The organism is Caballeronia glebae (assembly GCF_001545035.1).
Classification (GTDB): Bacteria; Pseudomonadota; Gammaproteobacteria; order Burkholderiales; family Burkholderiaceae; genus Caballeronia; species Caballeronia glebae.
The window spans coordinates 1-56,249 of record NZ_FCOJ02000016.1 but is presented as its reverse complement, the minus strand read 5'-3'; the positions used below and the strand labels follow the sequence as shown (position 1 = coordinate 56,249).

Sequence of the window (56,249 nt, the reverse complement as noted above, 5' to 3'; positions counted from 1 at the left end):
GAAGCGAGCCGGTCGCTGCTCGCCGCGAAAAGCATGGCCGATATCGTCGACTGGTCGGACGGGTTGTACGAACCGCCCGCACGCTTTCGGAGCTGGTAATGCGCGAGAACCTCGCTATGAATACGGCGCGGCCGTTGCGCCACGCGCCGGATCTGGTCGAGCGTTTCGGCGCGCTCGTGGTGGAAGCGCTGATCGACGAAGTGACGCTCGCGCCGAAGCCCGGCCTCGTCGATATCCGCAGCCGCGGCGCGCATCACGATCTCGACTGGAAGCTGATGTGCGTATCGGCGCTCGCGTTGCAGCCGACCTTCATCGAGATGGCGCGTGCTGGCGTCGAAGCGGAACCGATGCTCGCGCTGCGTGAACGTATCGGCGCAATCGGGCGCGACGGCGAAGCGCGCATGCTCGATGCGACCGGCGGCGTGAATACGCATCGCGGTGCGATCTGGGCGCTCGGTTTGCTCGTGACCGCCGCTGCACGCGAACCGTTGGATCTCGCGCCGCAAGCGGTCGCCGCGCGCGCCGGATCGATTGCACGCGTGCAAGATCGCCACGCCCCGGCGATCACCGGCAACAAGGGCGAGCAGGCGTGCCTCGACTACAACGTCGGCGGCGCGCGCGGACAGGCGCAGGCCGGTTTTCCGCATGTCGTGGATGTCGCGCTGCCGGAACTCGTGCGTTCGCGCTCGCGTGGCGACAGCGAAACGGCTGCGCGCCTGAACGCACTGCTCGCCGTGATCGCAACACTCGACGACACCTGCGTGCTCGCGCGCGGCGGACCGAAAGCGCTCGCCGAAATGCAGCGCGGCGCACGGCGCGTATTGGAACTAGGCGGCGCGGCGGCGCTCGCGGGGCGCCGCGAACTGAAAGCTCTGGACCGGCGTCTCGTCGAACTGCACGTATCGCCCGGTGGCGCCGCCGACCTGCTCGCCGCAGCCCTCTTTCTCGACCGGCTTCGAGGCGAAGCCAATCATCCGTCGAACGCATAGGAAACACTCATGGAAACCATCGTCCTCGAATTCCCGGCAGGGCAGCCCGCGCAAGGTCGCGCGCTCGTTGGTGTCGTCGCCTCGGGAGACCTCGAAGTGCTGCTCGAAGCAAACTCGGCGAATCGCACGGTCGTGAACATCACCACTTCCGTCGACGGCAAAGGTCGCCTCTGGCACGCCGTGCTCGAACGCATTTTCGGCGACGGATCGCTGCCCGCCGCGAAGCTCGAAATCAACGATTCGGGCGCGACGCCCGGCGTCGTGCAGATGCGCATCGGGCAGGTCTTCGAACAACTGAACTCAACCGGCGGAGCGTGAAGATCATGGATACACAGCAACTGCTCGAACGCCAGAGCTTCATCGAGCTCGATGCGCGCAGCCGCGCGAAAAAGCTCCTCGACCAAGGCACGTTCAGCGAACTGCTCGACCCGTTCCAGCGCATCACGTCGCCGTGGCTCATGCGCCAGGGCATCGTCACGCAAGCCGACGACGGCATGGTGGTCGCGAAAGGCACCATCGACGGGCAGCCCGCAGTCGTGCTCGGCATCGACGGTGGATTCCAGGGCGGCAGCATGGGCGAGGTGTCGGCGGCGAAGATCGCGGGCAGCCTCGAACTCGCCGCCGAGGACAACCGCAACGGCATCCCGACGCGCGCCGTCATCCTCTTCGAAACGGGCGGCGTGCGCTTGCAGGAAGCCAATCTCGGGCTCGCGGCGATCGCGGAGATTCACGCGGGCATCGTCGACTTGCGGCGCTACCAGCCGGTGATCGGCATCACGGCCGGTCCGATCGGCTGCTATGGCGGCATGTCAATCGCAGCGGGCCTGTGCAGCTACCTGATCGGCACCCGCGAAGCGCGCCTCGGACTCAACGGCCCGGCGGTCATCGAACAGGAAGCGGGCATCGCGGAATTCGATTCGCGCGACCGTCCGATGATCTGGAGCTTCACCGGTTGCGAGCAACGGCATCGCACGGGACTGGTCGATGACTACGTGGCCGACGACGCCGATGCGATTCGCGCGGCCGTCATCGACCTGTTTCGCGCGGGGCGGCCGAAGGCATGCCGCAGCGAACGCGTCGCGGGCTTCCTGACGCGGCTTTCCGAGGTCGATCCGGGCGTGCAGGCCACGCCGGATCAGGCAGCCGCCATCTACGGCAAGGGGTTTCAGTCATGAGCACACAAGAGCTTTCGAAGCGCGGCGCGGTATGGCTCGACGCGCTCACGTACAGCGCGCCGTTGCAGCCCGGCTATCCGCCGTCCGTGCGTGTCGCCGATGCGCAACTGGGCGATCATCGCGCGCGTTTTATCGCCGTGGTGCCCGATCCGGATAACCCGTTCCCGCGCGCACGCAGCGGCGAGGTCGGGCTTGTCGAGGCGTGGGAACTTGCGCGGGCGGTGCGCGATGTCATCGAGGCCGACAAGGAGCACGACGAGAAGCGCGCAATCGTAGCGGTCATCGATGTCGCGAGTCAGGCGTATGGACGGCGCGAGGAAGCGTATGGCATTCATCAGGCGCTCGCCGGCGCCGCCGATGCTTACGCGAGCGCACGGCTCGCGGGTCATCCGGTGATCGGACTGATCGTCGGGCGCGCGATGTCGGGGGCGTTTCTCGCGCATGGCTATCAGGCCAACCGGCTGATCGCGCTCGCCGATTCGCAGGTCATGGTTCATGCGATGGGCAAGGAATCGGCCGCGCGGGTCACGCTGCGCTCGGTCGCCGATCTCGAAGCGTTCACGGCGCGCGTACCGCCGATGGCCTACGACATCGACAACTATGCGTCCCTCGGCCTGCTGTGGAAGCTCCTGAGCGTGAGCGATGCCGATGCGCCCACCCGCGCCGATCAGACGGCCGTCGAGCAGTCCCTGCAAGCCGCCTTCGACGACATCCGCCGCGACCCGTCGCGCGGGCTGGAAAGCCGGCTCGGCAGCGAGCATCGCGCGGCCTCCGCGACGGTGCGGCGCAAGTTGCGGGAGCAGTGGCGCTAGAACTCGCCTTGGACAGCGGCTCGCTAGAAGCCAAATAAATTCATTAATGGAGACACGAAATGATCATCTACGGAACCGCCCTTCTGGCGTTCTGCCACCTGGCAGGACTATTTCTCGGCGATTTGCTCGGCGTTGCCATCGGCGTGAAGACGAACGTCGGCGGCGTCGGCATCGCCATGTTGCTGCTGATTTTCCTGCGCCTCTATCTGCACAAGAAGGGCTGGCTGCCGAAGGAGACCGAAGCGGGCGTGGGCTTCTGGGGCGCGATGTACATCCCCGTCGTCGTCGCGATGGCCGCGAACCAGAACGTCGTCGCCGCGCTCAAGGGCGGTCCCGTCGCGCTGCTGTCGGCGCTGGGGGCTGCGGCTGTCTGCGCGGGCTGCATCGCCGTCCTTTCCCGCACCGGTCACGACAGCACGTCGTTCGTGAACGCCCCGCACCTCGAAGAAATCTGAAGCAGGAGACCGTCATGCTGCATATGCTCGACAAGATTTTGATCCAGAACGGCCTCGTCACCGCGTTCTTCCTCGTGGGCCTCATCATGTGGGTGTCGTCGCTGATTTCGCGCAAGCTGACGTTCGGACGCGTGCATGGATCGGCGATCGCGATCGTGATCGGCCTCGTGCTCGCTTACTTCGGCGGCGCGTTCACCGGCGGACAAAAGGGTCTCGCGGACCTGCCGCTTTTTACCGGCATCGGCCTGATGGGCGGTGCGATGCTGCGCGATTTCGCCATCGTCGCGACCGCGTTCGAAGTGCAGGCGACCGAAGCGCGCAAGGCGGGGCTCATCGGCGTGGTATCGCTGCTGCTCGGGACGGTGCTGCCGTTCATCGTCGGCGCGAGCATCGCGCATGCGTTCGGCTACACGGATGCGGTCAGCATGACGACCATCGGTGCGGGCGCGGTCACGTATATCGTGGGTCCCGTGACGGGCGCGGCGATCGGCGCGAGCTCGGATGTGATCGCGCTCAGCATCGCGACGGGCCTCATCAAGGCGATCATCGTGATGATCGGCACGCCGATCGCGGCGGGCTTCATGGGGCTCAAGACGCCGCGTTCCGCGATGATCTTCGGCGGCCTGGCCGGGACGGTGAGCGGCGTCAGCGCGGGGCTGGCCGCAACCGATCGGCGGCTCGTTCCCTACGGCGCGCTGATCGCGACCTTCCATACGGGCGTCGGCTGCCTGCTCGGGCCCTCGCTGCTGTTCTTCGCGACCAAGGCGCTGATGGGCGCGTGATGCGTCCGAGAGACATATCGTGTCCACCACCGAAGAAGTCATCCGCCCGCACGACCTGCTGTGGATCGGAACGCCGCAAGACATCCGCTCGATATCGGACGTGCCCGCATGGGCGTCGCCCGAGTGGCTGTCGATCGCGCCGCTCGTCGTGCGGCGCGAGACGGTTGCCGAACATGGCCTCGTGCCGGTCGGGATTCGAGGGCGCACACGCGGCGAGCGCTTCGCGGCCTTCGTGGCCCGCGAGCGCATCGTGCGGCGCGTGACACCCGAGGCGCTCGCGCGGGCGCGCGGCTGGCGAACACACGTCGCGCTCGCGGATCTTCCCTGCATGCGCGCGCTTGATCGCATCGCGCCCGAACTCGACCGGCTCCGGTTGACCTGGGGCATTACCGGCAGCGTCGGCTTTGCGCTGGCAAGCGGCGTGAGCACGCTGCGACAGGACAGCGACCTCGACCTCCTGTTGCGTGCCGAACGGCCGTTGCCGCGAGAGGAAGCGCAGGCGCTGCTGTCACTGCTGCAAGCCGGGCCCGCGCGCATCGACATGCAGGTGGACAACGGCCACGGCGGCTTCGCTCTGGCGGAGTGGGCCGGCAAGACGAACCGCGTTCTGTTGAAGACGGGAAGCGGTCCCGTGCTCGTCGCCGATCCTTGGGCGCCTGACGCATCATGAGCGTGCTATTCACGTTTCCGGGCCAGGGCTCGCAGCGCGCCGGCATGCTGCATGCGCTGCCCTCTCACGCGGAAGTCGCCCGCACACTCGACGAAGCCAGCGACGTGCTCGGCTACGACGTGAAGTCCATCGACGACGCGTCAACGCTCCGCTCCACCGTCGCCGTGCAACTTTGTCTGTTGATCGCGGGCGTCGCTCAGGCGCGCGTCATTCAGGCCCACGGATACGAGCCCGACATGGTGTCGGGACTTTCGATCGGCGCGTATCCCGCCGCCGTGATCGCCGGCGCCCTCGCCTACTCCGACGCCGTCAGACTCGTCGCCTTGCGCGGCCAGTTGATGGAGCGCGCCTATCCGGGCGGCTACGGCATGACTGCGATCGTCGGCATGACGCAACGAGCGCTCGAACGGCTGATCGCGCAAGTGAGTAGCGGCGCCGAACCCGTCTTCCTTGCAAACATCAACACGGAAACGCAGATGGTCGTCGCAGGCAGCGATGCCGCGATGCAGCGTCTGTCCACGCTTGCAATCGAGCAAGGCGCGCAACGCTGCGAGCGTCTCGATGTCGCGGTGCCGTCGCATTGCGCCCTGCTCGACGCGCCCGCGGCGTCCCTCGCCGATGCGTTCTCACAGGTCGACGTCCGTGCGCCGGGCGTCGTCTATCTGAGCAGCAGTGCGGCGCGGCCGCTGTTCGACGGCGCGCGCATCGCCGCCGATCTTGCCGGCAATATGGCGCGGCAGGTGCGCTGGCACGACACGATGAGACTCGCGTGGGAGCGTGGCGCGCGCCTCGCGATCGAGATGCCCCCGGCAAATGTCCTGACGCGAATGGCCAGCACGATTTTCACCGAAGGCGTCGCGGTGAGTTGCAGCGATACTTCGCTGCCGGACCTCGGCGCGCTCGTCGACCGCGAACGGGCACGCGACGAACGGTGAAGCGTCAGTCGGCGCTTCTCGTGCGCAGCCGGCAGACGGCCATCAGCGCGAGCAGATTCGGGTCGCGCTCACGCGCGCGCAGGAAGCTGACGCCGATCGTCTGGCGCATCAGGTATTGCGGCTTGAGCGGAATGAATTGCACCTTGTCGCCGAAGACGCCGCGCACGCGCCCGGGCAGGAGCGTGTAGCCGACCCCACCGCTCACCAGGTTCATCAGCGAGAAGATATCGCCGGTTCGCATTGTCACGTTGGGCGTAAAGTCCGCGACGCGAAATGCCTCCACGAAGCCGTGATAGGTCGCAAAGCCCTCGCCGAGCGAAACGAACGTCTCGTCGCGGCAGTCGCGCAGGTCAACGGCCTCCTGATTCGCGTAGGCGGACCCAGCCGGAGCGGCGAAAAAAATGTCGTCCTCGAAAAGGGGGATGGATTCGACCTCGGGTTCGGCATCCGGCACCGCCATCAGCGCCGCATCGATTTCGCCGCGCTTCAGTTTGTCGAGCAGCTCGACATTCGGACCGAGCACCAGTTCGACGTGAAGTGTCGGCCTGCGCACCTTGATATCGACGACGATGCCCGGTACGGTTTTTATGGTCAGCGAGTACAGCGAGCCGATCTTGAGCCGGTCTGACGAATAACCCGCGGCCTCGCGTGTCGCACGAATGCCGTCGGACATCAGCGTCATCACCTCTTGCGCGACATCGGCGAGCATCTGCGCCGCTTCGGTCGACTTGAGATTGCGGCCCTCATGGCGGAACAGCGCGCATCGCACGCCTTGCTCAAGCGAGTGCAGCGCGCGGTGCACGCTGACCGTGCTCACGTTCAGCGCCTCGGCCGCCTTCGCCAGATTGCCGGTCTCCATGAATGCGAGCAGGACTTCGAGCTTGCGGAAGGTGATCTCATCGTCGATTCGGTCACGCATCTTGGGTCATCGAGTAGTCGAAATGCTCGATTATCGCCTCGTGAGCGTGCCGGACGAATAGCGTTTATCCCTCGACGCTCTGTTGTCATGGCGTGCTCGAAAGCGCGCGTGCCACTAAAAAACAGGGACGGTTCGCGGCGTGCAGAGTCTTTGAGAACCGCGCGATCGGTCGCTTTCACCCGTCAGCGATAACCCGCCCGAACGCCTCCTTCACCTCCGCGCAAAACGCATGGGCCACGACCGGCATTGGCAGCGAAGCATTCGTCACGATATAAAAATGATCCGGCACGGCGGGCTCGAACGGCTTTACCGCCACACGTTGCCGTGCGTAGGCCGCAGTTACAGGGTCGATCAGCGCGACGCCCGCGCGGTTCGCGACCAGCGCCACGATCGCCTGCGATAGCTGCGCCTCGATCACGAGATCGCGGGTCACGCCCGCTTCCACGAAGACCCGGTCGATGGCGCTGCGGGCATCGAAGCTCTGCGGGAACGAGATGAAGCGCTCGCCGCTCAAATCGCCCGGAGCCAATATCGCGCGCCGTGCCAACCGATGCCCGCGCGGCACGATGCATCGCATGACGGCGTTCGCGAGACGCTCGCTCTTTACCGCGGGATGCGGAATCGGCTCGGCGATCAGGCCGACGTCGCACTGGCCCGACGCGACTTTCTCCACCACCGTGGTCGCGCTATGCGCGAGCAGATTCACATCGATACCCGCATGCCGCTCGACGAAACGCGCGATCACCGCCGGCAGCAGATCGAGAGCCACGGCGGGCGATCCCGCCACGCGCAGCGAACCGCGCCGCATCGCACGAATCTGCTGCGCCGCCTGCGTGATCCGATCCATTCCGACGAACGCGCGCTCCACTTCCTCGAATAGAACGCGCGCTTCGGCGGTCGGTGCGAGCCGTCCCTGCTGCCGCTCGAACAGCGCAAAGCCAACACGACTTTCGAGATCGGCGATAAGCCGGCTCACGGCAGGCTGCGATATGTGCAACGACGCAGCGGCGCGCGTTACGGTATGTCGAAGCATAACGGCGCGAAAGGCTTCGATCTGGCGGATTTTTAGTTCGGATGGGTCCATAACATTGGATTATAGGCGACCGAAAACTCGGTATTTGACGGCGATTTTTGCACCGTCCACAGTCGGTCCTCAAACCGCAAAAACAGGCAGGAAACGCATTCGATGCAGTACAAGCAAGCCTATAACACAGCACGCAGCTTCGATATCGTGGTGGCGGGCGGCGGGCTCGTCGGGATGGCCATCGCCTATGGGCTCGCGCGCGCGGGCAAGCGCGTGGCCGTATGCGATGGCGCGGACTCGGCGCATCGCGCCGCACGTGGCAATTTCGGGTTGGTATGGGTCCAGGGCAAGGGCGGCCGATGCCTGCCGTACGCGCAGTGGTCGCGCGAATCGTCGGAGCGCTGGGGCGCCTTCGCCGCGCAGTTGCAGCGCGAAACGGGCGTCGATGCGGGCTTCGAACGGCCCGGCGGCATCGAATTGTGTGAAACCGCCGAACAGCTCGAAGCCGGCAGGCAATTGCTCGAATCGATCCGCGCGCAGGACGCGTCGCTGACCTACGAGGTGCTCGATATCGACGCGCTCAAGGCGCGAGTGCCCTCGGCATCGAACGGATTGGCGGGCGCGCTCTATTCGCCGCACGACGGCCACGCGAGTCCGCTCTACACGCTGCGCGCCATGCAGCAAGCCTTCGCGCTGCACGGCGGCACGTATCTGCCGCACACCGAAGTGCGCGAGATCCGCCCTCACGCGGGCGGCTTCGACATCGATACTTCGAACGGCACGCTGCAAGCCGGGCGCGTCGTGCTCGCCGCCGGCCTCGACAATAAGCGCCTCGCACCGATGGTTGGCATGCACGCGCCTATCACGCCCTTGCGCGGCCAGATCATGGTGACTGAGCGGCTCGCGCCGTTTCTCGACTATCCGACGCTGGTCGTGCGGCAGACGCGCGAAGGCTCGGTCCTGCTCGGCGATTCCGCCGAACACGTCGGCTTCGACGACGGCCAGACGCGCGCCGTCATGGCCGATATCGCGCGGCGCGCACGCACGGCGTTTCCGGTGCTGGCGCACGCGCGCATCGTGCGGGCATGGGGCGCGCTGCGCATCATGACGCCGGACGGCTTGCCGGTTTATGAGGAATCGGCCGCCTGTCCGGGCGCGTTCCTCGCCATCTGTCATAGCGGCGTGACGCTCGCCGCCGCGCATGCGGACGTTATCGCGCCGTGGATCGCGGGCGGCTCGCGGCCCGCGATTCTCGATCCCTTCGTCGCCACCCGTTTCTCGAATTCGACCGATGCTCACGCACTTTGAACCGCTCGCTACCACGTCGACGCCGACGGTGCGCATCGACATCGACGGCACGCCACGGCGTGTGCCGCGGCACTACACGGTTGCGGCGGCGCTGCTCGAAAGCGGCGCGCTCGCCTGCCGGACCACGCCCGTGAGCGGCACGCCGCGCGGACCGTTCTGCATGATGGGCGTGTGCTTCGACTGTCTCGTCGAAGTCGATGGCATACCGAACGTGCAGGCGTGCATGACGCGCGTGAGCGAAGGCATGCGCGTGCGCCCGATGGCGGGCAAGGCGAGGCTCGCATGATGCAGTCTCCGACGAAAACAAAATGCGATTTGCTGATAGTCGGCGCGGGACCGGCGGGCATGTCGGCGGCGATCGAAGCGCGCCGCGCGGGTCTCGATGTCATCGTCGCGGATGAAGGCGAAGCGCCTGGCGGACAGATCTATCGCCATGCCGCGCAGTCTCCGCTCGCCGATGCCCACGTGCTCGGCGAGGACTATCTTGCAGGACGCACGCTGATCGAGCGCTTCGAAGCCAGCAATGCGAAATCTCTTTCGCGCAGCGTCGTGTGGCAGGTCGCGTTCGAAAACCGCCACGCCGTCGCGATGCTCACGCGCCGCGCGCAAGGCGCGGAACGAGGCGGCACGCTCGACGTCTCCGCGCGTGCAGTGCTGGTCGCGACCGGCGCGCAGGAGCGTCCGTGGCCCGTGCGCGGCTGGACCTTGCCGGGCGTGATGGGCATCGGTGCAGCGCAGACGCTGCTCAAATCGTCGGGGCTCGCGCCGTCACAGGATGCCGTGCTCGCGGGAAGCGGGCCGCTGTTGTGGCTGTTCGCATCGCAGTTGCTGAATGCGGGGCGGCGTGTTCGCGCCATCGTCGACACGACGCCGCGCGATGCCTGGCGCGCCGCGCTGCCGCATGCATTGCCCGCGCTCGCCGGCGCCGATTATCTTCTCAAGGGCCTGCGCATGATGCACGCGGTGAAGCGCGCGGGCGTCCCGATCCATCGCGCGGCGAGCGCGTTTTCGATCGAAGGCCAAGACCGCGCCGAACGCGTGCATTTCGTCGATGAACACGGTACGCCTCGATCGATCGACACCCCGCTCGTGCTGATTCATCAAGGCGTGATTCCGTCGACGCAACTGCCCCGCTCGCTCGGCTGCGAACATGAATGGGACGCTGCGTCCGCATGCTGGCGTCCTCGAACCGACACGCGCGGACGCAGCAGCGTCGCGCAAGTGTGGATCGCGGGCGATGGCGCGGGCATCGGCGGCGCGAAAGCCGCTGCGCACGCGGGCACGATCGCGGCGCTCGATATCGCACGCGAACTCGGCGCGCTCGATGCGCCATCGCGCGATACACGCAGCCGCGCCGCGCTGCGTGCGATGAAGCGGCATCTCGCCGTGCGCCCGTTGCTCGATGCGCTCTACACGCCGCCCGCCGCGCTGCGCCGTCCCGCCGACGACGTGACCGTGTGCCGGTGCGAAGAAGTGACGGCAGGCGAGATTCGCGCGATCGCGGCGCTCGGCTGTCAAGGGCCGAACCAGATGAAGGCGTTTTCACGTTGCGGAATGGGCCCGTGTCAGGGCCGATGGTGCGGCGCGACCGTCGGCGAACTCATCGCGCAAGTGCAGAAACGCGCGGTCGGCGATGTCGGTTACTACCGCATCCGTGCGCCGATCAAGCCGGTCACGGTCGATGAAATCGCCGACTCCATCGCACTCGATGACGACTTCACGCGCGGCGAATTTCCCAGCTGATTGCATCCATCAAAGACGAAACGAAACCTCACCACACACGGAGCCCTTATGAAGACCTCACGCGCAAAGACGATGCTCACCGCCGCCGCGCTCGCCCTGATGGCCGCGAGCACGATGGCATCGGCCAAGGAATGGAGCACGATTCGCGTCGGCGTGGACCCGACTTATCCGCCGTTCGAATCGGTCGCGAAGGACGGCCAGGTGCAAGGCTTCGACATCGATCTCGGCAACGCACTGTGCGCGAAGCTCAAGGCGAAGTGCGTGTGGGTGCAAAGCAGCTTCGACGGCCTGATTCCCGGTCTGCAGGCGCGCAAGTTCGACGTGATCCTGTCGTCGATGGCGGCAAATGCGAAGCGTCGCGAGCAGATCGATTTCACTGAGCGGCTGTATCGCAACCAGACGCGTCTGATCGCGAAGGACAGCGCGCATCTGCTGCCCGACGCATCGAAGCTCGCGGGTAAGCGCGTGGCGGTCGAGCAAGGGACGGTGCAGGAAACGTATGCACGCGAGAAGTGGGCGTCGTCGGGTGTGGACGTGGTCGCGTATCCGAGCTACGACCAGGCATATGCCGATCTGAGTGCGGGCCGCGTCGATGCCGTGTTGATGGATGCCATTCAGGGCAAGCTCGGCTTCCTCGCGACGCCTGCCGGCAAGGGGTTCGCATTCGCGGGCGATGTGGTGTACGACGCGAAGATCATGGGCGATGGCGACGCCGCTGGTGTGCGCAAGTCCGACCCCGAACTGCGTGATGCGCTCAACGGCGCGATTGCGGCGATCCTGCACGACGGCACGTATCGCAGGATCGAGGCGAAGTACTTCGATTTCGACATGTACGGGAAGTAACACGCGCTACTGCCGCCTTCATGTCGTCGCGCAACTTCTCTCGGCACAGCAGCTATACAACGGCGGAGAGCGGCTTTTCAAACCGCTCTCCGCCCGCACTGCAACCCACCAATAGTCGCGCTTTTTACTTCTGAACGACGACAGCCTTATTGAACGAACCGCCTTGGGTGATCGCAGCCGCATTGCCGATACCGCTCTGAGTCACCGAGCCGTAGTTGGCGTTGCCGACCTGGATAATCGAGGCCGTGTTATACGCACCGGCTTGCGAAGCGTCCGCCGAGTTCAGGTAGCCCACTTGCGCGAGCGCCATCTCTTCATACGAGCCCGACTGCTTGCCCTTCGCAGTGTTGAAGCCGCCGCCCTGACCGGCCAGCAGCGTCGATTCGAACGCGCCCTGTTGCGTCAGATCCATGTTGTTGCCCGAACCAACCTGAACCGCGACTGCCAGGTTGTTGCCACCGTCCGTCTGATGAACGGCCGCCGTATTGCGATCACCCGCCTGAACCACGTACGTGTGGTCGTTGGCTTCGCGATACTGATCGACGTATGCCGTGTTGTAGGCCGAGCCGGTTTGCAGGATCGTCGTCGTTTCGTTGGTCGCGTTGCCCTGCGTCACCTGGGCGTAGTGCGGAGCGCCCGCGCCGCTCTGGTCGATCTTAGTCGTGTTGCCGCCGCCGTTTTCCGAATGGACTTGCGCGCGTGCGAAGTCGGCCTGCTTGATCGACACGTTGTCGCCGATTTCCGAAATCTGCTCGATCTTGCCGTCGTTATGATCGCCGCGCTGGTCGATGCGCGCCGCGTTGTAGCCGCCGTTCGTCTGCGTCACCGTCGCGATACCGTTCTTGTTGCCTTGCATGATGTCGACGCGGTTGCCGATGGTGGTCGTCTGCGTGACGGTCGCCGTTGCGCCGTCGCTCACGCCTGCGGTCTTGCTCGTGCCCTGGTCGATGTTGACCGTGTTCCAGCTGGAGCCGGTGCGATTGATCGTTGCGGAGTCGTTCTTGCCGAACTGGGTGACGGTGTCCTTGTCGTAGGACGAAGCCGTTTGCGTCACGTTTGCCGAGCTGTTGCTGCCCGTTTGCTTGATGGTGGTCGATTCACCGATCGCCTGCTGTTGCGTGAGGGTCGCGCTCAGCTTCGATGCGCCCGACACGCCAGCCGCGTTTTGCTGGATGTCGGTCACGTTGCCGCCGCCGTTGCTCGACGTGACAGTCGCGCTCGACCCGTCGCCGTTTTGCTGGACTTTTACGCGGTCATAGCTGGATGAAGTCTGCGTCACGCCGGCGGTATTGCCGTTGCCATACTGCTCGACGATCGCGCCTTCGCCGACCGATGCGGCAAAAGCCGACGTCGAAGCCAATGCTGCCAGACCCATAGCGATGATGATTGCCTTTACTTTCATTTTTATGCCTCGTTGACTTGATGTTTTATAAGCAAATAAATTAGCTACCCTAACGGCCGACAACCCCCGCTGACGACCGGTCCTGCCCACCCACACACCCCAACACCCACACTTCCAAACTGTGCTACCTGGTCTCCTCGCCTGCCTATTTCATGAGAACTGCCGCCCGGGCACCGCCGGTCTGCGTAACCGACAGCCCTGAGCCGTTCCTGCTCTGCACTATCGAAATCTCGTTGTTGTTGCCGAGCTGCGTCACCTGCGACGACATCGAGTTCCCGACCTGCGTGACCGTTGCTTCGTTACCGCTGCCGTTCTGTACCGCGATAGATCGGTTGTACTGGCCCGCCTGATACCCGGTGTAAAGATTGGCGGCGCCGCTTTGCTGAAGCACCGTCCAGTTGTCGTTGCCAACCTGTGCCGTCGCCGCCGCGTTCGCGATACCCATCTGATTGGCCATCAAACCATTTTGTCCCGCCTGAATAGCGTTGAGACGATTACCCTGGCCCTGTTGCGACACATGAGCGACTTGCGTCGAACCGCCGAAGCCCGGTTCGGGCGGACCGAAGTCCGAGACCGACGACAGATCCGCCGCGTACACCGCGAGCGACACGACCGCGCCGAGCGCCGCGCACAGAGCGAGTTTCGATGTGCGCATGGGCAGACGCGCTGATTTCATGCTGATCTCCTTCTCGTTGAGACGGTCTAGCTACCGATGGTCTTCGGCGGATCGATCTTCACCGGGCTATACGGCGGGTTCACGTCTTCCATCGTCTGCGCGTAACCCTGGTTTTCCTGCAGATAGCGCTGCACCGTCGGGTCGTACCAGTCCTTCATGTCCTTGAGCACCCAGGTCTGGTTCGCGACGCCTTGCACGATCAGATGCACGAGCGCCGATTCGATCGCCTCGTTCACGCACAACTGCTGCGGCTCGTTGCGCGTCATGCCGGCTTCGGCCTGCAGCAAATCCTTGAAGCCGATGAAGCGATACACGCCGGTATCGACCTGAATCGAATAGATGGTCTTGGTCGTCGACACGCTGTTGAGAATCGTGCCGTTGCGGATATCCACGGCACGGAGGTTCACCGTCACCTGATCGACGCGATACTGCTGCGACGCGGAAATCCCCAAGTACGCGACGCCCGCGCCACCCGTGCGAATGTTCGTGTCGTAACCGACGATGCCGCCTTCCAGCACGATGCTCGCCGGCGCCAGCGCGCCGATCTGCGGTATCGCGTTCTTCCTGTCGTCCGGCGTTTCCAGTGCGCGCATGATCTTGCGCTCGGTCAGCAGGTCCTGAAGGTTTTCGCGCTCGACGGGCGTGAACCAGCCGGAATCGCGCATCGCCTTCACGAGAAACGAAGCGCCGCCCTGCGTCACCTGCGACGAAAACGAACTGTCCGGCGACGGCTTGTACTGGCCCGTCAGATCGCGAAAACCGTACACGGCCGCGACGATGCGCCCTTTCGGCGGCGGCAGGTGCGTGAGATCGCGCGTGACGCGCGTCGGCGGCGTAAGCGTCGCATTGCCCGCGGATGGCATCGGCGTGGTGACGCAGCCGGTCAACAACATCGTTGCCATGATCGTGGCGCCCAGTGCCGCGCGCGTCGCGATGGTCGTGATAGCTTGCTTGTTCATTTCGTATGGGCGCTCGCGTTACTGGCCGTTGCCGACGACGAAAGTCGTCGAGGCACCCGTGGTCTTGTCGGTCGTCGTCACTTGCAGATTGCCGCCGGTGACTTGCGTGATCGCAATCGAGAAGTTGCCGGTGTTGATCGTGCCGGGATGCAGCGTGCCGTCCGTGCCGACGATGGAGCTAGAGATCGACGACGCGACGCGGGACAGAATCGCCTGCTGCAACTGCGTATTGAACTGATCGAGCGTGGACTGGCCGCTCGTGCCGAGGCTGGCGGTCGACGGATCCTTGTACTTGTTCTGTGCGTTCGCCTCGTTGAGCAAGTTGGTTCCGTTCAGCGGATTGCCGCCGAAGTTCGGATTCACCGGCTCATACACAAGCGATGTGGCCTGGGCCGTGATGACCGGCAGCGTAAGCGCGCAAGCGAGCAACGCGCGTTTCAAGAGCGCATTCGTTTTCATTGCGTTTTCCCCGTATTTTTTTGGCCTTACTGCATCTATTTTTTATGATGCGTTTTTTTTATAGTTCGTCCGTCGCCATGTCGGCGTCGTGGAACAGCAGGCGAGTCAGGTCGGCCTGCATCACGTTCTGAAACGCGATCTGCGCCGCGCCTTCCGCAATCGGCTTCACGTTCGAGCGGGCAATCGGCAGGAACGCCTGGAACACGCGACGCTGACCGTACTCCACCCACACGAGGCTGCCGTAACGCGGCGACGGCCGCTCGTGCACCGAGACGATGTAACGCTCGGAGAGCGGAATGGCGCTCCACGTCTGCGCGAACCACGTGTAGAAGTCCTGCCCTGCGAGCGTCACCGTGTCCGTGGTGACGACGCCACCGAGTGCGTCGTCGAGTGACTGCTTGCCTTCGACATCGACGGTGCGCGAGCGCGGCGTGCCGGCGAGCGTGGCGCTCTTGTCGAGCGACGATGCGGCATTCACCGTGCCGCGCGGCGTGAGAGGCGCGCCATTCGCGGCGGGCAGCGCGGTGGTGTTGCCGACCGGACCGGGCGCCGGCGTGCTGGGCAGCGAAATGAGCGGTTGAGCCTGGGACGTTGCGTTCACGTTCACGTTCACGTTCACGTTCAAGGCCGGCGGCATTTCCGCATCCTGAGCGCTCGCGTGCGTCGCAATGATTGAAACCCCGATGCACACTGCGACGACCCGCCCTTTGCCGGGCGCGTTGTTCTTTTCTCGCTGCATGACTTCCCCGTAAGTCTTTGGCCGCTATGGTGCTGCCTTCAGACGATCTGTTTTAAGCGTTTTGTTTTATTTGTACGACGGGATGGATTCTCCGTAATAACTTGTAACAGCTATGTTGCCTGCGCCACATTCATCCGAGGAAACTTTCAACAAATGAAGCATTGACTGAAAGCGTTGCGTCGATGTTTTCGCGCGTTGACGTAAGGAAACGTTTGCTGCTCCGTAGCGCGCGGGAAGGCGATGGATGCCGACTCTTTTCACTGTCGATCCCAAGGCGGTTCATCGCCGAACGCTTCCGCAAGGTAATCGACGAACCGCCTCACTTTAAGCGGTATGCGCCGTGCGCCTGGATAAACCGCCTGGACCACTAATTCCGTGGCACGGTAGGCCGGCAGCAGCGCGACAAGCTCACCGCGCCGCAGATGCTCCCCAAAGACGAACGTCGGACCGTACGCAATGCCGACGCCAGCGAGCGCGGCGGACAACAGGATTTGCGTGTTATTAGCCGAAATCCGCGAAGGTCCTTCGATGACAAACGCGCGGTTCTTCGCATCGAACAATGTCCAGTCTCCCGCGGACACGGCCTCGCTAAAGACAAGCCTCGGCGCCTGAAGCAGATCGCCGGGCTTACGCGGCGTCCCTTGCCGTTCGAGGTACGCACGCGATGCGCATACGACCATCCGGCAAGGAGCGATCCGTCGTGTAACCAGTGCCGGGCCATCTAGTCGCCCTATCCGGATCGCGACGTCTATGCCTTCATCGAGCAGGTCGATATAGCGATCCCCGAGAACCACTTCGACATTCACCTGCGGATGGTCTTCAATGTAACGCGCGACGACTGGCCCCAGATGCATCGCGCCGAACGTAACCGGCGCTGCGATTCGCAGGACGCCACGCGCCGTACCTTGGGAATCGCTGGCCTCCCGGTTGGCGTCGTCGAACGCTTCGAGAATCTGCTTGCTGCGTTCATAGTAGGCCTGGCCCGTATCCGTCAGACTCAAGCGCCGAGTGGTTCGTTGAAGCAGCCGCGCATTCAGTCGCGCCTCGATTTCACTCACATGCTTGCCCGCCATCGCGGGTGACAGCCCGAAACGCCGCGCGGCCGCAGCGAAGCTACCTTCCTCCACCGCGGCGACGAACACACCAAGACTGGTTAGCCGGTCCATTTCTTCCCTCGATTCGATACCAGGATTATCGACTGTCGCCATTCCGCGGGCAATTATCAAATCAGATGCATGCCTCTACGATTCGTTTATCCAATAAACGGAGGTGCACAAAATGGAAATCGAGACGAATGGCACGCGGATTCACGTCGCGCTGCAAGGCAGCGGAGATCTCGCACTGGTATTCCTGCACTACTACGGAGGCTCGTCCCGCACGTGGGACAGGGTGGCGACTCGTCTATCCGACCGGTATCGCATCGTGGCGACCGATCATCGAGGCTGGGGCGACTCCGACGCACCCGCGGATGGCTACCGTATCGCCGATCTGGCCGATGACGCCGAGGGCGTCATCAAGGCGCTGAATTTGAGGCGCTACGTGCTCGTCGGTCATTCGATGGGCGGCAAGGTCGCGCAGCTCATCGCGTCGCGCCGGCCCGACGGGCTCGAAGGTCTCGTGCTGGTTGCACCGTCGCCACCATCGCCCATGCTTCTCTCGGACGCGGAACGCGCGACGCTGTCGGGCGCCTACCGATCACGCGAATCGATCGAGTTCGTCATCGACCACGTGCTCACCGCGAAGCCGCTCGACGCTGCGTGTCGCGAGCAGGTGATCGAGGACAGCCTGAAGGCCGCGCCGCAGGCAAAGGCAGCGTGGCCCGACGTCGCGATGCGTGAAGACATTACCGCAGCGGTGGCGGCGATCGACGTACCGACTGTCGTCATCGCAGGAGAGCTGGACCAGGTGGATCGCGTCGCTACCTTGCAGGCCGAGTTGCTGCCTCGCATTCCGCATGCGGCCATGCACATTCTTCCGGGCGCCGGCCATCTGTCACCGCTTGAAGCGCCGGCGGACGTTGCGCGGATCATTGCGAGCTTTCTCACGGAACTTGAAAAAAGTGCGCAGTGTGCAGCGTCCCTGCCGATTCCATCGCCATAAGATCGAGGAACCTGTCGGACCACATCTAGCTAAACATTTCCGGCCGCAAGTCGCTTACCTCGATGATCACATCCGCCGGCAGATTTGCCCGGCGTGCCGCGGCGCGGATGGCCTCGGCATTGGGCGCCTCATACAGGCAATAAGTCTTTTTCTTGTCCGCGCTGAGAAACGAAAAGAGCCACTCGACGCCTTCTTCGTCGTTGATTCGCTTCACCGTGGCCGCACTGTCGCCCGTGACTTCGAGTTGTTCCGCAAAATTACGTTCGATCATGAAGCGTGGCATGGCATCCTCCTCGGGTAGTGACGGCCCATTGCACGTCAGACCGTGCGATAGCCTGTGCTAATTTCGGGTCCCTGCGCCGGTCTGCGCGCCACCAATGCGCTCGACGAGGGCGAACATCTTGAGTCTTTTGGCTTCGGCCGCCGCAATCGAGAGCAGATCTTGCGCTCGTGCTCCGTCGTCGATGCGATTGCGCGCCGCCAGCATGAGCGCGTATTCGTGCCGGCTATGGGCGAGCCAGGGCCAGGCTCGCAAGCGCTCGTCCATGTGCAGCGCGTATTCGAAATGCTGTTCCGCGGCCGACCAGTCGCCGAGCGCATGGGCCAGCATGCCGAGAAACCGTGCCGCAGATCCGCAGCAAAGGGTAAAGACCGGAACCGTGACGGCCTGATCGCCGAATGGCAGCAGAAGGGAGTAAATGCGCTCCGCATGTTTGAGGTCCCGCAGGCGCGCAGCCACCTCCGCCAGGTAAGCCAGCGTGACCAGCCGCTTGCTGTCCACGGGGACGCCTTGTTCCGCTTCCGCAAGCCGGTCGAGATTGTCGCGAGCCTGCGCTTCGAAGCCGAGATCGCAGCAGATCAACATGAATCCCGGTCGCCATGTCGCATCCTCGGAATGCGCGTCGATCAGGCGCTTGAAGATCGGCGCCACTTCGGCGAGCCGGCCCTGTTCGCGGCGAATCGAGAACATCTGCATGCCGTAGACACCGGTTGCCAGATTCGCGTCGGCGCTCTGGGCCATCTGAAGGGAGTCGCGCGTCTTGTGCTCCGCCTCGGCGAAGTCGCCGACGAGTATCGCTCGCATCGCCTGTGCGCCCGTCACGCACCATTTGTCGACGAAGTGCTGTCCGCTGGCGGCAATCTGCCGATACCGCTCCAGCGCGCTCTCGAATTGATCGATCTCGCCGATCTCCAGGTAGCCGGCAAGACATCGAGCGCATGCATGACCGATGGTGTGCGCATCGCCGAGATTCTCCGCTATCTGCCTCAATTCCAGCAACACGCTTTCACGCTCCGAAAACCTGTCCGCGGACAACGGGAGCGCGCCCACATGCATTAATTCGCATGCCAAAGCATCGAACAGGCTCGGCAGGTCGTTCAGGCGTCGCGCGAGTGCGACGGCCTCCAGCGCAAATTCGCTGCTTTGTTCCCGCGCGCCCGTCATATGGACGGTGCGGACGAGGCGACTCAAAAGGCGGCAACGCTCGACCGATTCCTCGGTGCCAGTCAGGGCGAGCGCCTCTTCCAGTAGCGAAAGCGATGCGTCGCCAGAGCCTTCAAGGAAGGTCTCGGCAGTGTCGAAGTCCAATGCTGCCTGAACGAGATACGACGTCATTTTCTGCTCGCGGGCAATTCGAGCCGCCTCGCGGAAGGTCACGACCGCTTCGCGTTGGGCCAGTCGGAGTTCCGCCCGGCCTCTTGTCAGCAGCAGAGGCAACAGGTGCGTCGCACGATCCCGATCGACGTAGGCGCATCGGTCGATCAGTTCAAGTCCACGCTGCACATGGGCAATCGTCTCGGCGTAGGCGGCGCCTCCAAGCGCCCGTTCCCCGGCACGCTGCCAATAGCCGATCGCGCGATCCGGCAGGTCGGCGGCAGCGAAGTTCTGCGCGATCAGTTCGGGTTGGCGCTCAACGATGTCAGGATAATGTTCTTCGAGAGCAGCGGCGATTAACGCGTGGTATTGGCGTCGGCGCGCAAGCAGCAGGGATTGATATGCGATCTCCTGAATCAAGGCGTGCCGAAACAAATAGGTGTCTTCCTCCGCGAGTTTCCCTGAAGCAGGAACAACGATTTCGGCTGCGATCAGGCGATCGAGCGTCTCCTGAAGTTCGTTCTCTGACCGGGACGCAATCAGCGCAAGCAGCCTCTTGCTGAACTCACGTCCGACTGTGGCCGCAATCTGGGCGGTTTCCTTGACGGTCGGCTCAAGCCGGTCGAGCCGGGACAGCAGCGAGCCTTGCAGCGTGTCGGGAATCGCGAACGTCTGCGGCGTGCCTTTCACATCGTATCGAACGCCGGCATCCTGCAACAAATCACTCTGCAGAACGGCCTTGGTCAGTTCCTCGACGAAGAGCGGTACGCCGTCCGTCTTGGAGACGATCTGATCGACTACGAGATCCGGGAGCCGCTTGCCTCCCGTCAGCCGCTCGACCATCGCCACGCAGTCGCGGCGCGACAGCCGATCGAGATTGAGTTGCACGAGATGAGGAAAGGTCCAGTCTGGTTTGAATTCCGGCCGCGCCGTGATCAATACCAGCAGCCGGGCGGAAACGAGTTGTTCGAGCACGAGCCGAACGAACTCAAGGGATGACGGGTCGATCCAGTGCGCGTCTTCGACCACGACGAGCACCGGCTGAACGCGCGTCGACGCTTCGAGCATGGCTATCAGCACGTCCAGTGTCCGGCGCTTGAACGACGGAGAAGATGTGTCGATCGCCGGATGCCGCTCGCCTGTCGGGATTGCAAGCAAGTTCGTAAGAACCAGAAGTGTCTCGTCGACCTGGACGCCGAGTCTTGCGACTCCTGCCTTCAGCCGCTCGGTATCCAGCGCGTCCGATGCGTCGGGGCCGACGCCAAAAAAGCGTTGTAGCCAACGCAGTACCGGCCAAAAAGGGCTGTTGCGATAATACGCGGAACAGTGCAGCGGAACGGTCTCGTGCGTGTCTTTATCGATGCTGTCGCAAAGGGCCCGCAGCACGCGAGATTTTCCGATGCCGGGTTCGCCGGTCAGCAGCACGCAGCGCATTTCGCCATCGGCGCTCTGCTTCCAGCGTTGCAGGATCATGTCGAGTTCCGCAGTCCGGCCGACTAGCGGCGTCACACCGTGGAGCGCCCTGAGTTCGAAGCGATCGATCGCATCCGCGTGTGCAAGGACGCGTTGGACCCGGACCGGCCCGGTGACGCCCTTCAGTTCGCGCCAACCGAGGTCTTCGAGTTTGAACGATCCTTCGATCAGGTGTTGTGCCGTCGGTCCCACCACGATCCCATCCGGCGGAGCGAGCGCCTGCAGCCTTGCAGCGATATTCGGCGCTTCGCCGACGATCGCCTGATGATTCAGCGACGATCCCGCTCCAATTGCGCCAGCGACGACGAGTCCCGTTTCGATTCCGATACGAACGTGCAGGCGCACGCCGTATTCGCTTTCGACGTGATCGTTAGCCGCGCGAAGCGCCGCGACCGCAGCAAGCGCGGCGAGCACCGCGCGTATGGCATCGTCTTCGTGCGCATTCGGGTAGCCGAAATAGACGAGCAGGCCGTCGCCGATATACAGCGCGATATGGCCTTCATGAGATTCGATCGCGCGTGCACAGGCCCGGTGATAGCCGCCCAGAAGGCGTCGCATGTCCTCGGGATCGAAGCGCTCGCCTAGTGCTGTCGAATCGATCAGGTCGACAAACATGACTGTGACTTGCCGCCTCTCGGCCTCGATGGCGCCAGGTACAGGCGACGAAGACAAGGCTGCGCAATCCCGCACCCGCTCGTGCGCATGTGCGTGGGCGTCGGTCCGCGCCGCGAGCCGTTTTGCGAGCCCTTTCGCGAGCCGCTTGCGGTCGCCGAGTGTAAGGCCGAGTTCCTTCAGGTCGCACTCGGAAAGGTCTCCGAGCACGTCCCAGTCGATCCCTTGCGCGATGAACTTCGCAGCGTGCGCGCCGAGGCCAATCTGCGCTAACCATGCCGCCAGATCGTCGGTCATTGCTGCACCTCTGGAATACCGCCCAACGTTATCATCCGCGAGGTGGTGAGACTTGTCACGCGCCTTCGCGCCCGTTTCGGCGCATGACTGGAGAGGGCGCGGCGATGAGGCTTCTTAAGTATTCGCAAAGAACATTACGCGGCCTGGTGATTCGCTGATCCGACGAGAAAAGCCGCTGCTTTTAGCGGCTCGGTCCTGCAACGGTGTATTCGGACGCCTCCAGTCCGCGACCGAAGCTCTACGTTCGGAAGTCAGCGTCCGAGGTTGTCGGAACTGGCTCTATGCCGCGTTTCTCGTTCGCAGTTACGCAGCAAGACCATCGACAAATCGCCTGATGTTGTCCAGGACGGGCCGTTGATCTCCTGCGAAGGCCCAGTGATCTGCCCCGTCCAGCTCGACGTACAGAGCATGCGCGATATGGCTGGCGAGATGCCGCCCGGCGCCGATGCGAACGGCGCGGTCGTCGTGACGGTGCAGCACCAAGGTCGGCACGGATACCCGGCCCAGAAGATGCCGCACATCCATGTCGCGCAATGTTTCGAGCACGCCCTTGATGGCTCCGGGACTCGACGCGGCCCGGAGCATGCCCGCCCACCAGGCTCTCGCCTGAATATCCCCGCACAGGCTCGGCGCGAATGTCTCGATGCCTGCGGGCCCGCCCCAGCCTGCAATGAGTTGTCGCAGCCACGCGTCATACTGACTTGCCTGCAGCGCATAGGGATAGTCGTGCGTCGCGGTCCCCTTCGCTAACGAGCCGAAAAGAATGAGGCCGGCGACGCGATTGGGGTGATCGACGGCAAACTTGATGCATGCAGGTCCGCCCTCCGACGCGCCGAACAGCACGACCCGACGGCTGCCGGCGGCGTCGAGCACGGTGCCGATGTCCTGCGCGGTCGCGTCGACGCTCGGATTGAACCCGACCCGGTCGGATAGCCCGACACCGCGACGATCGAGCAAGATGAGACGGCCCATTCCGGCGAGGGAGGACAGAAACGTTCGGCACCGTGGCTCCTCCCACACCCGCTCGACGTGAGAGACGAAACCGGGCAGCAACAGAACATCGAGCCGGCCGGCGCCGTAGGTCTGGAATGCGAGATGGACACCGCCGCCGCTGACATAGCGCGTCGACGGCGGTTCCTCGATGGACAACGTTGCGCTGCCACTCAGCAGCGCGCACGTCTCGGGTTCGGGCGCCACATTGAGTTCATCGCTAAGGCGCTGCGTGAGGGCCTCAAAGTGCCGCTGGGCCGTGGCCCGGTCTCCGGCGAGCAGGAAGTTGCGGATGAGGTGACGGCCGTACACCTCGCTAAGCGGATCGAGCTCGACAAGACGGCCAGCGTGCGCGGCCGCCGCGGCATAGTCACTGGCCGCATTCTTGTCGTGTACCACTCGCTCAAGCGCCTGGATCGCCCGGCCCCGCAATGCCTCCCGGCGAAAGAAAGCCCACTCGTCGAACTCCGGGCAGTCGCCGGGCGAAAAACCCCCGAGAAAGTCGCCGGAATACTCGCGGCACGCCCGCTCGAACTCGCCGCGGTCGCAAGCCTGCTCGAATAGCTGCGAATCCACCTGCACGTCGATCGACTCCGACCATCGAACCGTTGACCGGTCGATGATCAGAACGTCGTCGCCGAGCGCGAGGTGGAGGCGATGCAACAGACGACGCAACCGCGCCCGCACGACTTCTTCGCGGCATTCCGGCCACAGCATCGTGGCAAAGGCGTCGCGCCCGACCGACGTCTTCGCTTCGGCCAGGTAGACCAGCAGAGCCAGGCCCTTGCGCAAGGCCAGTTGGCACAGCCGGCCGTCCCGACGAATCTCCGGAAATCCAAGCGTTCGCACGCTGAACATAGCCATGGCAAAGGAGCCCTCGACGACGGCGTCCGGGGGACGCTCAGGGGACGACGCAATCCTAGCATTTGCCTTCAGACGATGGCCGCTGGGCGCATCGCGACAAACCTGAACTGGAGGATTGCCATGAAGAAACTGGGCGAGCATGCCGTTGTGATCGGCGCCGGCATAGGTGGGCTCCTGGCCGCCCGCGTACTGTCGGATTTCTATACCCGTGTCACCGTGCTCGAACGCGATGCGTTTCCGGCAGCGGACACGCCGCGCAAAGGGGTGCCACAGGGTCGTCATACGCACGGGCTCCTTGCCCGTGGCAGCGCGATATTCGAGGACTTCTTCCCCGGATATAACACCGAGGTCGTCGCGCAAAGCGGCGGTCTGATCGGCGATGTAGCCGGGGATGTGATCTGGATCGGTCGCAACGTCAGGCTTGCTAACGGCACAAGCGACCTGAGCGGTCTGCTTGCGAGCCGTCCGGTGCTCGAAGGTCATCTGCGTCGACGGCTTTTGGGGTTGCCCAACGTGCATGCCATGGAAAATTGCGCCGTGCGGGGGCTTGTCACCGGTCCCGCTTGCAGGAGCGTGACGGGCGTGCGTGCATGTGTCGAGGGCAAGCCGGACGAGACCATCGCGGCGGACCTGGTCGTCGATGCAACGGGTCGTGGCTCGTCCAGTGCTGCGTGGCTTGAAGATCTCGGCTACCCCGCACCCGCCGATGAAAAGGTCGAGATCGGCATCTCCTACATGACCCGTACCTATCGGCGCCGGCCGACCGATCTCGACGGCAAGCACGGTATCGTCGTCGCCGCCAGTGCGCCGAACTGGCGCAACGGGGTGATGCTCGCGCAGGAAAACGAAACCTGGATCGTCAGTGCCGGGGGATATCTTGGCGACGACGCACCGCACAACGACGAGGGCTTTCTCGCGTATCTGGCGACGCTGCCGACCATGGAAATTCATGACGTCGTCGCAAGAGCGGAGCCGCTGACCGATTACAGGCGCTACCGCCACGTCTCCAGTCTGCGCCGGCGGTACGAAAGGCTCGCGCGCTTTCCCGAGAATTACCTCGTTTTCGGTGACGCTATCTGCAGCTTCAATCCTGTCTACGGGCAGGGCATGACGGTCGCGGCGGAGGAAGCGCTGACGCTGCATCGGTGCCTGTGCGCGGGCTCGGCCAACCTTGCGCGTCGGTTCTTCGGAGCGGCCGCGAAGATCGTCGATATTCCCTGGGACATCGCGGTTGGCAACGACTTGCGCCATCCACGAGTCAAGGGCGCGCGCCCGCCGATGATGCGCTTCATCAATTGGTACATCGGCAAGCTGCATCTTGCTGCGACGCGCGACAGCACGTTGACGACTGCGTTTCTGAAGGTTGTCAACTTGACGATGCCGCCGTCGTCGCTGCTCAGCGCTGCGATCGTCAGACGCGTCTGGCAGGGCAACCGGCCGCCCGCACTATTCATACCCTCGCCTGCAATCGACGAAACGAGGCGCAATAGCGCGTCCTCATAACCCGCAATGACGGCGTTGTAGTTCATCTCGACCCACATCGAATCGATATTACTACGGCATCCTTAGTTATAGAAAAGACCCGCCACTCTGCCTTCCAATGAAACACGCCGCGCTGAACGCGTCGAGGCTGCGCGCTACCTTTTTTTCGCAGCCTCGCCGGCCTCGGCCAGCAACTCATCGTGCAAGTCGCGCAGCACTTCCACGAACGCCGAAGCAAGCCGCTCCTTGGGCCGGTGCGGTGGAAAGAGCAGATACGTCGGAAAGCGTGTGACCGGCAGGAACGGCCGGATGACGATGCCCGGTCCCGCGAAGTCGCGCGCGACGATGGGATGCGCGAGCGTCACGCCCATGCCGTGGCGAACCATCTCGCAGCACATCGCGGTGTATTGCGCCTCGATGGCAAGCACGCGCTTCACGCCTGCGCGCTGAAAGACCTCGTCCATCAATGTGCGCGTGCCATCGCCGTGACATAGCGAGATGAACGATTCCCCTTCCAGGTCTTCGGGGCGAATATTGCGCTTCGCCGCGAGCCGATGGTTCGCGGGCATCACGCAGACGGCGGGAACGTCCGATAACTTCTCGACCTGACAATCGGACGCCTCGCTGACATAGACCGCCACGCCCAGATCGCAGAACTGCGATGCGGTCCAGTGATTCACCGTCCCCGACGTATTCACGTGGAGCGAGACGGTCACTTCAGGGAAAAGCGCATGAAAGCGCTTGATCGCATGCGGCACGAGCGTGATGCCGGCCGATGGCATGGCTGCGATGCGCAGACGTCCGCTCCCCAGATTGCGGATCTGCGCGGCCGCGTTCGCGAGTCCCTGCAAGCCGACGAACGCGCGCTCGACTTCGCGAAAGAACGCCGTGCCTTCGCTCGTCGGGATGAGCCGCACGCCGCTGCGCTGGAAAAGCTGCAAGCCCGTTTCGCGTTCGAGTTGCGAAATCAGGCGGCTCACGTTCGGCTGCGACGTGAACAGCGCCTTGGCCGCGGCCGTCATCGATCCCGCCACCATGACCGCCCGAAACGCCTCGATGTGCTTCAGATTCATGCGTGCTAACCCTTAAGTACCGACCATGACTGTCTGGGAATGTATATCAACCATGCATAGATTGGTATTTTATTAGTATTGGACGATATGACTCGACAGCGCGACACTCGGTTCATCGACGGGCCGAAAAACCACATGAAGCCCGCCTCCCCACGCCCCCGCAATGGAGATCCACGTCATGAGCAAAGCGCTGCATCGCCGTTTATCCGCCTTCCCCGCACGCAGCGCTATCGCCGCCGTGGCGTTCGCCGCGGTCTTCGCCGCGCCGCTCGTCGCTCAGGCCGAAACCACGTTGTATGTCGCCAACGTCGGCGGCTCCAACGAACAGCTTTATCGGCAGAAGGTGATTCCGCCGTTCGAGAAGGCGCACAACGTCAAGATCGTCTACGTGGCGGGCAATTCAAGCGACACGCTTGCCAAGTTGCAGGCGCAGAAAGGTCATCAGCAGATCAACGTCGCGGTGATGGACGACGGCCCGATGTATCAGGCCATGCAGATGAACCTGTGCGCGAAGCTCGACGATGCACCTGTCATGAACGACGTCTATCCGCTCGCGAAGCTGGGACCGACCGCGATCGGCGTCGGCATGGTGGCGACGGGTATCGGCTATAACGAGGAAGCCTTCAAGAAGGCCGGCCTGCCGCCGCCCGATTCGTGGAAAGCGCTCACCGATTCGCATCTCAAAGGCAAGCTCGGCGTGCCGCCGATCACCAATACCTATGGCCTGCATACGCTCGTGATGCTCGCGCGGCTGTCCGGCGGCGGCGAGAAGAATATCGAACCCGGCTTCACGGCGATGACGAAACAGGTCGCGCCGAACGTGCTCTCGTGGGCGCCGACGCCCGGCGAGATGGACGGACAGATGCAGTCCGGCGACGTGATTCTCGCGCCGTACGGCAGCGGCCGCGCCGTCGCGCTTCAGAACACGGGCTTTCCGCTCAAGTTCATCTACCCGAAGGAAGGCGCGGTCGCGTTGCAGGTGGCGGCGTGTGTCGTCGCGGAGAACGCGCAGCCGCAACTCTCGCAACAGTTCGTGCAGTACCTGCTGACCCCGGAAGTGCAGATGCTCCAGGCGCAGAACATCGGCCTCGGCCCGGTCAACAAGACGGTGAAGCTGAGCCCGGAAGTCGCGGCGCGCGTGCCTTACGGTCCCGACCAGGTCGCGAAGCTGACCGCGATGGACTGGGCGACCATCAACCAGCATCGCACCGAATGGACGGAGCGCTGGAATCGCTCGGTCGAGCGCTAAAAACGCATCTGTCCAAGGAGCGACGCTCATGGCATTTCTGACTCTGCAAGGCATCTCCAAACGCTACGGCGATTTCACGGCGATCGAACAGCTCGATTTGTCCGTCGAACGCGGCGAACTGCTTTCGCTGCTCGGCCCGTCCGGTTGCGGCAAGACCACGGCACTGCAGATGGTCGCGGGGTTCGTCACGCCGACGACCGGCCGCATCCTGCTCGATGGCCGCGACATCACGAACGAGCGCCCGGAAAAGCGCGGCATCGGCGTGGTGTTTCAGAGCTACGCGTTGTTTCCGCACATGACAGTGGCGGGCAACGTCGGCTTCGGGCTGGAGATGCGTAAGGTCAAGCGCCGTGAGCGTGACGAACGCATCGCGGAAGCGCTCGCGCTCGTGCGGCTCAAAGGCCTTGGGCACCGTTATCCGAAGGAATTGTCGGGCGGCCAGCGGCAGCGTGTGGCCATCGCGCGCGCCATCGCGATGGAACCCGAACTGCTGCTGCTCGACGAACCCATGTCGAACCTCGACGCGAAGCTGCGCGAGGAAATGCACATCGAGTTGCGCGCGATCCAGAAGCGCCTCGGCATCACGACGATCCTCGTCACGCACGATCAGGTCGAAGCGATGACGATGAGCGACCGCATCGCGGTGATGCATCGCGGCACGATCGCGCAGTTGTCCACGCCTTACGATGCCTACGAGCGTCCGACGACCCCGTTCGCATCGACGTTTCTCGGCCGCACGAACACGTTCGCGGGTGAAGTGCTGTTGCGCAATCCGCGTTGCGCGATCGTCGATGTCGCGGGCACACAGTTGCATGTGCCGCACGAAGGCCGTCACGTGGACGGCGCGGTGAACGTCTATATCCGCCCGGAGAAAGTGCATCTCGCGAATGGCGACGCGCGCATCAAAGGCCGCATCGTGACGCGCGTGTTCGTCGGCAATCAGTGGCTGCTCGAAGTGGACACGTCGCTCGGCAAGCTGCGCGTCGCGCAGCCGAACCACGGCGCGCCGCCGCCCGGGGAAGGCGATGAAGTCGGGCTCGACTGGACCGACGACGACCTGCGCGTGCTCACGCAAGACGGCAAGGAGACGCTTCATGGCCACGCTTGACGACGCCCGCCCCGGCGCCGCGCCGTGGCTTCTGTCCGGGCCCGCGCTGCTGCTCTTCATCGGCCTGTTGCTGGTGCCGCTCGTACTCACGCTCACGCTCTCATTCCGAGTCTTCAGCGATACGGCCGGCGTCACGTCCGCCTACACGCTGTCGAACTACTGGGAAGTGGTGAGCGACCCGTACTACGGCACGATCTTCCTGCGCACGGCGGGCCTCGCTTTCAGCGTGACGCTGTTGTCCATCGTGCTCGGCGTGCCGGAGACGATCATCCTCGCGCGCATGAAAAAGCCGTGGCAATCGGTGTGTCTGCTGATCGTGCTCGGGCCGCTGCTCATCTCGGTCGTCGTGCGCACGCTCGGCTGGCAGATTCTGCTCGGCAACAACGGCGTGCTCAACACCGTGCTCCAGGCGCTGCATATCACCGACGAACCCGTGCGCCTCGTCTTCACGATGACCGGCATGATCATCGCGCTCACGCATGTGCTCGTGCCGTTCATGGTGATGTCCGTGTGGGCCAACATGCAGAAGCTCGATCCGCAGGTCGAATGGGCGGGCCGCTCGCTCGGCGGATCGCCGCTCAGGGTGTTTCGCCGCGTGGTGCTGCCGCAGATCATGCCGGGCGTGCTGTCGGGATCGATCATCGTGTTCGCGCTGTCGGCGTCCGCGTTCGCCACGCCCGCGCTGATCGGCGGACGGCGGCTCAAAGTGGTCGCGACCGCCGCTTACGACGAGTTTCTCGGCACGCTCAACTGGCCGCTCGGCGCGAGCATCGCCGTGTTGCTGCTGATCGCGAACGTGGCCATCGTGATGGGATGCAGCCGTCTCGCGGAACGCCGCTTCCGGCACATCTTCGACTGAAGCGAGGATACGCACATGAAACAGAACGGCCCTCTCGCCCTCGTCTTCAACGCGCTTTTTCTGACGTTCATCCTCGCGCCGCTCGCGGTCGTGATGCTCGTCGCGTTCACCGACAAGGGCTTCATTTCGATGCCCTTCGATGGCGCGTCGTTCCGCTGGTTCCACGCGATCATCGAGAACGGCGACATCGTCTCGGCCTTCTGGCTTTCGATCAGGCTCGCGTTCGCGGCGGCGACCATCGGCGTGCTGCTCGCGGTGCCCGCCGCGCTGGCGATTGCGCGTTACCGCTTTCCGGGCCGCGCCGCGCTGACGAGCTTCTTTCTCTCGCCGATGATGATTCCCGCCGTCGTGCTCGGCATCGCGTTCCTGCGCTTTCTGTCGATGCTGCATCTGTCGGGATCGTTCTGGTCGCTGGTGTGCGCGCATGTGGTCATCGTGTTGCCGTATGCGCTGCGGCTCGCGCTGTCGTCGGCGGTCGGACTCGATCGCGACGCCGAACGCGCCGCGCTCTCGTGTGGCGCGAGCCGTTTCACCGCGTTCCGCCGCGTCGTCTTGCCGATGATCCGCACGGGCGTCGCGGGCGGCTGGGTGCTGTCGTTCATCCAGAGCTTCGACGAACTGACCATGACCATCTTCGTCGCGACGCCCGGCACCACGACGCTGCCCGTCGCCATGTACAACCAGATCGCGCAGACGATCGATCCGCTCGTCGCTTCGGTGTCGGCGGTGCTGATCGTCGGCACGGTGCTGCTGATGATTCTGCTCGACCGCATGGTCGGACTCGACCGCATTCTGATCGGAGAAGCCCGATGACTTCCGTTAGTCCCGACGTACTCGTGCTGGGCGGCGGCCTGGTGGGTTCCGCCGTCGCATACGGCCTCGCCCGCGAAGGCGCGCGCGTGACCGTGCTCGATGAAGACGATGGCGGCTTCCGTGCTTCGCGAGGCAACTTCGGCCTCGTGTGGATTCAGGGCAAGGGCTACGGCCTGTCGCCGTATGCACGCTGGTCGCGCAGCTCGGCGACGCGCTGGCCGAAGCTCGCGCAATCGCTGCTGGACGAATCGGGCGTCGATGTCGCGTTGCGTCAGCCCGGCGGCTTTCACTTCTGCTTCAACGATGCCGAACTCGCCGACCGCGAGAAACGCCTGTCGACGCTTCAGGCCGAACTGGGCGACTACCCGTATCAGATGCTCACCGGCGCCGAAGTGCGCGAGCGCATTCCGCAAGCCGGCCCCAAGGTGATCGGCGCGAGCTATACGCCGATGGACGGCCACGTGAACCCGCTCAAACTGCTGCGCGGTCTTCATACGGCGATGCAGGCGCGCGGCGTGCGCCTTGTCTCCGGCGAGCGCGCCGAGCGCATCGTGCCCGAGGCGAACGGCTTCGTCGTGCATGGCAAGCGCGGGACGTATCGCGCGGGGCGCGTCGTGCTCGCGGCGGGTTTGGGCAATCGCACGCTCGCGCCGTTCGTCGGACTGAACGCGCCCGTGGCGCCCAATCGCGGCCAGGTGCTGGTGAGCGAGCGCGTCGCGCCGTTCCTGCACTATCCGACGCTCAACGTGCGTCAGACCGACGAAGGCAGCCTGCAATTCGGCGATTCGATGGAAGAAGTCGGCTTCGACGATTTCACGACGACGCCCGTTCTCGCCGACATCGCTCGCCGCGCCGTGCGCGCGTTTCCGATGCTCGAACACGTGCGACTCGTGCGCATGTGGGCCGCGCTGCGCGTGTACAGCCCCGACGGTTTCCCGGTCTATGACGCGTCGGAGAAACATCCGGGCGCGTTCGTCGTGACGTGCCACAGCGGTGTGACGCTGGCCGCCGCGCACGCGATGCGCATCGCTCCGTGGATTCTCGGCGCGCCGATTCCCGACGAACTGCCCTCCTTCTCCGCGCGCCGCTTCGAGCACGCACAGGAACCGACTCCCGCACATTGAGCACGACATGACTTCATCGACACACACGCTTTTCAGGCCGCTGCCGGGCGCGGACGCCGCGAGCATCGACATTTTCTTCAACGATCGGGCCTTGACGGTGCCAGGCGGCCGCTCGGTCGCGGCGGCGCTGCTCGCGGCGGGCGTGTCGCGGTTTCGCGCGACGCCGGTTTCAGGTGCGCCGCGCGCGCCGTACTGCATGATGGGCGCGTGCTTCGAATGCCTCGTCGAGATCGACGGCGTACCGAGCCGCCAGAGCTGCATGGTCGAAGTGCAGGCCGGCATGCGCATCCGTTCGCAGGAAGGCGCGCGCGACCTGCCGCCTGCTTGCGCCACCGACACCGCCGATGCATCGCCGGAGAACGCACATGGCCGCTGAACTCGCTTCCTCCTCCGCCGAAGCCGTCGATGTCGTCATCGTCGGCGCGGGTCCCGCGGGCATGAGCGCAGCCACGCGCGCCGCGCGTGCGGGCCTCAAAACCGTATTGATCGACGAACAGGATGCCGTCGGCGGACAGATTTATCGCGGCATCGGCCGCGCCGATTCGCGCCGCAAAGAGATTCTCGGGCCCGACTACGCGGCCGGCGGCACGATTGCGCAGGCGTTCGCGGCATCGGGCGCGCGGCATATAACGAATGCGACCGTCTGGCAGGTCACGCGCGAGCGCGGGATCAACTATTTGCGCGACGGCAAGATCGGCAGCTTCGAGGCGCGGCGCGTGATTCTCGCGAGCGGCGCGATGGAGCGTCCGTTCCCGATTCCCGGCTGGACGCTGCCCGGCGTGCTGACCGCGGGCGCGGCGCAGATTCTCCTCAAAAGCGCGGGCGAAGTGCCCGCTGCCCCGCCGATCCTCGCGGGCTGCGGGCCGCTTCTGTATCTGCTCGGCTGGCAATACGTGCGCGCCGGCGTGCCGATTCGCGCGCTCGTCGATACGACGCGTCACGAAGACCGCTGGCGCGCGAAGCGTCACATGTTGTCGGCATTGCGCGCGTGGCCGTACTTAAGCAAAGGCCTGCAACTCATGCGCACGCTGCGCGAAGCCGGTGTGCCGATGTTCGATGCCGCCGACGACCTGCGCGTGGAATCGCGTATCGGCACGGACGGCGCGGAGCGTGCGAGCGCACTGAGCTTCACGACGCAAGGCACGGCGCATCGCATCGAAGCCGACGTGATCTTGCTGCATCAGGGCGTCGTGCCGAATACGCAATTCACGCAGGCGCTGCGCGCTGGGCATCGCTGGGACGACGCGCAGCTTTGCTTCACGCCGACGACCGACGGTTGGGGCGAACTCGACGTGCCCGGCATCTTCATGGCGGGCGATGGCGCGGGCATCGGCGGTGCGCAGGCGTCGGCGTTGCAGGGCGCGCTCGCGGGCCTCGCGGTGGCGGCGCAACTCGGCGCGGTCGATACCCGCACGCGCGATCTCGAAGCGATGGCGCTTCGCCGCGATCTCGCCGGTGTCATGCGCATTCGTCCGTTCCTCGACACGCTGTATCGTCCGCGCGACGCGAACCGCATTCCGAAGGACGACATCATCGTTTGCCGATGCGAGGAAGTCACAGCGGGCGAGTTGCGCAAGTTCGTCGAACTGGGATGCGTCGGGCCGAATCAGGCGAAGTCGTTCGGACGCTGCGGCATGGGACCGTGCCAGGGGCGCATGTGCGGGCTGACGGTGACGGAAGTCATCGCGGATGCGCGCCGCGTGTCGCCCGCCGATGTCGGCTATTACCGCATTCGCCCGCCGATCAAGCCGCTCACGCTCGGAGAACTCGCCGGTGAATGAGACCATCGAAGCGGATGTGATCGTGGTCGGCGGCGGCTTGCACGGTACCAGCAGCGCGCTGCATCTGGCGAAGCGCGGCGCGAAGGTCATCGTGCTCGAAGCCGATTACGTCGCGCGACATTCATCGGGCGTCAACGCGGGCGGCGTGCGTACCTTGGGGCGTCCGTTGCCCGAGATTCCGCTCGCGCTGATGTCGCGTGAAATCTGGCACGGCATGGCGGAACTCATCGGCGAGGACGGCGGCTTCGTGCCGTCGGGGCAACTCAAGATTGCCGAGACCGAAGAAGAACTGCAAACCTGCCGCGAGCGCGTCGCGCTGCTGGAATCGCACGGATTCACGCATGAGAAAGTGATCGATCGCGAGACCGTGCTCGAACTCGAACCCGCGCTCGCCAGACATGTGACGGGCGGCATCTGGGTCGAGCGCGACGGCTACGCGCTGCCTTATCGCACGACCACGGCTTTCCGGCTGGCCGCGCAACGCCTGGGCGTGCGCTTTCTGGAAGGCACGCCGGCACGCCACATCGAACAGCGCGGCGAACGCTGGTTCGCGCAGACGCCGCGCGGCACGTTCAGCGCGCAGAAGATGCTCATTGCGTCGGGCGCGTGGTCCGGCGAATTGTCGAAACAGGCGGGCGAACCGGTGCCCGTTCATCCCGAAGGGCTGATGCTGATGGTCACGCATCGCGTGGCGCCCTTCTGCCGCGCAACGCTCGGCGCGACCGGCCGGCCGCTGTCGTTCAAGCAGTTCGATAACGGCACGGTCGTGATCGGCGGCAAGCTGATCGGCATCGCGGACCTGGCGAATCGTCATGGCGAAGTCGATTTCATGCGGCTCGTGAAGAGCGCGAAGACCGTCACCGATCTCTTCCCGCATCTGCGCAATCTGGGCGTGAACCGCGCGTGGGCCGGCGTCGAGGCTTTCACCGAAGACGAACTGCCGGTCATCTCCGCGAGCCGCACGGCATCGAACCTTTACTACTCGTTCGGCTATTGCGGCAGCGGCTTTCAGCTCGGACCGGGCTGCGGCAAGCTCGTCTCCGAACTGATGCTCGACGGCGCGCCGTCCATCCCGCTCGATGCGTTCGCCGTCGATCGCTTCGATGCGCCGGCCGCTTCGTCATCGAACGCGGACGCGGCGACGCTCGTCGCGCACTGACTCCGTTTTTTGCAACGCCGCGCGCGTGCTGACAGGCACACGCGCGGCTCACATTCGAAGGAAATTTTTCATGAGCAATATCGTTCGCATCGACACCAATCAGCGCATGAGCCGCGTCGTGAAAGCGGCCGGGCTGGTGTTCATCGGCGGTCAGACGTCCGCCGATCAGACGCCCGACATCAAACTGCAAACCGCGAAAGTGCTCGAAAAGATCGATGGCTTTCTGGAGAAGGCGGGCATCGACAAGACGCGTCTCGTGTCGGCGCAAGTGTGGCTGGCTGATATCGGGCGCGACTTCGCGGGCATGAACGAAGTGTGGGACGCGTGGGTTCCCGAAGGCTGCGCGCCCACGCGCGCGACGGTGCAAGCGAAGCTCGCGTCGCCGGCGTTGATGGTGGAGATCGCTGTCATCGCGTTGGGGTGATGCGGAAAGCCTCGCCGGGTTTTGGCGGGGCTTTGTGCTTTTTTGCCTTTCCGTGAGACGGCGCGCCGGTTCGTATCCGTCGATACTCGCTTCGGATTACCAAGTAACCTGACCAGCTGCGTCTCGCATTCGGAAAACGAATACCCGCGCCGCTTGTCCCACTCAAAACGGCGCGCGCAGACGATATCCTGCCCGCGCGGGATCGCCGATCTGCGCGGGCAATTGTTCCTCCCATTGCAGATACTTCGTGATCGCCGCGACGTTGCCCTCGTGACGGTCATGCGCCCAGAACAGATAGTCGATGCGAGCATCGTCGGCGGGATGCTGCGGCGTTGCATCGACCGGCAAGCCCGCCGCGCGCCACGCCGCGACGCCGCCGCGCACGCATTCGATGCGCGCATGCGGCAGGCGCTCGCGTAGATCGAGCGCGACGAGCGCCGCGAGCTGGTCGTCATCGCCGAATACGACGGCGAGCTGCTTCTCGCGCAATGTGTCGATAACCGCATCGAGACGCGCACGGTTGATCCACTCCGCGCCCGCCGGATGCGCCTTCCGATATACCGCGCTCGCTCCCGCGACGAAGCCCGCCGCGCCCTCTTCCAGCCGTTGCGCGGCCTCGATCGGATCGATCCACTGCTGCGCCGGGCGCGGCGCTTCGAAGCCGCTGGCGCGTCGCTCATGCACGAGCGAAACGCCATCGAACGGATCGCGCAGCACGTACACGTCGATGCCAAGTTGCGCGAGCCAATGCGCCGTGACGATCGCGCGCGTCCGATGCTCGTCGACCAGCACCGCGCGAGCGTGCCGCGTGCCGATCCAGCGGTCGGTGGTTTGCACGAGCTGGCCGCCCGGCGCATGCACCGATTCCGCGAGATGGCCCGCGTCGAATTCTGCGGCGGTGCGGACATCGTAGAGATACGTCGTGCGCGATGCATCGCGCTGCCACTCGCGCAGGTGCGCGCGATCGATCCAGCGCACATCGAAGCGCGCGGCGAGCGAATCGGCACGCGACTGCGCGGCAACGCCTGGCGGGACATCCGCGAGCGCGGCGGGCAGCGCCCCCGATTCGAGTTCGAAGCCCGCGCGCCGCCACGCCTGCGTGCCGCCGCGCAACGCGAACACCGGATTGCGAATGCCCGCGTTGATGAGCGCCTGCGCCCCGATGATCCCGCGCGTGCGTCCCGCGCACGACACGACGATGGTCCGCTCCGGATCGCCGATATACGCATCGACGAGATGCAGTAATTCCGCGCCCGGCGCGCTGATCGCGCCCGGCACATGGAAGCGCTCGAACTCCTCGGCGGTGCGGCAGTCGAGCACGACGACGCCTGGATCTTCCGCGCGCCGCGCATGCAGTTCGTGCGGATCGAGTTGCGGCGTGTGATACGCAAGCTCGACGAATTCCGCGAACGCCTTGCTCGGCACGTTGACGCCTTCGAAGAGCGTCTGCCCCGCGTCACGCCACGCAATCACGCCGCCTTCCAGCACGGTGACATCGCTGTAACCCAGCGCGGCGAGACGGCCTGCAGCGCGCGGCGCGACATGATGCACGCCGTCGTCGATCAGCACGATGCGCGTCGAGCGGCGCGGCACCGGCGTTTCGATGTCGCGTTCCAGCGTGCTGTACGGCACGTTGATCGCGTGAAGCGGATGGCTCAGGCCGAATTCCCCTTCCTCGCGCACATCGACGAGCGCGATCTCGCGTTCGTCGCCGAGCCAGTCGAGCAACGTGTCGATTCCAATGTGTCGGATGTCGTGTGTCGAAGCGGTCATGAAAGGTCCTGAGCGAGCGGTTGATTCTGTCCCTGCGCGTGCCACACGTTCGCCGCGTAGAGCGTCGTGTCGAAATCGGCGGGAACGTCGGCGTTCAGACGCGCGGCGTGCGCGTCGAAATCGGCGTGAAAGAGATCGCGGCTGATGCGCCGCACGACAGCGGGAATGTCGCGCCTCATGCTCGGCACGTCGCCGACCGGCACGCCCGCGCTGACGAAGCCCGCAGGGTTGTAGACGTGGATGTCGCGCAGCCAGGGCGCCGCGCCCGGCGTCTTTTCCGTATATTCGAGCGCTTCGCCGAGATACGGATGCGCGCCGAGACCCGCATCGGCTTCGGCGGCCGGCGGCGTGTACTGGTCGCGCCACAGGCGCACGTGCGGCGCGATGTCGGCAAGCTCGGGCCGCGCAAACAGCTCGATGAGATAACCCGTGCCCGCGATCGCGAATTCGAACGCGAAGACTTCGCCGCGCACGTTCAGCGCGATGCGATGCGCCTCGATGCGCGCTGCTTCGATGTTCGCGCCCAGATGCAGATGGAAGTTCGCGAAGCGCGTCACGCGCTCGACCGAATCGCGCGGCGGCGTCGAGCCTTCGCGACGAAACCGCCGCGCTTGCGACCAGCGCAGCGCGTCGGGCAAGCCCGGATAATTGTCGTACGCGCCCGGATAGCCGCGCGTGCGCGAGACCGGCTTCGCGGCGAGCACATCGCGGCGCGCGAACAGATGCACATCGGCGGCGCCCGCTTCGAGCGCGGTGGCGGCGGCATCGAACGCGGAGGCCGCCGCGCCGATCACCGCGACGGACTTGCCGTGCAACGCCGCGAAATCGATGGCCTGCGACGTGTGCGCCAGAAACGCGGGCGGCAGATGCGCGAGCGCTTCGGGCACGTAAGCGCGCCCGTTGCCCGCGACGCCATTGCACAGCACGACCTTGCGCGCGGTTTCGACGCGTGTTTCGCCGTCGGCTTCGAGATGCAGACGGAAGTGATTGCCCGCCGGTTCGATCCGCGCGAGACGCACGCCGTAGCGCACCGGAATGTCGAGAAACGCGCGATACCACGCGAGATACGCGGCCCACGTCTTGCGCGGCGCGCGTTCGATCGACTGGTACGCATCGCGGCCGTAACGCGCCTCGTACCACGCGCGAAAGCTCACGCCCGCCACATCGATTTCCGGACCGACGAGCGTTTTCGGCGTGCGCAACAGATTCATCCGCGCGCGATTGAGCCACACGCCCGCGCCCGCCGCATCCGCCGCCGCGTCGATCACGCTCGTGCGGCCGATGCCCGCGCGCCGCAGCGCGAATGCGAGCGCGCAGCCGGTCTGTCCTCCGCCGACGATCAGCACATCGTGATCGATACCCGCGCGCGCGGGCACCCAGTTTTCGGGCGCGGGCCCGAGCAGATCGAGCGCCCGGCGCGCTTCGCCATCCACGTCGAAGAATTCGTCCATGCGTCAGTCCTTGCTCGTGTTGTTTTGCGCGGCGGCGCTTTGAACCGCCGCGCCCGCCTTGCCCGAATATTGCCGATGCCACGCGAGCAGTTGCGGCGACGGCGGCATATGCCACTTGTTGCCTTCATCGATCAGGAATCCTGTGCGATGCCAGTCCTTCACGATGCCGTCGAACGCCGCGACGGTATCGCTCTGCCCCTTGCGCACCCACACCACGGATGGCGATGGAATGAGCTGCGTCCTGATCGGCGATTCATAGTCTTTCCATTCGCCCGATTCGTTGAGCAGCCGCGCCTGAATGCCCGGCGTCACGTGCACCGACGCGACGCACGCGCCGCCGCGCAGCGCGAGCAGCGCCTCAGGCATGCCCTTGAACGCCTTGACCTGCGCGCCGTATTGCTCGATGAGCGGCTTCGTATAGTTGCTGCCTTGCGACACGCACACCGGCTTGCCGCGCAAGTCGGCCCACTCGTGAATGCCCGCGCCTTTGCGCACCATCGCCGAGCCGCCGATTTCCTCGAACGGCGTCGGCGCATAGCTCAGGATTTCGTCGCGTTCCTTCGTGTACTGCATGCTGGCGATGAGCGCATCGACCTTGCCTTGCTGAAGGAATTGCACGCGGTTCGGCGGCGTCACTTCGACGGCTTCGAACTTCACGCCGAGATGCTGCGCGAGACTCTGGCCAAGCTCGACGTTGTAGCCGACCGGCTTGCGCGTCTCGGGATCGAGCGAGCCGTAGGTGCCGTCGAGCACGACGCCGACGACCAGCACGCCGCGCGATTTGATGCGATCGAGCGTGGCGTCCGCATGCGCGATACCCGATACGGCGGCGAGCGCGAATGTGAGAAGCGCAGCGAATCGCGCGCGAGTGCTTGAGCGATGCATCATTCGAATCATCCGGTCGAGAGAACCGGCCGCCATTCGTCGTGAACGGCGCGTCCGGTTGTGAGGAAAAAGCTCAGCGCGCAATGCGCCGGAAAGCCTGCGCGAGATCGCCGATGAGATCGCGCGGATCTTCGAGACCGACGTGCAGCCGCACCACGGGCGCGCTGCCGCGCCATGCGCCATGCGTCGCGAGCCGCGAGGCGGGCGCGATCAGCGCGAGGCTCTCGAAGCCGCCCCACGACGCGCCGATGCCGAAGAGCCGCAGCGCATCGACGAACGCGACGGCGTCGGCGTGAGACGCATCGCGAAAGGCAAACGACACGAGCCCGTTCGCGCCGTGAAAATCGCGTTGCCAGAGCGCGTGGCCCGGATCGGCGGGCAGCGCGGGATAGAACACGCGGGCCACGACGTCGGTTGCATCGGCGAGATAGCGCGCGACGTCGAACGCATGCCGCTCATGTTGCGCGAGCCGCACGGCCAGCGTGCGCACGCCGCGCAATGCGAGCCACGCATCGTCCGCGCCGACGGACAGGCCGAGCGCTTCGTGCGTGTCTCGCAGACGCCGCGCGACATCGCGATCCTTGACTGCGACCGCGCCCTGCATCAGATCCGAATGGCCGCCGACGTACTTCGTGATCGCCTGAATCGAAATGTCCGCGCCGAGTTCGAGCGGCCGGTACAGCACGCCCGCGCCCCACGTGTTGTCCGCCGCGAGCAGCGCGCCGTGTTGCCGCGCGAAGGCGGCGAGCGCGGGCAGATCGATGACTTCGTATAGAAACGACGACGGCGATTCCGCGTAGATGAGCCGCGTGTCCGGGCGCACGAGATCGCCTGGCAAGCCGGCGCTCGCGCTGAAATAGGTGAACGACACGCCCAGCCGATTCAAAAGCGGCTCGATGCGCTCGCGCACCGGGCCGTAGACGCTGTCCTGCACAAGCACGTGATCGCCCGGCGACAGCAGCGCGATGAACGTGAGCGTGATCGCCGCGAGTCCGGACGGCGCGAGCAGCACGTGTTCCGCGTCTTCGAGTTCGCCGAGCGCCGCTTCGAGCGCGCGATGCGTCGCGGTGCCGTGACGCCCGTAAGTCGCAACCGGCTCGCCCGCCTCCCGCCGATGATGCAGCTCGGCGCGCGCGGCATCGCTCTGGAAGCGGACCGTGCTCGTGCGCACGAGCGGCGCGTTGACGGGCGCGGCGCCATCGTCGAACGCGGGTGTGCCCGCATGCAGCACGCGCGTATGCAGATGATCGCTACGCTGCGGCATCAGCCCACCGCCTGCGTCGCGCGCTGCATATGCGTCGCGTTGTAGCGCACGATCTGCCCCGTCTCCGGTTCGAAACCGAGCCGCCCGGTCAGCGTTTCCAGCGGCCGGCCATAGAGATGGAAATGCAGCGTCGGCGTCGCGCCGTTCACGTGGATGCTGTGAATGTCGTCCGGCAGAAACGAGATCGGCGTGCCGGGACGCACGACGACTTCGCGCTCGACTGCGAGTTGCGCGCGATCGGGATCGCCGCCATCGTCGATACGGCGATACACGCGATTCAGTTCCTCGCCCTCGACCGCGACGATGACCGCCCACGTGTCGTGGTTATGCGGGATCGTCGTCTTGCCCGGCAACAGCGAGTTGAGATAAAGCGCGAAGCCGTCCTCGCCCGGATTCAACCGATAGCGCACCGACGTGTCGCCGCTTTGCGCTTGCGGCGGCGGAAAAGCGGCGGCATCGAACAGATCGGCGTGTGCGGCAAGCGCGGCGAGACGTTCGCTCAGGCGCGACAGTGCGGCCCGCGTCAGGCCGTCTTCATCGACGATACGGCGGGCATCGGCGAGCAGCGTCTGGACGGCTTCGTTGCGTCGTTGTTCTTTCAGCGTCGTAGTCATGTCTTGTCAGGCGGAGTTATACGGCGCGCAGCGGCGGATGGCTTCTGTCCTCGCCGCGCGCGCGTTGCAGGAAAAGCCGCGTGCGCTCGTTGCGCGGCTGGCCGAAGAGTTGCCCGGCCGGTCCATGCTCGACGATCACGCCGCGCTCGGTGAAGAACACTTCGTCGCTGATTTCGGCGGCGAAGCGCATCTCGTGCGTGACGAGCACGCAGGTCTGCCCTTCGCCCGCCAGTTCGCCGATGACGTTCAGCACTTCGCCGACCGTTTCGGGATCGAGCGCGGAGGTCACTTCGTCGAAGAGAATCAGGTCGGGACGCATCGCCAGCGTGCGCGCGATGGCCACGCGCTGTTGCTGGCCGCCGGACAGCGCGCCGGGATACGCGTGCGCCTTGTCGGCGAGACGCACCTTGGCGAGCAGCGCGTGCGCATCGCTTTCGGCTTCTTCGCGGCTCTTGCCGAGCACGCGGCGCGGCGCGATCGTCAGGTTGTCGAGCACGCTCAGGTGCGGAAACAGGTTGTATTGCTGAAACACGAAACCCACGCGCTTGCGCAGCGCAATGCGTTCGGCATCGCTTTGCTGCGCGCGCACGTCGATGCCGTCGATATGAATCGAGCCGCGCCGCGGCGTCACGAGACCGTTGATGCAGCGCAGGATCGTCGATTTCCCCGAGCCCGACGGCCCGATGATCGACACGGCCTGCCCGCGCTTCACCGTCAGGTCGATGCCGTTCAACACCGGCCCGCCGCCATAGTCCAGGTGCAAATCGCGAATCGACAACAGCGCGTCCTGCGTGTGGCGGTCGCTGGCGGGCGCTTCGTCGAAAGTCGGAGCAAGCGCGACGCGGTTCATGCGGCCTCCTGTTGCGGGCCGATCGACGACGGCGCGCGTTGCAACGCCGCGAGCGCCTGCGCGCGAGCCCTGGCCGCGGCATTGGGCGCGAGGCCGATGCGCGCGGCGCGATGGGAAAGAATCAGTTGGCTCATCGGCGGGTCCTGTGCAGGTGAGTCAGCGATTCTATGGACCGCTCCCGCTCGCGCGAACCAACGAATGGACACATGCATATCGCTTGAATCGCGATGCGTATCTGCCGCCGCGCACCATTTACTTAGCAGAATCGCTTCGTTCCCGATGAACGCCGATGCGGATAGGGTGATGCGCTGCCCTCGCCTGCCCCGGCATCGCGAGGCCACGCGTCTTTCATTCGATCCGCATGCCAACAACGACCTCACTCAGCCGCTTCGGCGGATTCGTCTTCCTCGCCTCGCTCAGCCTTTCCGCGCACGCCGACGCCACGCTCGATCGCATCACATCGCGTCATGAGATCGACGTCGGCGTGATGATCGCGGGCAGTCCGTTCGGCTCGCTCGATCCGCAGACGCAGCAGCCGCGCGGCATCAACGTCGACCTCGCGAACGACATCGGCAAGAAACTCGGCGTGAAGGTCAATCTCGTGTCGGTGCAGCCGTCCACGCGTGTGCAGTTTCTTCAGCAAGGCAAGGCCGACATTCTGATCGCGAACATGGAGTACACGCCGCAGCGCGCCGAGATTCTCGACTTCGTGCCGACGCCGTATTACCGCGTCGGCGGCACGGCGATCACGCCGAACAACAGCGGCATCACGCGCTGGGAAGATCTGCGCGGCAAGCCGGTGTGCATCTCGCAGGGCAGCAGTTATATCCGTCCGATTGTCGAGCGCTACGGCGCGGTGCCGCGCGCGTTTCCGGGCGCGTCGCAGTCGCTGCTCGCGCTGCGCGGCGGCAGTTGCGTCGCGGCCGTGCATGACGCCGCGCCGCTGCTTTATCCGCTGCAACAGCACGATCCCGAATGGCGCGACTACCGCACGCTGCAGCCGGAGTTGATCCCGGCGTCGTCGGTGATCTGGGTGCGGCAGGGCGAAAAGGACACGGCGGCGAAGCTGAACGGAATCGTCGAGGACTGGCATCGCAGCGGCTTTCTGATCGCGTCCGAAGCGAAGGCCGGTTTGCCGCCGTCGCCGGCGCTCGTCGAATGGCACGCCAATCTGCCGAAGGGACCGTGAGATGAACGCATCGCTGCATTCGATTCTCGCCTCCACCGCGCGTGCGGGATTCGATTTCCGCTTCCTGCTCGATGCCTACGAGCGCGATCCGTTTCTGCACGGCATCGTCGTGAGCATCGAGATCATCGTCGCGACGATGGTCGGCAGCGCGATCGCCGGGCTGGCGCTGCTTGTCGCGGTGCGCGGCCGGCGCATATGGCTCGCGAATGCGGCGCGCGCGTTCATCGAAACCACGCGCAGCACGCCGACGCTCGTGCAGTTGTATTGCGCGTTTCTCGTCGTGAACATGCTGATCACGCAATGGCTGCAAATGCATCACGCGGACAATCCGTTCAAGCCGTTTTTCTGGATCGTGCTTGTGCTGTCGCTGCACAAGGGCGCGTTTCACGCGGAAGCGTTGCGCGCGGGATTCGATGCGCTGCCCGCGCAAACCATCGAAGGCGCCGTGTCGCTCGGGCTGGATCGGACGAGCCGCTTCTGGCGCATCGAACTGCCGCTCGCGCTGCGCACCGCGTTGCCCACGCTCGTGAATAACGCGGTCGAACTGGTGAAGGCGTCGGCGCTGGCATCGGCGATTGCGGTCGGCGACATCACCTATCAGTCGATCATGATCTGGACGCAACGCGACAACGTGCTCGCGCTCATGGTGCTGATTCTCCTGTTCTACGGCGTGCTGACGTGGCTCGTGAGCCGCGCGGGGCGCTGGCTGGAACGCCGTCTATGGGTGCCCGGCTATGGCGCATGACACGCTCGCTTCTCCTTCGGTGATCGCCGCTTCGCGCGGCAAAGCGCGGCCACTTTCCGGCGTTACGTCGGGCACGGCCGCGATCCTCGGCGTGCTCGCGTTCGGCGCGCTGCTCTGGGCGATCGCGCCCGAGTCCGGCTCGCGCATCGACACGCTCAAACAACTCGTCGAATGGACGCCCGCGCTCGCGCACGGCTTCTCGCTGAACATCCTCATCAGCCTGGGCGCGGTGACGATCGGCACTGTAGTAGGCGTCGTCGCGGGCGCTATAGCGTTGTCGCGCTCGTTCGCGGGAAGCATCGCGCGATGGTCGATCCAGGCGTTTCGCAACGCGCCGTGGCTCGTGCTGATCTACTTCACTACCTACGTGTTCCCCTTCGAGTTCACGGTGTTCGGCACGACGCTGCCGTTCCCCGACTGGCTCAAGGTAACGCTCGCGCTTGCGCTGCCCGCGAGCGCGAACATCGCGGAAATCTTTCGCGGCGCGGTCGCTTCGACGCCGACGACGCAATGGGAAGCCGCGCAATCGCTCGCTTTCTCGCGCCGTCAGGTGCTCGTGCATATCGTGCTGCCGCAATGCGCGCGCCGCATGCTGCCGCCGTGGACGAACGTGTACGCGATCATCACGATGGGCACGGCGCTGTCGTCGCTCGTCGGCATTCACGATCTGATCGACACCGCGCAGATCGCGAGCAGCACGGTCGCGCGCTCCAGCTTCACGGTGCTCACCTACGTCGCCACGCTCGTCATCTTTTTCGCGTATTGTTATCCGATATCGCGCTTCACGCGCTGGCTCGAACGCCGCGTGAACGTCCAGTGATTTTTCACGACTCGATGACGCAGACGCTTGCCGAGTACGACGCGCGTCATACCGCATGAAACTCATCACATTGAATCCGCCAGAATGACTTCTTATCCGTGGCGCACGTATGAAGACGTGCGCGAAACGCTGCTCGCCAAACGCGAAATCGCCTTGCTCGACGTGCGCGAGGAAGATCCGCATGCGCAGTGTCATCCGCTGTTCGCGGCGAATTTTCCCCTTGCCCGCATCGAACTCGACGCCTACACGCGCCTGCCGCGCCGCGACGTGCCCGTCGTGCTGCTCGACAATGGCGAAGGACTCGCGGCGCGCGCCTTCGACAAGTTCGTCGCGCTCGGCTTCAGCCAGGTCGCGCTGCTCGCGGGCGGCCTCGACGGCTGGATTCGCGCGGGCGGAGAAGTCTTCCGCGACGTCAACGTGCCGAGCAAGGCGTTCGGCGAATTCGTGGAAGCACAGCGGCACACGCCTTCGCTTTCGGCCGAAGCGCTCGACGCCTTGCAGAAGAGCGGCGAGGACATCGTCGTGCTCGACGCGCGCCGTTTCGACGAGTACCGCACGATGAACATTCCCGGCGGCGTCAGCGTGCCGGGCGCGGAACTGGTGCTGCGCGCGCGTGCGCTTGCGCCCGATCCGGCGACGCGCATCGTCGTGAACTGCGCGGGAAGGACACGCAGCATCATCGGCGCGCAGTCGCTCGTCAACGCGAAGCTGCCGAATCGTGTCGCGGCGCTGCGCAACGGCACGATCGGCTGGACGCTCGCGGGAAAGACGCTGGAGCACGGCAGCGAACGGCGCTTCGATAGCGATGCAGGACGCGATCCGCATAACCTCGAAGCATCGCGCGAGTCCGCGCTCGTGCTGGCGACCCGCGCCGGCGTGCGCCGCACGTCGCTCGACGAAGCGGCGCGCTGGGCCGGCGGATCATCGCGCACGACGTATCGCTTCGACGTGCGCACGCCGGATGAATACGAAGCCGCGCATGCGCCCGGCTTTCGGGGCGCGCCGGGCGGACAGCTCGTGCAGGAAACGGAGATGTTCGCGCCGGTGCGCGGCGCGCGCGTGGTGCTCTTCGACGACGACGGCGTGCGCGCGAACATGACCGCGTCGTGGCTCGCGCAGATGAACATCGAAACCTGTGTCGTCGATGGCGCGAGTCGCAGCGACCTGACGGAAGCCGGCGCGTATCGTCCCGAGCGGCCGCAGCCCGCGCCTTCACCGACGATTTCGCCGCAGGCGCTCGCCGCGCTTCTCGACGATCCATCGAACGGCGTCGTGCTGCTCGACGTCACGCCAAGCGCGAATTTCGTGAAGTCGCATCTTCCGGGCGCGCACTGGATTCTGCGCTCGCATCTCGCGCCCGGTTACGACGATTTGCGCCATCTGCCCGACGCGAGGCATTACGTGCTGACCTGCGGTTCCGGCACGCTGGCTGCGTTCGCTGCCGCCGATGTCGCCGCGCTGACCGGCAAGCCCGTGTCCGTGCTCGAAGGCGGCAATGCGGCGTGGACGCGCGCCGGCCTGCCGACCGAAGGCGGCGAGGCGAAGCTCGCGTCACCGCGCATCGATCGTTATCGCCGTCCGTATGAGGGCGTAGGCAATGCACGCGAAGCAATGCAGGCGTATCTCGACTGGGAATACGGCCTTGTCGCGCAACTGGACCGCGATGGCACGCATGGCTTCTTTGTGATCTGAAGATGGTGCGCGAGTTTGCGCGCGAGGATCCTGGCGTTCGCTCGGAGGACGTGAAGCGAGCTTGTTACAGGCTACTTACAGGCCGTCGGGTTCGACAGTCAGCGTGTCGAACTCCACCGCGATCGCGAAACCGGCTGTCGGATACAAGATGACTGCGTTATCGGCAACCCGTTTGCTCTTCAGAGAGTTCTCGAACAGTTTCGCGGCCAGGCGCTCCGTTTCGGTATCAGGCTTCACAGGCTCAAGCGACAGCACGATGTTGACGGTGCCGCCACCTTCGATGCCTAGACGCGTCATGCCGTGGAACGTGACGATTACGCGACGATCGACGAGCCTCATCTTCAGAACAAGCGTATCAGGACAGTCCGGGTCATCGTCACTGTGCAGCGCGATGGCATCTACGTGCCAATCGTGGAAGAAATCAAACGACTCAAGCCTCTTGTGAATGTTGGTCAAATTACACCTTCAGCGTGGAAAAATAGATACGGGCCAACCTTGGTCACGCTTGAGTCCATCCCAGTTGTGCGCGTGAGGATTGGGCTGTCCATGATGAGCGTCGAAGTCGATGTCTACGGCCGCCGTCCCGCTGCCGCCAAACATGCGCCACTGCTTCTTTCGACCTCTCAGACTTCTTATCGAGAGCACAGAATAAACGTGGCTTTCGATTGGGGCGTGGAAAATTGTCGGTGTGCGCGGCATCGCGCCTCGCAAACCAACTTAATCAGCTAAGCAAATTGAACGTCGCTGAAAAGCGCATCGCGCATGCCGTGGATATCTCAGCGGACCCGCCATGCAAAGCTTTCGCGAAATGATCCGTTTGCCTTGGCGACGCGAGGAACGAACATGGAGAGCTTTCATCCCTTCTACTTTCGTCCATGTCCAGTCACGACCAGTTCAATGACCGGGTTTTTTGGGTCACAGGCGCATTCGGCGCGCTCGGCGCGGCCGTCGTGCGAAGACTCGCCTCCAATGGCGCGCATGTAGTCGCGTCCTCGCGCAACATCGACGCCCCGCTTTTCGTGGATCTGCCTCGCGTAGTCCCGCTTTCCGTGGATGTCAGCGACGACCGCCGCGTGCGTGAGGCCTTCGCGCAAATAGACGAACGCTTCGGGCGTCTCGATGGCCTCGTGCTCAGCACGAACGTCGGCGCGTTCGGCGACTTTCTCGACCTGAGCGACGACGACTGGCAGCGCGTCATCGATGCGAAGCTGCTCGGCTCCGTGCGGCCGATCCGCGCCGCGCTGCCGCGCTTCATCGCGCAGGGCAAGGGCGCGATCGTCGCGATTTCCGGCCGTGGCGGCATTGCGCCGCCGCCGAATCATTTTCCCGGTTCGAGCGTCAATGCCGCGCTCGACCTGCTCGTGCAGGGCCTCGGGCGCAAGTACGGGCCGCACGGCGTGCGCGTCAACGCGGTCGCGCCCGGTCCTATCGAGTCGCCGCGCTTTGCGTCGATGGCGACCCGTCAGGCCGATGCCGAACCCACGCGTCTCACCGCGCTCGACGGCCCCGGCACGCCCGACGATGTTGCGGCAGCGGTCGCGTATCTGCTCTCCGACGATGCGCGCTTCGTGACCGGCACGCGCCTCTACGTCGACGGCGGCGGCCCGCCCTACGCCTGATTTTTTCGATTCCGCTCCCTATTTCAAGGACTTTTCGCCCATGTCCCGTTTCGTGTCCGCCGCGCAGTTGCGCACGCTTATCGCTCAACGCTCGGAACTCGCCGTGCTCGACGTGCGCGAGGAAGGCGTCTCTGCGCGTAAGCGCCTGTTCTATTCGTCGGTCGCGCCGGTGGGCCGCCTCGGTCTGTTGATCGATCGCCTCGTGCCGCGCCGCGGCGCGCCCGTCGTGCTCGTCGATACGAAGGGCGAGTACACGCCGCGCGCCGCCGCCCTGCTCGAACGCTGGGGCTATACCGACGTAGCGATCCTCGAAGGCGGCGTCGAAGGATGGGCGCAGGCGGGCTTCGAGATCTTTTCGGGCACCAACGTGCCGGGCAAGGCATTCGGCGAACTCATCGAGCACAAGCTGCATACGCCCAACATCGACGCCTTGACGCTGAAGGCCCGCCAGGATGCCGGCGACGATCTCGTCGTGCTCGATTCGCGCCCGTTCGGCGAATTCCACACGATGAACATTCCCGGCGGCATCGATTGCGCGGGCGCGGAACTCGTCTATCGCGCGCTCGCGGCCGCGCCGTCGCCGGACACGCTCATCGTCGTGAACTGCGCGGGCCGCACGCGCAGCATTCTCGGCGCGCAGTCGCTGATCAATGCAGGCGTGCCGAATCCGGTCGCCGCGCTCACGGGCGGCTCGATGTCGTGGCTGCTCGAAGGCCTCGAACTCGAACACGGCAAGATCCGCACCGCCCCGCGCCCCGAAGGACAGGCGCTCGCGGCCGCGCGCGAACTCGCCGCCGCCGCCGCGCGCCGCGCGCACGTGCCGGTCGTCGATCGCGACACGCTCGCCGCGCTCGAACGCGAAAGCGGCGAACGCACGCTGTATCGCTTCGACGTGCGCGATCCGCTCGAATACGAAGCCGGTCATCCGGCGGGCTGGCAAAACGCGCCCGGCGGACAACTCGTGCAGGCGACCGACGAATACATCGGCACGCTGCACGCGCGCGTCGTGCTGCGCGACGACGACGGCGTGCGCGCGCGCATGACGGCATCGTGGCTCAAACAGCTAGGCTATCTCGATGTCCGCGTGCTCGACGATGCCGCGAGCGCAGCGCTCGTCGCCGAGCACTTCGAAGCCGGCGCGCAAGCCGTGCGCGTGCGTCCGCACGGCGCGCGCACGCGCTGGATCGAAGCCGATGAACTGTCGCGCGCGATCGAAGCGGGCACGGTGCGGACCATCGATATCGACAGCAGCCTCGCGTTTCGCCGCGCCCATGTGAAAGGTGCGCGCTTCGTCGCGGCGAGCGCCCTGCCCGCGCATCTGAACGATCTGCCGCGCGATACGCCGCTCGTGCTGACATCCGAAGACGGCGTGCTCGCGGGCCTCGTCGCGGCGGAAATCGCGCAGACGCGCAGCGACGTGTCCGCGCTCATCGGCGGCACGCGCCGCTGGCTTGCGCTCGGCCTGCCGCAGGACGCGGGCGACGCCGACAACGTGACCGGCGACGACGACGCGTGGTACAGCCCGTATCACGCGCAGGCGGATCAGGTCGCCGCGCAGATGAACGCGTATCTCGCATGGGAACTGCAACTCGTCGAGCAGGTGGATCGCGATGCGATCGCGTCCATCGACGTGCTCGACTTCGAAACGTCCACCGCGCGCCGCAGCCGCGAACGGCTCGCCGAAATCGCGGAGCGTGTTGCATGAGCCCGACGTTCGACGGCGCATCGAGCCCCGCGGACATCGAAGGCAGCCCGCTGCACGCGGCGTTTCAGCAGCCGCTGATTCTCGGCCTTTTCCTGCCGATCCAGAACGGCGGCTGGTCCATTTCGACCCTGCCGCGCGGCACCGACTGGCGCTTCGACTACAACGCGCGCCTGACGAAGCAGGCGGAAGCGCTCGGCTTCGATCTCGTCTTCGGGCTCGCGCAGTGGCTCGGCAAAAACGGCCACGGCGGTCACATGAAGTATCGCGAACAGTCGCTCGATGCGTTCATCGCGACGAGCGCGCTGGCCGCGATCACCGAGCGCATTCTGCTGATCTCGACGGTGCACGCGCTGTACGGCCCGTGGCATCCGCTGCATCTCGCGAAGTTCGGCGCGACGCTCGATCACATTTCGAACGGGCGCTGGGGCATCAATCTGGTGACTGGCCACGTCTCCACGGAATGGGCGATGTTCGGCCAGCCGATGATCGAGCACGACGAGCGCTATGCGCGCGCGGCGGAATTCGTCGGCGTGCTCGACACGCTCTGGCGCAGCGACGCGAACCTGACGATCCGCACGGCGCACTGGCAGCTCGACGATGCCTTCGTGAGCCCGCGCCCGCGCTATCGCCGTCCGGTGCTCGTCAATGCGACCGGCTCGGATGCGGGCATCGACTACGCGGTGCGGCACTCCGACCTCGTTTTCATCACGAGTCCGGCGGGCGCGGATTTCGACGATGCCATCGGCGCGTTGCCCGCGCATACCGCGAAGATTCGCGACGGCGCGGCGCGCTTGAAGCGGCGCGTGCGCACGCTGATCAATCCGACTATCGTGTGCCGTCCGACCGAACGCGAGGCGCACGCGTATCGCGATGCGATCGTCGCGCACGCCGATGAAGGCGCGCTCGACGGCTTCGTCGGACAAGGCAGCCGCAGCGATGCGAAAGCGTGGGCGAAGCACAAGCGCGAGCAACGCATTCTCGGCGGCAATCTGCATCTGATCGGCTCGCCCGAGCAGATCGTCGACAAGCTGATCGCACTCAAGCGCGCCGGCTGCGACGGCGTGCAACTGACCTTCTTCGACTTCGAACCCGATCTCGCGTATTTCGGCGAAGCCGTGCTGCCCCTGCTCGTTCAAGCGGGCCTGCGTCACGAGCGCACCGATTTCGCTCATGGATCCACCTCTCTTCACACGACGATATGACCACCACGCGGCCACGGCAACTGCATCTGAACACGAACATCACCGGCGTAGGGCGTCATCCGGCGGGCTGGCGCGCGCTCGACAATCCGCGTTCGATCATCGATCTGGACTTCTTCAAGGCGATCGCGACGACCGCCGAGCGCGGCAAACTCGATGCGGTGTTTCTCTCCGACACGCTGTCGCTGCGCAATCACGCCGAAGGGCCGTCGCAGGCGCTGGAACCGACCGTGCTGCTGACCGCTCTCGCGGGCGCGACGCAGCATGTCGGCCTGATCGCGACGGCATCGACCACGTTCAACGATCCGTTCAATCTCGCGCGCCGCTTCGCATCGGTCGATCATCTGAGCGGCGGGCGCATCGCGTTCAATGCGGTGACGACCTACGATACCCACGCCGCCGCGAACTTCAGCCACGACATTCCGCTCTCGACCGAAGAGCGCTATGCGCGCGCGCAGGAGTTCGTCGAAGTCGTGACGAAGCTGTGGGATAGCTGGGAAGACGATGCCTTCGTGGCCGACCGTTCGTCGGGCCGCTATACCGATCCGTCGCGCGTGCATGCGATCGAGCATCGCGGCAAGTACTTTTCGGTGCGCGGGCCGCTGACCGTGCCGCGCAGTCCGCAGGGGCGGCCCGTGCTCGTGCAGGCCGGCTCGTCGGAAGGCGGACGCGCGCTTGCCGCACGCTTCGCCGACGCCGTTTTTACCGCGCAAACCACGCTGCCGACCGCGCAGGCTTTCTATACGGAGATGAAAGAACGCGTGCGCGCGCATGGCCGCGATCCCGATCATTTCCTGCTGCTGCCGGGGCTGTATCCGGTGATCGGCGGAACGGAGCGCGAGGCGCGCGAACGCAAGGCCGAACTCGATGCGCTGCTCGATACCGAGCGCGAAATCGCCCGGCTCGCGGGCGCGCTCGGCCTCGCGCCGGACGACCTGTCGATCGATGCGCCCTTGCCCTACGACCTCATCGGCAAGGTCGCGCGTTCAGATCTGCCGCGCGGCTTCATCGACTCGACCGTCGCGCTCGCGAAGAGCGAGAACCTCACGGTGCGCGATCTGCTCGACCGCAATCCGGGCGCGCACCGGATGATCGTCGGCACGCCCGAGCAGATCGCCGACGATATCGAGCAATGGTTCGAAGCGCGCGGCGCGGATGGCTTCAATCTCAACGCCGATGTATTTCCTTCGGGCCTCGCGGCCTTTGTCGATCACGTCGTGCCGATCCTGCAGCGCAAGGGCATTTTCCGCCGCGAATACGAAGGCACGACGCTGCGCGATCATCTCGGCCTGCCGCGACCGGCCAGCCTGTATGCGTCGTCGGCGCATGCCGCATGAATACTACGAGGACACTGACTGCATGAGCCAGGACACGCAACGCACGCGCGCGGCGACCATCCGCTCGGACGATCAAGCTATCGAGACCGCGCGGCGTCTCGCCGCCGAATTCGCCATCGACGCCGCCGCGCGCGATCGCGAACGCCGGCTGCCGCTGAACGAGATCGAAGCGTTCAGCGCGAGCGGTTTGTGGGGCATCGGCGTGCCGCGCGAATTCGGCGGCATCGATGCCTCCGTGCGCACCATCGCGCAGGTGTTCGACACGATCTCGGCGGCGGACTCGTCGCTCGGACAGATTCCGCAGAATCACTTCGCGACGCTCGAACGTCTGCGTCACGACGGCTCGCCAAGTCAGCAAGACTTCTTCTTTTCGCGCGCGCTCGCGGGCGAACGCTTCGGCAATGCGACCGCCGAGCCGGGCGACCGTCTGCCCTCGGAACACGAAACGCGCGTGCGCCGCAACGCGAACGGCGGCGGCTTCGTGCTGACGGGCCGCAAGGTCTACTCGACCGGCGCGCTCTTCGCGCACTGGATTCCCGTCGCCGCGCGCGATGACGACGGCCTTCCCGTCACCGCCTTCGTCGCGCGGCATGCGCGCGGCGTCGAAGTCATCGACGACTGGTCGGGCTTCGGTCAGCGCACGACGGCAAGCGGCCAGGTGCGGCTCGACGAAGTGGAACTCGATGCGCTGCAGATCGTCGCGCGCGGACGCCACGCGAACATCGATACGGCTAATGCGGTGTCGCAACTGATCCATGCGGCGATCGATCTCGGTATCGGCCGCGCATCGCTCGACGAGACCAGGCGCTTTCTGCGCGCGCTTGCGCATCCGGCGCGCGGCAGCGGCGCATCGCACGCGACCGACGATCCGTACACGCTGCGCGATATCGGCGCATTGACGGTCGATCTGCATGCGGCCGAGGCGCTGACCGCGCGCGCGGCCACGTCGATCGATCTGGCGCGCGACAGGGACGCGCCGCGCGAGGCCGTCGCTGCCGCCATCGTCGCGACGGCGGAAGCGAAGATCGTCACGACGCGTTTCGCGCTCGCAGCATCCAGCAAGCTCTTCGAACTCGCGGGCACGCAAGCGACGCTGTCCGAACACAATCTCGACCGGCACTGGCGCAATGCGCGCACGCATACGTTGCACGACAGCGTGCGGTGGAAGTATCACGCGGTCGGGCAATATTCGTTGAACGACCTCGTCTGCGATCCGTTCACTTACGCGAACCCTTATACGAAGCTCGACGGGTAAGACAAAGGGCGTGCCTTCGAGATGAAAGGCACGCCCTTTTGTCGTCATGGCGATGCGAAGATTCAGTGCGACGCGACGGCCTGCTTGTCGAATACCGGATTGAATTCCACGTCCACCTTGATCTGATTCTTGATATCGCCGGACTTGTAGAGCGTGTCCGCGATCTTCTGCTCGCGCGCCACCAGTTCCTTGTCGAGCGGATAGAACAGCGAACGCCCGTTTTCAGCGGAGAATTTCGCGCGCGCCGGGCTTTGCTTCATCTTCTCCAGATAGATCTTCTCGACCGCCGGCACGTTCTGCGCCCACCACGTCCACGAGTTCTTCAGGCGGCCGAGGAAGTCGCCGAGCGCCTCGCTCTTCTTCGGATCGCGCAGCACGTCGGTGCGTGCGGCGAACACGGACAACGCCGGAATATCAAGTTCGTCGCTCTTGATGATGACGCGCGCATCGCCCTTGTCGACCGCTTCCTTGACCGGGCCGAAGCCGCCCGAATAGACCGCGACCTGCCCCGCATTGAACGCGGACGCGGACACGTTGCCGTCGCCGAACTTGACGGCTTCGAAGTCCTTCGGCTTGAGTCCGGCCTTCACATACGAAAGCACGTATTGCAGATAGTTGAAGCCGCCGAAGTTATAGCCCCACGTCTTGCCCTTGAGATCGGCGAGACTCTTCACGTCGGCGTTCTTGCGCACGACCGTGACGATAGGCGGATAGCTGTTGTCCGGATTGCGCCAGCCCGCGACGATCTGCAAGGGCGCGCTCTCGGCCGTCCAAGGCGTGCGCGCATTGCCCTGTTCGATGATCAGCGACGTATCGCCCATCAAGCCGACGTCGAGCACCTTCGAATACAGCGCGGACAGTTGCGCCGCCGGACCGGTCAGCACGGCCCATTTAACCTTGTACGGCGTGCCGTCGAGTACGTGCGACGCTTCGACGATCAAAGGCCATGCGGCATCCTGCGTTCCGATGGTCAGCGTCAGCGGCTCGTCCTGTGCGAACGATGCCGGCGACCCCGCGACGAAACTCGTGGCGAATAAAGCGATGAAGCGTTTCTTGATGCGCATGAAGGTGTGGTCTGAGTGAATGAAAGTATTTATGCCGCGTTTCTTGATGCGGCTTGCAATGCATCGTCATCGACGCCGAGTTCCGCGAGCAACCGCGCGCGCAAGGCAATAGCCTGCTCGTCGCCGCGCGAACGAGGACGCGGAAAATCGACCGTGACGTCCGCGCTGATCTCGCCTTGCGACAGCACGACGATGCGATCGGACAACAGAATGGCTTCGTCGATATCGTGCGTGACGAGCACGACCGCGGGCGTATGCGCGCGCCACAAACGCGCGACGAGTTCGTACATGCGGATGCGCGTCAACGCATCGAGCGAGGCGAAGGGTTCGTCGAGCAGCAGCAGCTTCGGCTCGCGCACGAGCGCACGCGCGAGCGCGACGCGTTGCGCTTCGCCGCCGGAAAGCGTCTTCGGCCAGCCTTCCGTGTGGCGCGAGAGGCCCACTTCGTCGAGCGCGGCGAGCGCGGACGGCTTCGCCGCGCTCAGACGGTCGTGACCGATGACGACGTTTTCCCATACGCGTTTCGCGGGCACGAGACGCGGCTCCTGAAACACGACGGAACGCGCGCCCGCGACGCGCACGCGACCGGCATCGGCGCGATCGAGTCCGGCGAGAATGCGCAACAGCGTGGTCTTGCCCGCGCCGGATGCGCCGAGCATCGAGACGAACTGGCCGCGTTTGATCGTGAGCGATACGTCCTTCAGCACCGCGCGCCCGGAAAACACGCGGCTCACGCGGTCGAGTTCGAGCGCGGATTCGCGCTGCTGCAACGCGTTGAAGCGTTCGATATCAGGCGAGTTCAAAGCGCGGCCTCCACGGCAGGGCGAGATGTTCGAGCGCGCGCATCACGAGATCGGTGACGATGCCGAGCGCCGCATACACCAGGATGCCCGCGATGATGATGTCCGCGCGCTGGTTCTGGTTCGCGTTCACGAGGATGTAGCCGATGCCGTTCTGCGCGTTGATCTGCTCCGCGACGACGAGTGCGAGCAAGGCGACCGCGCTCGCGTAGCGCACGCCGACGAGAATCGACGGCAGCGCCGTCGGCAAGATGATGCGCAACGCCACTTGCCGGCTTGAGAGCCCGAACACGCGCGCCGCTTCGAGCAGCTTCGGATCGACGCCGCGCACGCCCGCGTAGGTGTTGAGATACATCGGGAAGATCGTGGCCGCTAGGATCACCGCGACCTTGGCGCCTTCGCCGATGCCGAACCACGTAATGAAGAGCGGAATCAGCGCGATGAACGGAATGGTGCGCAGCATTTGCAGCGGCGCATCGACGATCTCTTCGCCGACGCGCCACAGGCCCGCGAACAGTCCCGCCAACAGACCGATGCCGCCGCCGATGGCAAGGCCCGTCGCCGCGCGCACGAGCGACACGCCGATCGCGCTTTGCAGTTCGCCGTCCGCGATCAGTTCCTTCAATGCCGCGACGATGACGGTGGGCGGCGGCAAGGTCTCCGGCGTGACGAGTTGCAGCGACGATGCAAGCTGCCACAAGACGATCAACGCGAGCGGCACGCCGATGCGCAGACCGCGCGAGCGCAACGCGCTCCGTTTGAGCCCCGTGGCCTGCGCCGCTTCGCGCGTCGGCAGATCGACGAGCGCGCGGGCATCGCCTGGTCGCGGGTCGTCCCGTTTGGGCGACGCGCCGGCATCGAGCCGCAGCGCGGCAGAAGGATAGCGGGGAACGTTCATAGGCATTCGGGCGGGAATCAGGCGAAAAAGATTGAACGAACGATGGTACGTTCGCGCCCGCCGCGATCAAACGAAGCGTTTCCCAGATGCTATGCGCAGCCGCGCGAATATCTATCGCTGGGCGGCCTCAAATCTGAAGTGCAACACCTGTTTCGTATAAGGTGTTGCGATGCACGAAAAGACCCAGTATCAACAGC

56 protein-coding genes (1 of these 56 running past the window's edge) are annotated in these 56,249 nt (G+C 65.0%); 33 read left to right on the top strand and 23 right to left on the bottom strand.

From position 1 onward, the window contains the following. The 9 genes in view from mdcA to mdcH are tightly spaced (at most 59 nt apart) and all read left to right on the top strand, a layout consistent with a single transcriptional unit that may run on beyond the window. A protein-coding gene (gene mdcA, locus AWB82_RS13465) for a malonate decarboxylase subunit alpha (protein WP_086967791.1) crosses the window boundary here: on the top strand, positions 1-99 show its final stretch. It extends 1,563 nt beyond the left edge of the window; the window shows 99 of its 1,662 coding nt (coding positions 1,564-1,662); its start codon lies off the left edge, out of view; the stop codon is at positions 97-99. Beyond that, complete coding sequence (locus AWB82_RS13460) at positions 99-989, top strand: triphosphoribosyl-dephospho-CoA synthase (RefSeq protein ID WP_086967789.1); 891 nt, start codon at positions 99-101, stop codon at positions 987-989. Before mdcA ends, AWB82_RS13460 begins: the two co-directional genes overlap by 1 nt. A gap of 9 nt (positions 990-998) precedes the next feature. Continuing rightward, positions 999-1,307 (top strand): malonate decarboxylase subunit delta, encoded by a 309-nt coding sequence (locus tag AWB82_RS13455; RefSeq protein WP_086967787.1) that lies wholly within the window; start codon positions 999-1,001, stop codon positions 1,305-1,307. A 5-nt stretch (positions 1,308-1,312) separates the two neighbouring features. Next, positions 1,313-2,164: a biotin-independent malonate decarboxylase subunit beta gene (locus tag AWB82_RS13450; protein WP_086967905.1), complete on the top strand. Its 852-nt coding sequence runs from the start codon at positions 1,313-1,315 to the stop codon at positions 2,162-2,164. Then, positions 2,161-2,976, top strand: coding sequence for a biotin-independent malonate decarboxylase subunit gamma (gene mdcE / locus AWB82_RS13445; RefSeq protein WP_086967785.1), 816 nt, complete (start codon positions 2,161-2,163; stop codon positions 2,974-2,976). The genes AWB82_RS13450 and mdcE overlap by 4 nt, the downstream gene beginning before the upstream one ends. Positions 2,977-3,035: 59 nt before the next feature. Further along, positions 3,036-3,431 (top strand): malonate transporter subunit MadL, encoded by a 396-nt coding sequence (madL, locus tag AWB82_RS13440; protein WP_061118520.1) that lies wholly within the window; start codon positions 3,036-3,038, stop codon positions 3,429-3,431. Between the two features lie 14 nt (positions 3,432-3,445). Next, positions 3,446-4,213 (top strand): malonate transporter subunit MadM, encoded by a 768-nt coding sequence (gene madM, locus AWB82_RS13435; protein WP_086967783.1) that lies wholly within the window; start codon positions 3,446-3,448, stop codon positions 4,211-4,213. Positions 4,214-4,232: 19 nt separating this feature from the next. Next, the gene (locus tag AWB82_RS13430) at positions 4,233-4,883 is read left to right on the top strand and encodes a malonate decarboxylase holo-ACP synthase (RefSeq protein ID WP_235023273.1); all 651 of its coding nucleotides are present in this window, start codon (positions 4,233-4,235) and stop codon (positions 4,881-4,883) included. Beyond that, positions 4,880-5,818 (top strand): malonate decarboxylase subunit epsilon, encoded by a 939-nt coding sequence (gene mdcH, locus AWB82_RS13425; protein ID WP_086967780.1) that lies wholly within the window; start codon positions 4,880-4,882, stop codon positions 5,816-5,818. The genes AWB82_RS13430 and mdcH overlap by 4 nt, the downstream gene beginning before the upstream one ends. A 4-nt stretch (positions 5,819-5,822) precedes the next feature. On the opposite strand, the gene AWB82_RS13420 is transcribed toward mdcH, so the two are convergent. Further along, positions 5,823-6,737: a LysR family transcriptional regulator gene (locus tag AWB82_RS13420; RefSeq protein ID WP_086967778.1), complete on the bottom strand. Its 915-nt coding sequence runs from the start codon at positions 6,735-6,737 to the stop codon at positions 5,823-5,825. A 175-nt stretch (positions 6,738-6,912) separates the two neighbouring features. Continuing rightward, positions 6,913-7,821, bottom strand: coding sequence for a LysR substrate-binding domain-containing protein (locus tag AWB82_RS13415; RefSeq protein ID WP_086967776.1), 909 nt, complete (start codon positions 7,819-7,821; stop codon positions 6,913-6,915). 102 nt (positions 7,822-7,923) lie between these two features. Here AWB82_RS13415 and AWB82_RS13410 point away from each other — a divergent pair, with 102 nt between their 5' ends. The 4 genes from AWB82_RS13410 to AWB82_RS13395 are packed head-to-tail and all read left to right on the top strand — an operon-like array spanning position 7,924 to position 11,655. Beyond that, entirely contained in the window at positions 7,924-9,069 is a 1,146-nt protein-coding gene (locus tag AWB82_RS13410) for an NAD(P)/FAD-dependent oxidoreductase (protein ID WP_086967774.1), read from the top strand. After that, the gene (locus AWB82_RS13405; RefSeq protein WP_086967772.1) at positions 9,053-9,355 is read left to right on the top strand and encodes a (2Fe-2S)-binding protein; all 303 of its coding nucleotides are present in this window, start codon (positions 9,053-9,055) and stop codon (positions 9,353-9,355) included. The genes AWB82_RS13410 and AWB82_RS13405 overlap by 17 nt, the downstream gene beginning before the upstream one ends. Beyond that, positions 9,355-10,812, top strand: a complete 1,458-nt coding sequence (locus AWB82_RS13400) for an FAD-dependent oxidoreductase (protein WP_407642997.1) — start codon at positions 9,355-9,357, stop codon at positions 10,810-10,812. Before AWB82_RS13405 ends, AWB82_RS13400 begins: the two co-directional genes overlap by 1 nt. A gap of 48 nt (positions 10,813-10,860) precedes the next feature. Beyond that, on the top strand, positions 10,861-11,655 hold the full coding sequence (locus AWB82_RS13395; protein ID WP_086967768.1) for an ABC transporter substrate-binding protein: 795 nt from the start codon (positions 10,861-10,863) through the stop codon (positions 11,653-11,655). A 124-nt stretch (positions 11,656-11,779) separates the two neighbouring features. On the opposite strand, the gene AWB82_RS13390 is transcribed toward AWB82_RS13395, so the two are convergent. From AWB82_RS13390 to AWB82_RS13365, 6 genes are all read right to left on the bottom strand, one after another. Next, positions 11,780-13,057 carry a hypothetical protein gene (locus tag AWB82_RS13390; protein WP_086967766.1) on the bottom strand — a complete coding sequence of 426 codons (1,278 nt, stop codon included), beginning with the start codon at positions 13,055-13,057 and terminating at the stop codon, positions 11,780-11,782. A 145-nt stretch (positions 13,058-13,202) separates the two neighbouring features. After that, on the bottom strand, positions 13,203-13,733 hold the full coding sequence (locus tag AWB82_RS13385) for a hypothetical protein (RefSeq protein ID WP_086967764.1): 531 nt from the start codon (positions 13,731-13,733) through the stop codon (positions 13,203-13,205). 26 nt (positions 13,734-13,759) lie between these two features. After that, a complete protein-coding gene (locus AWB82_RS13380; protein ID WP_086967762.1) occupies positions 13,760-14,692 on the bottom strand; it encodes a CsgG/HfaB family protein in 933 nt (310 codons plus the stop codon). 18 nt (positions 14,693-14,710) lie between these two features. Then, positions 14,711-15,151: a curli assembly protein CsgF gene (locus AWB82_RS13375; protein WP_086967760.1), complete on the bottom strand. Its 441-nt coding sequence runs from the start codon at positions 15,149-15,151 to the stop codon at positions 14,711-14,713. 58 nt (positions 15,152-15,209) lie between these two features. Continuing rightward, positions 15,210-15,788, bottom strand: a complete 579-nt coding sequence (locus AWB82_RS13370; RefSeq protein WP_159462584.1) for a CsgE family curli-type amyloid fiber assembly protein — start codon at positions 15,786-15,788, stop codon at positions 15,210-15,212. Positions 15,789-16,147: 359 nt separating this feature from the next. Continuing rightward, complete coding sequence (locus AWB82_RS13365) at positions 16,148-17,056, bottom strand: LysR family transcriptional regulator (RefSeq protein ID WP_086967756.1); 909 nt, start codon at positions 17,054-17,056, stop codon at positions 16,148-16,150. A 112-nt stretch (positions 17,057-17,168) separates the two neighbouring features. Between AWB82_RS13365 and AWB82_RS13360 the strand changes: the two genes are divergently transcribed. Continuing rightward, positions 17,169-17,990, top strand: a complete 822-nt coding sequence (locus AWB82_RS13360) for an alpha/beta fold hydrolase (protein WP_086967754.1) — start codon at positions 17,169-17,171, stop codon at positions 17,988-17,990. A gap of 25 nt (positions 17,991-18,015) precedes the next feature. Here the strand turns inward: AWB82_RS13360 and AWB82_RS13355 are convergent, their stop codons facing one another. The 3 genes from AWB82_RS13355 to AWB82_RS13345 form a co-directional block, all read right to left on the bottom strand. Continuing rightward, positions 18,016-18,273: a DUF4242 domain-containing protein gene (locus AWB82_RS13355; RefSeq protein WP_086967752.1), complete on the bottom strand. Its 258-nt coding sequence runs from the start codon at positions 18,271-18,273 to the stop codon at positions 18,016-18,018. A gap of 57 nt (positions 18,274-18,330) precedes the next feature. Beyond that, positions 18,331-21,966 carry an ATP-binding protein gene (locus AWB82_RS13350; protein ID WP_086967750.1) on the bottom strand — a complete coding sequence of 1,212 codons (3,636 nt, stop codon included), beginning with the start codon at positions 21,964-21,966 and terminating at the stop codon, positions 18,331-18,333. 303 nt (positions 21,967-22,269) lie between these two features. Continuing rightward, positions 22,270-23,820, bottom strand: coding sequence for an alpha/beta hydrolase (locus tag AWB82_RS13345; protein ID WP_086967748.1), 1,551 nt, complete (start codon positions 23,818-23,820; stop codon positions 22,270-22,272). 120 nt (positions 23,821-23,940) lie between these two features. Here AWB82_RS13345 and AWB82_RS13340 point away from each other — a divergent pair, with 120 nt between their 5' ends. Next, complete coding sequence (locus AWB82_RS13340) at positions 23,941-25,323, top strand: NAD(P)/FAD-dependent oxidoreductase (protein ID WP_086967746.1); 1,383 nt, start codon at positions 23,941-23,943, stop codon at positions 25,321-25,323. A gap of 134 nt (positions 25,324-25,457) precedes the next feature. Here the strand turns inward: AWB82_RS13340 and AWB82_RS13335 are convergent, their stop codons facing one another. Then, positions 25,458-26,375: a LysR substrate-binding domain-containing protein gene (locus tag AWB82_RS13335; RefSeq protein WP_086967744.1), complete on the bottom strand. Its 918-nt coding sequence runs from the start codon at positions 26,373-26,375 to the stop codon at positions 25,458-25,460. A 178-nt stretch (positions 26,376-26,553) separates the two neighbouring features. Here AWB82_RS13335 and AWB82_RS13330 point away from each other — a divergent pair, with 178 nt between their 5' ends. The 9 genes from AWB82_RS13330 (at position 26,554) to AWB82_RS13290 (ending at position 34,892) form a co-directional block, all read left to right on the top strand. Next, entirely contained in the window at positions 26,554-27,624 is a 1,071-nt protein-coding gene (locus AWB82_RS13330; RefSeq protein ID WP_086967903.1) for an ABC transporter substrate-binding protein, read from the top strand. A gap of 28 nt (positions 27,625-27,652) precedes the next feature. Beyond that, positions 27,653-28,732 (top strand): ABC transporter ATP-binding protein, encoded by a 1,080-nt coding sequence (locus AWB82_RS13325; protein WP_086967742.1) that lies wholly within the window; start codon positions 27,653-27,655, stop codon positions 28,730-28,732. Next, positions 28,719-29,591, top strand: coding sequence for an ABC transporter permease (locus AWB82_RS13320; protein ID WP_086967740.1), 873 nt, complete (start codon positions 28,719-28,721; stop codon positions 29,589-29,591). The genes AWB82_RS13325 and AWB82_RS13320 overlap by 14 nt, the downstream gene beginning before the upstream one ends. 15 nt (positions 29,592-29,606) lie before the next feature. After that, positions 29,607-30,404 carry an ABC transporter permease gene (locus AWB82_RS13315; RefSeq protein WP_086967738.1) on the top strand — a complete coding sequence of 266 codons (798 nt, stop codon included), beginning with the start codon at positions 29,607-29,609 and terminating at the stop codon, positions 30,402-30,404. Further along, entirely contained in the window at positions 30,401-31,528 is a 1,128-nt protein-coding gene (locus AWB82_RS13310; RefSeq protein WP_086967736.1) for an NAD(P)/FAD-dependent oxidoreductase, read from the top strand. The genes AWB82_RS13315 and AWB82_RS13310 overlap by 4 nt, the downstream gene beginning before the upstream one ends. A gap of 7 nt (positions 31,529-31,535) precedes the next feature. Beyond that, positions 31,536-31,904, top strand: coding sequence for a (2Fe-2S)-binding protein (locus AWB82_RS13305; protein ID WP_086967734.1), 369 nt, complete (start codon positions 31,536-31,538; stop codon positions 31,902-31,904). Continuing rightward, entirely contained in the window at positions 31,894-33,309 is a 1,416-nt protein-coding gene (locus AWB82_RS13300) for an FAD-dependent oxidoreductase (RefSeq protein ID WP_086967732.1), read from the top strand. Before AWB82_RS13305 ends, AWB82_RS13300 begins: the two co-directional genes overlap by 11 nt. Further along, positions 33,302-34,468 (top strand): NAD(P)/FAD-dependent oxidoreductase, encoded by a 1,167-nt coding sequence (locus AWB82_RS13295; RefSeq protein WP_086967729.1) that lies wholly within the window; start codon positions 33,302-33,304, stop codon positions 34,466-34,468. The genes AWB82_RS13300 and AWB82_RS13295 overlap by 8 nt, the downstream gene beginning before the upstream one ends. 70 nt (positions 34,469-34,538) lie before the next feature. Beyond that, a complete protein-coding gene (locus AWB82_RS13290; protein ID WP_086967727.1) occupies positions 34,539-34,892 on the top strand; it encodes a RidA family protein in 354 nt (117 codons plus the stop codon). A gap of 162 nt (positions 34,893-35,054) precedes the next feature. Here AWB82_RS13290 and AWB82_RS13285 read toward each other — a convergent pair whose 3' ends face one another. The 7 genes from AWB82_RS13285 to AWB82_RS37630 form a co-directional block, all read right to left on the bottom strand. Next, positions 35,055-36,665, bottom strand: a complete 1,611-nt coding sequence (locus AWB82_RS13285) for a rhodanese-like domain-containing protein (RefSeq protein WP_086967725.1) — start codon at positions 36,663-36,665, stop codon at positions 35,055-35,057. Then, entirely contained in the window at positions 36,662-38,116 is a 1,455-nt protein-coding gene (locus AWB82_RS13280) for an NAD(P)-binding domain-containing protein (RefSeq protein ID WP_086967723.1), read from the bottom strand. The genes AWB82_RS13285 and AWB82_RS13280 overlap by 4 nt, the downstream gene beginning before the upstream one ends. A gap of 3 nt (positions 38,117-38,119) precedes the next feature. Beyond that, positions 38,120-39,004 carry a transporter substrate-binding domain-containing protein gene (locus tag AWB82_RS13275; RefSeq protein ID WP_086967721.1) on the bottom strand — a complete coding sequence of 295 codons (885 nt, stop codon included), beginning with the start codon at positions 39,002-39,004 and terminating at the stop codon, positions 38,120-38,122. A 70-nt stretch (positions 39,005-39,074) separates the two neighbouring features. Next, entirely contained in the window at positions 39,075-40,265 is a 1,191-nt protein-coding gene (gene metC / locus AWB82_RS13270; protein ID WP_086967719.1) for a cystathionine beta-lyase, read from the bottom strand. After that, on the bottom strand, positions 40,265-40,879 hold the full coding sequence (locus tag AWB82_RS13265) for a cysteine dioxygenase family protein (RefSeq protein WP_086967717.1): 615 nt from the start codon (positions 40,877-40,879) through the stop codon (positions 40,265-40,267). The genes metC and AWB82_RS13265 overlap by 1 nt, the downstream gene beginning before the upstream one ends. Before the next feature lie 16 nt (positions 40,880-40,895). Then, positions 40,896-41,729: an amino acid ABC transporter ATP-binding protein gene (locus tag AWB82_RS13260; protein WP_086967715.1), complete on the bottom strand. Its 834-nt coding sequence runs from the start codon at positions 41,727-41,729 to the stop codon at positions 40,896-40,898. Continuing rightward, positions 41,726-41,863, bottom strand: a complete 138-nt coding sequence (locus AWB82_RS37630) for a hypothetical protein (RefSeq protein WP_159462583.1) — start codon at positions 41,861-41,863, stop codon at positions 41,726-41,728. The genes AWB82_RS13260 and AWB82_RS37630 overlap by 4 nt, the downstream gene beginning before the upstream one ends. Positions 41,864-42,090: 227 nt before the next feature. Between AWB82_RS37630 and AWB82_RS13255 the strand changes: the two genes are divergently transcribed. From AWB82_RS13255 to AWB82_RS13240, 4 genes are all read left to right on the top strand, one after another. Continuing rightward, positions 42,091-42,918 (top strand): transporter substrate-binding domain-containing protein, encoded by an 828-nt coding sequence (locus AWB82_RS13255; protein ID WP_086967713.1) that lies wholly within the window; start codon positions 42,091-42,093, stop codon positions 42,916-42,918. A gap of 1 nt (position 42,919) precedes the next feature. Beyond that, positions 42,920-43,663, top strand: coding sequence for an amino acid ABC transporter permease (locus tag AWB82_RS13250; RefSeq protein WP_086967711.1), 744 nt, complete (start codon positions 42,920-42,922; stop codon positions 43,661-43,663). Continuing rightward, positions 43,653-44,483 (top strand): amino acid ABC transporter permease, encoded by an 831-nt coding sequence (locus AWB82_RS13245; protein ID WP_086967709.1) that lies wholly within the window; start codon positions 43,653-43,655, stop codon positions 44,481-44,483. Before AWB82_RS13250 ends, AWB82_RS13245 begins: the two co-directional genes overlap by 11 nt. A gap of 84 nt (positions 44,484-44,567) precedes the next feature. After that, positions 44,568-46,175: a rhodanese-like domain-containing protein gene (locus tag AWB82_RS13240; RefSeq protein WP_086967707.1), complete on the top strand. Its 1,608-nt coding sequence runs from the start codon at positions 44,568-44,570 to the stop codon at positions 46,173-46,175. A gap of 75 nt (positions 46,176-46,250) precedes the next feature. Here the strand turns inward: AWB82_RS13240 and AWB82_RS13235 are convergent, their stop codons facing one another. Next, positions 46,251-46,631 (bottom strand): hypothetical protein, encoded by a 381-nt coding sequence (locus AWB82_RS13235; protein ID WP_143756714.1) that lies wholly within the window; start codon positions 46,629-46,631, stop codon positions 46,251-46,253. A gap of 419 nt (positions 46,632-47,050) precedes the next feature. On the opposite strand from AWB82_RS13235, the gene AWB82_RS13230 reads away from it, so the two are divergent. Genes AWB82_RS13230 through AWB82_RS13210 form a run of 5 tightly spaced genes read left to right on the top strand, consistent with a single transcriptional unit; the run spans position 47,051 to position 53,290 of the window. Beyond that, positions 47,051-47,794 (top strand): SDR family NAD(P)-dependent oxidoreductase, encoded by a 744-nt coding sequence (locus AWB82_RS13230; RefSeq protein WP_086967703.1) that lies wholly within the window; start codon positions 47,051-47,053, stop codon positions 47,792-47,794. A gap of 40 nt (positions 47,795-47,834) precedes the next feature. Further along, entirely contained in the window at positions 47,835-49,499 is a 1,665-nt protein-coding gene (locus AWB82_RS13225; RefSeq protein ID WP_086967701.1) for a rhodanese-like domain-containing protein, read from the top strand. Next, entirely contained in the window at positions 49,496-50,701 is a 1,206-nt protein-coding gene (locus AWB82_RS13220) for an LLM class flavin-dependent oxidoreductase (protein WP_086967699.1), read from the top strand. Before AWB82_RS13225 ends, AWB82_RS13220 begins: the two co-directional genes overlap by 4 nt. Further along, complete coding sequence (locus AWB82_RS13215) at positions 50,698-52,035, top strand: LLM class flavin-dependent oxidoreductase (RefSeq protein ID WP_086967696.1); 1,338 nt, start codon at positions 50,698-50,700, stop codon at positions 52,033-52,035. Before AWB82_RS13220 ends, AWB82_RS13215 begins: the two co-directional genes overlap by 4 nt. 22 nt (positions 52,036-52,057) lie before the next feature. Then, positions 52,058-53,290: an SfnB family sulfur acquisition oxidoreductase gene (locus AWB82_RS13210; RefSeq protein ID WP_086967901.1), complete on the top strand. Its 1,233-nt coding sequence runs from the start codon at positions 52,058-52,060 to the stop codon at positions 53,288-53,290. A 62-nt stretch (positions 53,291-53,352) separates the two neighbouring features. Here AWB82_RS13210 and AWB82_RS13205 read toward each other — a convergent pair whose 3' ends face one another. The 3 genes from AWB82_RS13205 to AWB82_RS13195 are packed head-to-tail and all read right to left on the bottom strand — an operon-like array spanning position 53,353 to position 56,052. Continuing rightward, positions 53,353-54,354 carry an ABC transporter substrate-binding protein gene (locus tag AWB82_RS13205; protein ID WP_086967694.1) on the bottom strand — a complete coding sequence of 334 codons (1,002 nt, stop codon included), beginning with the start codon at positions 54,352-54,354 and terminating at the stop codon, positions 53,353-53,355. Positions 54,355-54,383: 29 nt separating this feature from the next. Beyond that, a complete protein-coding gene (locus AWB82_RS13200) occupies positions 54,384-55,157 on the bottom strand; it encodes an ABC transporter ATP-binding protein (RefSeq protein WP_086967692.1) in 774 nt (257 codons plus the stop codon). After that, positions 55,144-56,052, bottom strand: a complete 909-nt coding sequence (locus AWB82_RS13195; RefSeq protein ID WP_086967690.1) for an ABC transporter permease — start codon at positions 56,050-56,052, stop codon at positions 55,144-55,146. Before AWB82_RS13195 ends, AWB82_RS13200 begins: the two co-directional genes overlap by 14 nt. Positions 56,053-56,249: the final 197 nt, after the last annotated feature.

Coding starts and splice junctions, on each gene's coding strand:
- AWB82_RS13455 (WP_086967787.1), top strand. CDS start 999: ATGGAAACCATCGTCCTCGAATTCCCGGCAGGGCAGCCCGCGCAAGGT.
- AWB82_RS13305 (WP_086967734.1), top strand. CDS start 31,536: ATGACTTCATCGACACACACGCTTTTCAGGCCGCTGCCGGGCGCGGAC.
- AWB82_RS13385 (WP_086967764.1), bottom strand. CDS start 13,733: ATGAAATCAGCGCGTCTGCCCATGCGCACATCGAAACTCGCTCTGTGC.
- AWB82_RS13315 (WP_086967738.1), top strand. CDS start 29,607: ATGAAACAGAACGGCCCTCTCGCCCTCGTCTTCAACGCGCTTTTTCTG.
- AWB82_RS13240 (WP_086967707.1), top strand. CDS start 44,568: ATGACTTCTTATCCGTGGCGCACGTATGAAGACGTGCGCGAAACGCTG.
- AWB82_RS13290 (WP_086967727.1), top strand. CDS start 34,539: ATGAGCAATATCGTTCGCATCGACACCAATCAGCGCATGAGCCGCGTC.
- AWB82_RS13320 (WP_086967740.1), top strand. CDS start 28,719: ATGGCCACGCTTGACGACGCCCGCCCCGGCGCCGCGCCGTGGCTTCTG.
- madM (WP_086967783.1), top strand. CDS start 3,446: ATGCTGCATATGCTCGACAAGATTTTGATCCAGAACGGCCTCGTCACC.
- AWB82_RS13360 (WP_086967754.1), top strand. CDS start 17,169: ATGGAAATCGAGACGAATGGCACGCGGATTCACGTCGCGCTGCAAGGC.
- AWB82_RS13380 (WP_086967762.1), bottom strand. CDS start 14,692: ATGAACAAGCAAGCTATCACGACCATCGCGACGCGCGCGGCACTGGGC.
- AWB82_RS13245 (WP_086967709.1), top strand. CDS start 43,653: ATGGCGCATGACACGCTCGCTTCTCCTTCGGTGATCGCCGCTTCGCGC.
- AWB82_RS13375 (WP_086967760.1), bottom strand. CDS start 15,151: ATGAAAACGAATGCGCTCTTGAAACGCGCGTTGCTCGCTTGCGCGCTT.
- AWB82_RS13330 (WP_086967903.1), top strand. CDS start 26,554: ATGAGCAAAGCGCTGCATCGCCGTTTATCCGCCTTCCCCGCACGCAGC.
- AWB82_RS13285 (WP_086967725.1), bottom strand. CDS start 36,665: ATGACCGCTTCGACACACGACATCCGACACATTGGAATCGACACGTTG.
- AWB82_RS13280 (WP_086967723.1), bottom strand. CDS start 38,116: ATGGACGAATTCTTCGACGTGGATGGCGAAGCGCGCCGGGCGCTCGAT.
- AWB82_RS13460 (WP_086967789.1), top strand. CDS start 99: ATGCGCGAGAACCTCGCTATGAATACGGCGCGGCCGTTGCGCCACGCG.
- AWB82_RS13410 (WP_086967774.1), top strand. CDS start 7,924: ATGCAGTACAAGCAAGCCTATAACACAGCACGCAGCTTCGATATCGTG.
- AWB82_RS13275 (WP_086967721.1), bottom strand. CDS start 39,004: ATGATGCATCGCTCAAGCACTCGCGCGCGATTCGCTGCGCTTCTCACA.
- AWB82_RS13355 (WP_086967752.1), bottom strand. CDS start 18,273: ATGCCACGCTTCATGATCGAACGTAATTTTGCGGAACAACTCGAAGTC.
- mdcE (WP_086967785.1), top strand. CDS start 2,161: ATGAGCACACAAGAGCTTTCGAAGCGCGGCGCGGTATGGCTCGACGCG.
- AWB82_RS13450 (WP_086967905.1), top strand. CDS start 1,313: ATGGATACACAGCAACTGCTCGAACGCCAGAGCTTCATCGAGCTCGAT.
- AWB82_RS13370 (WP_159462584.1), bottom strand. CDS start 15,788: ATGCCGCCGGCCTTGAACGTGAACGTGAACGTGAACGTGAACGCAACG.
- AWB82_RS13390 (WP_086967766.1), bottom strand. CDS start 13,057: ATGAAAGTAAAGGCAATCATCATCGCTATGGGTCTGGCAGCATTGGCT.
- AWB82_RS13220 (WP_086967699.1), top strand. CDS start 49,496: ATGAGCCCGACGTTCGACGGCGCATCGAGCCCCGCGGACATCGAAGGC.
- AWB82_RS13205 (WP_086967694.1), bottom strand. CDS start 54,354: ATGCGCATCAAGAAACGCTTCATCGCTTTATTCGCCACGAGTTTCGTC.
- AWB82_RS13230 (WP_086967703.1), top strand. CDS start 47,051: ATGTCCAGTCACGACCAGTTCAATGACCGGGTTTTTTGGGTCACAGGC.
- AWB82_RS13210 (WP_086967901.1), top strand. CDS start 52,058: ATGAGCCAGGACACGCAACGCACGCGCGCGGCGACCATCCGCTCGGAC.
- AWB82_RS13225 (WP_086967701.1), top strand. CDS start 47,835: ATGTCCCGTTTCGTGTCCGCCGCGCAGTTGCGCACGCTTATCGCTCAA.
- AWB82_RS13405 (WP_086967772.1), top strand. CDS start 9,053: ATGCTCACGCACTTTGAACCGCTCGCTACCACGTCGACGCCGACGGTG.
- AWB82_RS13300 (WP_086967732.1), top strand. CDS start 31,894: ATGGCCGCTGAACTCGCTTCCTCCTCCGCCGAAGCCGTCGATGTCGTC.
- AWB82_RS13345 (WP_086967748.1), bottom strand. CDS start 23,820: ATGGCTATGTTCAGCGTGCGAACGCTTGGATTTCCGGAGATTCGTCGG.
- AWB82_RS13260 (WP_086967715.1), bottom strand. CDS start 41,729: ATGAACCGCGTCGCGCTTGCTCCGACTTTCGACGAAGCGCCCGCCAGC.
- AWB82_RS37630 (WP_159462583.1), bottom strand. CDS start 41,863: ATGAGCCAACTGATTCTTTCCCATCGCGCCGCGCGCATCGGCCTCGCG.
- AWB82_RS13310 (WP_086967736.1), top strand. CDS start 30,401: ATGACTTCCGTTAGTCCCGACGTACTCGTGCTGGGCGGCGGCCTGGTG.
- AWB82_RS13415 (WP_086967776.1), bottom strand. CDS start 7,821: ATGGACCCATCCGAACTAAAAATCCGCCAGATCGAAGCCTTTCGCGCC.
- mdcH (WP_086967780.1), top strand. CDS start 4,880: ATGAGCGTGCTATTCACGTTTCCGGGCCAGGGCTCGCAGCGCGCCGGC.
- AWB82_RS13350 (WP_086967750.1), bottom strand. CDS start 21,966: ATGACCGACGATCTGGCGGCATGGTTAGCGCAGATTGGCCTCGGCGCG.
- AWB82_RS13250 (WP_086967711.1), top strand. CDS start 42,920: ATGAACGCATCGCTGCATTCGATTCTCGCCTCCACCGCGCGTGCGGGA.
- AWB82_RS13400 (WP_407642997.1), top strand. CDS start 9,355: ATGCAGTCTCCGACGAAAACAAAATGCGATTTGCTGATAGTCGGCGCG.
- AWB82_RS13265 (WP_086967717.1), bottom strand. CDS start 40,879: ATGACTACGACGCTGAAAGAACAACGACGCAACGAAGCCGTCCAGACG.
- AWB82_RS13395 (WP_086967768.1), top strand. CDS start 10,861: ATGAAGACCTCACGCGCAAAGACGATGCTCACCGCCGCCGCGCTCGCC.
- AWB82_RS13215 (WP_086967696.1), top strand. CDS start 50,698: ATGACCACCACGCGGCCACGGCAACTGCATCTGAACACGAACATCACC.
- AWB82_RS13195 (WP_086967690.1), bottom strand. CDS start 56,052: ATGAACGTTCCCCGCTATCCTTCTGCCGCGCTGCGGCTCGATGCCGGC.
- AWB82_RS13365 (WP_086967756.1), bottom strand. CDS start 17,056: ATGGACCGGCTAACCAGTCTTGGTGTGTTCGTCGCCGCGGTGGAGGAA.
- metC (WP_086967719.1), bottom strand. CDS start 40,265: ATGCCGCAGCGTAGCGATCATCTGCATACGCGCGTGCTGCATGCGGGC.
- AWB82_RS13335 (WP_086967744.1), bottom strand. CDS start 26,375: ATGAATCTGAAGCACATCGAGGCGTTTCGGGCGGTCATGGTGGCGGGA.
- madL (WP_061118520.1), top strand. CDS start 3,036: ATGATCATCTACGGAACCGCCCTTCTGGCGTTCTGCCACCTGGCAGGA.
- AWB82_RS13340 (WP_086967746.1), top strand. CDS start 23,941: ATGAAGAAACTGGGCGAGCATGCCGTTGTGATCGGCGCCGGCATAGGT.
- AWB82_RS13255 (WP_086967713.1), top strand. CDS start 42,091: ATGCCAACAACGACCTCACTCAGCCGCTTCGGCGGATTCGTCTTCCTC.
- AWB82_RS13325 (WP_086967742.1), top strand. CDS start 27,653: ATGGCATTTCTGACTCTGCAAGGCATCTCCAAACGCTACGGCGATTTC.
- AWB82_RS13420 (WP_086967778.1), bottom strand. CDS start 6,737: ATGCGTGACCGAATCGACGATGAGATCACCTTCCGCAAGCTCGAAGTC.